Annotated in this window: 39 protein-coding genes; 18 read left to right on the top strand and 21 right to left on the bottom strand. The window is 59.2% G+C overall.

Annotated elements, in window-relative coordinates; genetic code table 11:
* Both OKC27_RS18580 and OKC27_RS18575 read right to left on the bottom strand, forming a co-directional pair.
* On the bottom strand, positions 1–1001 hold a 1001-nt coding region (locus OKC27_RS18580; RefSeq protein ID WP_270806585.1), incomplete at its 3' end, for an IS4-like element ISAeme22 family transposase.
* Between the two features lie 88 nt (positions 1002–1089).
* Entirely contained in the window at positions 1090–1854 is a 765-nt protein-coding gene (locus OKC27_RS18575) for a hypothetical protein (protein WP_270806584.1), read from the bottom strand.
* A 392-nt stretch (positions 1855–2246) separates the two neighbouring features.
* On the opposite strand from OKC27_RS18575, the gene OKC27_RS18570 reads away from it, so the two are divergent.
* The 7 genes from OKC27_RS18570 (at position 2247) to OKC27_RS18540 (ending at position 8984) form a co-directional block, all read left to right on the top strand.
* Complete coding sequence (locus OKC27_RS18570; protein ID WP_270806583.1) at positions 2247–2864, top strand: glutathione S-transferase family protein; 618 nt, start codon at positions 2247–2249, stop codon at positions 2862–2864.
* Positions 2865–3086: 222 nt separating this feature from the next.
* The gene (gene rbsD, locus OKC27_RS18565) at positions 3087–3506 is read left to right on the top strand and encodes a D-ribose pyranase (RefSeq protein WP_270806582.1); all 420 of its coding nucleotides are present in this window, start codon (positions 3087–3089) and stop codon (positions 3504–3506) included.
* Between the two features lie 21 nt (positions 3507–3527).
* Positions 3528–5057 carry a ribose ABC transporter ATP-binding protein RbsA gene (rbsA, locus tag OKC27_RS18560; RefSeq protein ID WP_270806581.1) on the top strand — a complete coding sequence of 510 codons (1530 nt, stop codon included), beginning with the start codon at positions 3528–3530 and terminating at the stop codon, positions 5055–5057.
* On the top strand, positions 5054–6022 hold the full coding sequence (gene rbsC, locus OKC27_RS18555) for a ribose ABC transporter permease (protein ID WP_005336670.1): 969 nt from the start codon (positions 5054–5056) through the stop codon (positions 6020–6022). Before rbsA ends, rbsC begins: the two co-directional genes overlap by 4 nt.
* A 30-nt stretch (positions 6023–6052) precedes the next feature.
* Entirely contained in the window at positions 6053–6928 is an 876-nt protein-coding gene (gene rbsB, locus OKC27_RS18550) for a ribose ABC transporter substrate-binding protein RbsB (protein WP_270806580.1), read from the top strand.
* Between the two features lie 110 nt (positions 6929–7038).
* Complete coding sequence (gene rbsK / locus OKC27_RS18545; RefSeq protein ID WP_270806579.1) at positions 7039–7971, top strand: ribokinase; 933 nt, start codon at positions 7039–7041, stop codon at positions 7969–7971.
* Positions 7971–8984: a substrate-binding domain-containing protein gene (locus tag OKC27_RS18540; RefSeq protein ID WP_270806578.1), complete on the top strand. Its 1014-nt coding sequence runs from the start codon at positions 7971–7973 to the stop codon at positions 8982–8984. Before rbsK ends, OKC27_RS18540 begins: the two co-directional genes overlap by 1 nt.
* 104 nt (positions 8985–9088) lie before the next feature.
* On the opposite strand, the gene cobB is transcribed toward OKC27_RS18540, so the two are convergent.
* The 12 genes from cobB to OKC27_RS18480 form a co-directional block, all read right to left on the bottom strand.
* A complete protein-coding gene (gene cobB / locus OKC27_RS18535) occupies positions 9089–9862 on the bottom strand; it encodes a Sir2 family NAD+-dependent deacetylase (RefSeq protein WP_270806577.1) in 774 nt (257 codons plus the stop codon).
* A 60-nt stretch (positions 9863–9922) separates the two neighbouring features.
* Positions 9923–10564, bottom strand: coding sequence for a GNAT family N-acetyltransferase (locus tag OKC27_RS18530; protein ID WP_270694124.1), 642 nt, complete (start codon positions 10562–10564; stop codon positions 9923–9925).
* Between the two features lie 3 nt (positions 10565–10567).
* On the bottom strand, positions 10568–11812 hold the full coding sequence (locus OKC27_RS18525; RefSeq protein WP_270694125.1) for a response regulator: 1245 nt from the start codon (positions 11810–11812) through the stop codon (positions 10568–10570).
* Positions 11799–15800: a response regulator gene (locus tag OKC27_RS18520; RefSeq protein WP_270694127.1), complete on the bottom strand. Its 4002-nt coding sequence runs from the start codon at positions 15798–15800 to the stop codon at positions 11799–11801. Before OKC27_RS18520 ends, OKC27_RS18525 begins: the two co-directional genes overlap by 14 nt.
* A gap of 15 nt (positions 15801–15815) precedes the next feature.
* Positions 15816–16112, bottom strand: coding sequence for an integration host factor subunit alpha (gene ihfA, locus OKC27_RS18515; protein WP_005300715.1), 297 nt, complete (start codon positions 16110–16112; stop codon positions 15816–15818).
* 3 nt (positions 16113–16115) lie between these two features.
* Entirely contained in the window at positions 16116–18503 is a 2388-nt protein-coding gene (pheT, locus tag OKC27_RS18510; protein WP_270694129.1) for a phenylalanine--tRNA ligase subunit beta, read from the bottom strand.
* 12 nt (positions 18504–18515) lie between these two features.
* Complete coding sequence (pheS, locus tag OKC27_RS18505; RefSeq protein ID WP_005351972.1) at positions 18516–19499, bottom strand: phenylalanine--tRNA ligase subunit alpha; 984 nt, start codon at positions 19497–19499, stop codon at positions 18516–18518.
* A 379-nt stretch (positions 19500–19878) separates the two neighbouring features.
* Entirely contained in the window at positions 19879–20235 is a 357-nt protein-coding gene (gene rplT / locus OKC27_RS18500; RefSeq protein ID WP_005336687.1) for a 50S ribosomal protein L20, read from the bottom strand.
* 15 nt (positions 20236–20250) lie between these two features.
* The gene (gene rpmI / locus OKC27_RS18495) at positions 20251–20448 is read right to left on the bottom strand and encodes a 50S ribosomal protein L35 (protein ID WP_005336688.1); all 198 of its coding nucleotides are present in this window, start codon (positions 20446–20448) and stop codon (positions 20251–20253) included.
* An 86-nt stretch (positions 20449–20534) separates the two neighbouring features.
* Positions 20535–21065 (bottom strand): translation initiation factor IF-3, encoded by a 531-nt coding sequence (infC, locus tag OKC27_RS18490; RefSeq protein WP_205422431.1) that lies wholly within the window; start codon positions 21063–21065, stop codon positions 20535–20537.
* 21 nt (positions 21066–21086) lie between these two features.
* A complete protein-coding gene (gene thrS / locus OKC27_RS18485) occupies positions 21087–23015 on the bottom strand; it encodes a threonine--tRNA ligase (protein WP_111808229.1) in 1929 nt (642 codons plus the stop codon).
* Between the two features lie 233 nt (positions 23016–23248).
* Positions 23249–23836, bottom strand: coding sequence for a tetratricopeptide repeat protein (locus OKC27_RS18480; RefSeq protein ID WP_234601374.1), 588 nt, complete (start codon positions 23834–23836; stop codon positions 23249–23251).
* A gap of 173 nt (positions 23837–24009) precedes the next feature.
* On the opposite strand from OKC27_RS18480, the gene OKC27_RS18475 reads away from it, so the two are divergent.
* Positions 24010–25065 carry a PA0069 family radical SAM protein gene (locus OKC27_RS18475; protein ID WP_270806576.1) on the top strand — a complete coding sequence of 352 codons (1056 nt, stop codon included), beginning with the start codon at positions 24010–24012 and terminating at the stop codon, positions 25063–25065.
* A 171-nt stretch (positions 25066–25236) separates the two neighbouring features.
* Here the strand turns inward: OKC27_RS18475 and OKC27_RS18470 are convergent, their stop codons facing one another.
* A complete protein-coding gene (locus OKC27_RS18470) occupies positions 25237–25392 on the bottom strand; it encodes a hypothetical protein (RefSeq protein WP_162851499.1) in 156 nt (51 codons plus the stop codon).
* 261 nt (positions 25393–25653) lie between these two features.
* Between OKC27_RS18470 and OKC27_RS18465 the strand changes: the two genes are divergently transcribed.
* A complete protein-coding gene (locus OKC27_RS18465; RefSeq protein WP_270806575.1) occupies positions 25654–27051 on the top strand; it encodes an alpha-amylase family protein in 1398 nt (465 codons plus the stop codon).
* A 120-nt stretch (positions 27052–27171) separates the two neighbouring features.
* On the opposite strand, the gene gyrA is transcribed toward OKC27_RS18465, so the two are convergent.
* Positions 27172–29919, bottom strand: a complete 2748-nt coding sequence (gene gyrA / locus OKC27_RS18460; protein WP_270806574.1) for a DNA topoisomerase (ATP-hydrolyzing) subunit A — start codon at positions 29917–29919, stop codon at positions 27172–27174.
* A 198-nt stretch (positions 29920–30117) separates the two neighbouring features.
* Here gyrA and ubiG point away from each other — a divergent pair, with 198 nt between their 5' ends.
* The 5 genes from ubiG to yfaE all read left to right on the top strand — a co-directional run bounded on the left by ubiG (position 30118) and on the right by yfaE (position 35957).
* Positions 30118–30834 carry a bifunctional 2-polyprenyl-6-hydroxyphenol methylase/3-demethylubiquinol 3-O-methyltransferase UbiG gene (ubiG, locus tag OKC27_RS18455; protein ID WP_058052608.1) on the top strand — a complete coding sequence of 239 codons (717 nt, stop codon included), beginning with the start codon at positions 30118–30120 and terminating at the stop codon, positions 30832–30834.
* A complete protein-coding gene (locus tag OKC27_RS18450) occupies positions 30834–31529 on the top strand; it encodes an HAD family hydrolase (protein ID WP_270806573.1) in 696 nt (231 codons plus the stop codon). Before ubiG ends, OKC27_RS18450 begins: the two co-directional genes overlap by 1 nt.
* A 626-nt stretch (positions 31530–32155) precedes the next feature.
* A complete protein-coding gene (gene nrdA, locus OKC27_RS18445) occupies positions 32156–34423 on the top strand; it encodes a class 1a ribonucleoside-diphosphate reductase subunit alpha (RefSeq protein ID WP_270806572.1) in 2268 nt (755 codons plus the stop codon).
* A gap of 80 nt (positions 34424–34503) precedes the next feature.
* Positions 34504–35637 carry a class Ia ribonucleoside-diphosphate reductase subunit beta gene (gene nrdB / locus OKC27_RS18440; protein ID WP_270806586.1) on the top strand — a complete coding sequence of 378 codons (1134 nt, stop codon included), beginning with the start codon at positions 34504–34506 and terminating at the stop codon, positions 35635–35637.
* Complete coding sequence (gene yfaE / locus OKC27_RS18435) at positions 35634–35957, top strand: class I ribonucleotide reductase maintenance protein YfaE (protein ID WP_270806571.1); 324 nt, start codon at positions 35634–35636, stop codon at positions 35955–35957. The genes nrdB and yfaE overlap by 4 nt, the downstream gene beginning before the upstream one ends.
* A gap of 118 nt (positions 35958–36075) precedes the next feature.
* Here the strand turns inward: yfaE and mltA are convergent, their stop codons facing one another.
* Positions 36076–37227, bottom strand: coding sequence for a murein transglycosylase A (gene mltA, locus OKC27_RS18430; protein ID WP_058052612.1), 1152 nt, complete (start codon positions 37225–37227; stop codon positions 36076–36078).
* Positions 37228–37377: 150 nt separating this feature from the next.
* Here mltA and OKC27_RS18425 point away from each other — a divergent pair, with 150 nt between their 5' ends.
* A complete protein-coding gene (locus tag OKC27_RS18425; RefSeq protein ID WP_182937498.1) occupies positions 37378–37629 on the top strand; it encodes a DUF1289 domain-containing protein in 252 nt (83 codons plus the stop codon).
* A gap of 108 nt (positions 37630–37737) precedes the next feature.
* On the opposite strand, the gene fruA is transcribed toward OKC27_RS18425, so the two are convergent.
* From fruA to fruB, 3 genes are read right to left on the bottom strand one after another with little or no spacing between them, the layout of a single operon-like run.
* Positions 37738–39462: a PTS fructose transporter subunit IIBC gene (gene fruA / locus OKC27_RS18420; protein WP_270806570.1), complete on the bottom strand. Its 1725-nt coding sequence runs from the start codon at positions 39460–39462 to the stop codon at positions 37738–37740.
* The gene (gene pfkB / locus OKC27_RS18415; RefSeq protein WP_270806569.1) at positions 39459–40448 is read right to left on the bottom strand and encodes a 1-phosphofructokinase; all 990 of its coding nucleotides are present in this window, start codon (positions 40446–40448) and stop codon (positions 39459–39461) included. Before pfkB ends, fruA begins: the two co-directional genes overlap by 4 nt.
* Entirely contained in the window at positions 40448–41548 is a 1101-nt protein-coding gene (gene fruB / locus OKC27_RS18410) for a fused PTS fructose transporter subunit IIA/HPr protein (RefSeq protein WP_270806568.1), read from the bottom strand. Before fruB ends, pfkB begins: the two co-directional genes overlap by 1 nt.
* A gap of 296 nt (positions 41549–41844) precedes the next feature.
* Here fruB and cra point away from each other — a divergent pair, with 296 nt between their 5' ends.
* The 3 genes from cra (at position 41845) to OKC27_RS18395 (ending at position 45199) form a co-directional block, all read left to right on the top strand.
* Positions 41845–42831, top strand: a complete 987-nt coding sequence (cra, locus tag OKC27_RS18405; protein WP_270806567.1) for a catabolite repressor/activator — start codon at positions 41845–41847, stop codon at positions 42829–42831.
* 569 nt (positions 42832–43400) lie between these two features.
* Positions 43401–44594: an aromatic amino acid transport family protein gene (locus OKC27_RS18400; RefSeq protein WP_270806566.1), complete on the top strand. Its 1194-nt coding sequence runs from the start codon at positions 43401–43403 to the stop codon at positions 44592–44594.
* A 218-nt stretch (positions 44595–44812) separates the two neighbouring features.
* A complete protein-coding gene (locus OKC27_RS18395) occupies positions 44813–45199 on the top strand; it encodes an MAPEG family protein (RefSeq protein ID WP_270806565.1) in 387 nt (128 codons plus the stop codon).
* Between the two features lie 123 nt (positions 45200–45322).
* On the opposite strand, the gene OKC27_RS18390 is transcribed toward OKC27_RS18395, so the two are convergent.
* Positions 45323–46726 (bottom strand): DEAD/DEAH box helicase, encoded by a 1404-nt coding sequence (locus OKC27_RS18390; RefSeq protein ID WP_042657388.1) that lies wholly within the window; start codon positions 46724–46726, stop codon positions 45323–45325.
* Positions 46727–47021: the final 295 nt, after the last annotated feature.

Here is a 47021-nt window from a genome sequence, read left to right as displayed (position 1 = left end):
GTTTTCCATGCCTTATGGAACTCCTCGATCCGCCAGCGATGGGTGTATATGTCGATGACCCGCAAGGCTTGGGCTAGCGACTCGACCGGTTCGCTGGTCAGCAACAACCATTTCAACGGGGTCTCACCCTTGGGCGGGTTAATCTCCTCGGCCAGCACCGCGTTGAGCGTGATATTCCCCTGTTTTAGCGTGATGCGCCCACTGCGCAGGCTCAAGCTCGCCTTGCGGGCTGGTCGATTTTTACGTTTACCGCGTTTATCCACCACGCCCTTTTGCGGAATGCTGATCTGATAGCCACCCAACTCCGGTTGGTTCTTCAGATGGTCGTACAGATACAACCCAGACTCTACGTCCTTGCGTGGGTGCTTGGAGCGCACCACGAAGCGCTCGTTATGCGCCAGTTTGTCCTGCAGATAAGCATGAATATCGGCTTCGCGGTCACAGACCGCAATCACGTTGCTCATCATGCTGCCCATGCGTAACCGGCTAGTTGCGGCCGCAGCCAGCCATTTGCCACTCTCCTTTTCATCCGCATCGGCAGGGTCATCCGGGCGCATCCACCACTCCTGATGCAGTAATCCTACGGTGCGGAATGTAGTGGCCTCGAGCAAGAGAACGGAGTGAACCCACCATCCGCGGGATTTATCTCCAATAGCACCCAGCTTGCCAAGCTCTTCGGCGACCTGGTGGCGATAACTCAAAGAAGTGGTGTCCTCAATGGCCAGCAGTTCGGGAAACTCCTGAGCCAACTTGACTGTTTGCATGGCGCCAGCCTTTCTGATCGCCTCGGCAGAGACGTTGGGGTTGCGGATAAATCGGTAAGCGCCTTCCTGCATGGCTTCACAGCCCTCTGATGAGATGGTTATTGATTTTCCAGAACATTTTGCCAATTGAGCGGCGACGTTAACCAGACGGGTGGTACGGCGAGGATCACCCAGCGCCGCCGAAGAGAAAACAGATTTGGCCCAGTCAGCCGCACGATGAAGAGCAGAAGTTGTCATGATCGTTACCATGTTAGGAGGTCACATGGAAGATCAGATCCTGGAAAACGGGAAAGGTTCCGTTCAGGGCGCTACTTGTGTATAAGAGTCAGGGTATAACAAGGTCACTTTCCAAATCAATATCGATTTTCAAAAGTTCATGCCCGGTATGACCATGAAGGCCAGCCCCCCACAAAAGAAGTTCAGCTCCTGCCAAATTCGGCGTAACAATAAACCCCGGTTCTTTTGCATCGCTAAATGATTTGATTATATGATCTTGCCCTCCATACATATAAGTATCGACTAAACCCAACTTATATAATCCAAGCACTGAGTGAGTTATTATGTCCCAACCTTCTGAATTTTCTTCAACACCCATTAATTCACACAAGACATTGAAAGGAAAATATAATTTCATTTTTGCACAATCATTTCCATCTCCTGGATTTAATCCAGTGTCTTTAAACGAGTTGTGTACAGAACAATAAATTATGTAATGAAACCTAATCTGATACGAGGACATTGACTCAAGCTGCTTCAAGAATGAAACCCCACGATCATCATTCTTGCTTTTACTTTTAGATGCGGCCAACACCCCAGCATAATATTCAGCTGTCAGTTCATTATCACAAAAACGCCCTTCGTCAAGAACATGTTTAAGCACACGAGGGCTGACGACCCCATCCTCTTCTGCTCTTGCCCCAAGTTTCTTGTTGGCCTTGATAAAAATATTATCTAGGTTAATATTACACTTTTCCACAAGACCTTGTATTTCCCCTCCTACATAATCTGCTGTTGGACCAAGAATTTTAATGAGCAGGTCCTTAGATCCTATTACTGCAAGGCCAGCCCCAACGCTTGTGATTGGATCCACATTATCTCCTAAAAGCTAAACATTTATATACGCATGGTATCAAATGTGACTGGATTAATGTAAGAAAGGCTATCAATTCTCTGACTTTTATTGAAATTTGTGACATATAGACAGTGCTGGATAGAGGCAACCAAGGTCATGGTGACATCCCAAGCGCCTTCAGAACCAACAGATTCGTTTAAGGTGTGGACAAATGACAAAGCGAACAAAGCGAACAAAGCGAACAAAGCGAACAAAGCCGATTAATTCTGCACTTTTTCATCACCCCTTAGGGGTGTAGATTGGTTGGGGGGGCAAGTGTTGCCCCTCTCTTTTTTCATGACTGCCCGTGGTGCTCCACGAAGCAAGGTTTCGCAAGTATCGCGGGTGGCCTGAGCCAATCAGGAGTATTCATGTCCGATCTGACCCTCTATTTCGCTCCCGGCACCTGTGCCATGGCCGTGCAGATTGCCCTGCTGGAAGCAAATGCCTCGTTCCAACCCCGTCTCGTCAACCTCGCCGCAGGGGAGCAGCGTGATCCTGCATATCTTGCCATCAACCCCAAAGGGCGGGTGCCTGCCCTTGTCACCGAGCAGGGCACCCTGACCGAGACCCCCGCCCTGCTGCTCTATGTGGCGCAGCGCTTCCCCGATGCCAAGCTGGCGCCGCTGGACAATCCGTTCCTGCTGGCCCGCATGCAGGAGGTCAACAGCTTCCTCGCCTCCACCGTGCATGTCTCCCATGCCCACGGTCGCCGTGGCAGCCGCTGGGCCGATGACGAGCAGGCCATTGCCGCCATGCAGCAGAAAGTCGCCAGCAATATGCGCGATGGCTTTGCCCAGATTGAGCAGCACTATCTGGCAGGCCCCTGGGTACTCGGCGAGCAGTTCAGCGTGGCGGATATCTACCTGTTCGTGGTCGCGGGCTGGCTGAAAAGCGATGGGGTCGAGATCAGTGAATTCCCCAAGGTTGCCGATCATTATCAGCGCATGCTGACCCGTCCGGCGGTCGCCAAGGCGCTGGCCAACTAACCATAAAATCAATAAAGCCGGGTGTCAGGGCTCTGCTGACACCCTTCCTGCCTCCTCCCCTGCACTTCTTCTCCCACCTTTGAGATCGTTTTCACAATTTTGCTGTTTTGCCGTGGCTGTTTTCCGGTAGATGGCCTACCTTTAATCCATCACGCAACCGGTTGCGTAACCGGTTGCCTAGCGGTTCACAGATTGACGGGCCAAGGCCTGATGAGGTGCTGTATGAAACGAGGCGTACTGCTCAATGCTCCCCTGAGTGCTCTGGTGGCACAGATGGGCCACACCGACGAGATCACCGTCTGCGATGCAGGCTTGCCCATTCCGGTAGGTCCGGAGCGGATCGATCTGGCGCTGATGGCGGGGACGCCCAGCCTTGCAACCGTACTGACCGCCCTGCTCACCGATCTGGTAGTGGAGAAGGTGATCATGGCAAGCGAGATCAAGCAGATCAGCCCCGCCGCCCATCAGGCGCTGGTTGATCAGCTTGAGGCCCACGCAGCCGCCCAGGGCAAGCCCATCACTATCGAATACTGCCTGCACGAGGAGTTCAAAACCCGCTCCCGCCAGAGCAAGGCCATCGTGCGCAGCGGCGAGGTAACCCCCTACGCTAATATTATTCTCTGCGCCGGTGTGGCGTTTTAAGCCTCTTCAAGGACGCTGCAAATGAGCACAACCTCCCCCCTCTCACCCATTCTGGAGCTGACCGGGATCGTCAAGACCTTCCCCGGTGTGCGCGCCCTCGACGAAGCGGGTCTGCGGGTCTATCCGGGCCAGGTGATGGCCCTGCTCGGTGAAAATGGCGCCGGCAAATCCACTCTGATGAAGGTGCTGACCGGTATCTATCAGGCCGATGCGGGCAGCGTCAGCTACCGCGGCCAGCCAGTCCACTTCAAGGGCCCCCGCGACTCCCAGGATCAGGGGATCAGCATCATCCACCAGGAGCTGAACCTGCTGCCGGAGTTGTCGATTGCCGCCAACATCTTCCTCGGTCGCGAACCCCGCACCCGTTTTGGCAGCATCGATCACCAACAGTTGCGTGAGCGGGCCAGCGGTCTGCTGGCACGACTTGGCGTCAAGCATGGCCCGGATACCCGGCTCGGGGATCTCTCCATCGGCGAACAGCAGATGGTGGAAATCGCCAAGGCGCTGTCGTTCGATGCCAGCGTCATCATCATGGACGAACCCACCGACGCGCTGACCGACACCGAGACCGAGCAGCTGTTTGTGGTGATCCGCGAGCTGCGCCAACAGGGTTGCGGCATCGTCTATATCTCCCACCGCCTCAAGGAGATCTTCCAGATCTGCGATCGGGTCACTGTGCTGCGCGACGGCAAGTGGATCGGCGAGAAGGCGGTAAGCGATCTGGACGAAGACAAGATCATCGAGATGATGGTGGGTCGGCGGCTGGAAGAGCAGTACCCGCGCCTTGAGCGCGAGCTCGGCCCCGTCAGCCTGCAGGTGAAAGATCTGGCCGGTCCCGGCGTGCGCGGGGTGAGTTTCTCCCTGCGTCAGGGTGAAATTCTGGGCTTTAGCGGCCTGATGGGTTCCGGCCGCACCGAGCTGATGAAACTTATCTATGGCGCCAGCCCCATCAGCGCCGGTGAAGTGGAAGTGGACGGTCATGCGCTGGTCCCACGCAGCCCGGCCGATGGTCTGGCCGCAGGCATCGCCTATATCTCCGAAGATCGCAAAGGCGATGGGCTGGTGCTGGAGCTGTCGGTGCGCGAAAACATGAGTCTGTGCGCCCTCGACGAGTTCATCAGCAACGGCAAGATTGACGGCAAGGCCGAGCGACAGGCAGTGAGCGACTATGTGCGCCTGTTCAACATCAAGACCCCGAGTCAGGATCAGCTGATCAAGCTCCTCTCCGGTGGCAACCAGCAGAAGGTGGCCATCGCCAAGGGACTGCTGACCCGGCCCAAGGTGCTGATCCTCGACGAGCCGACCCGCGGCGTCGATGTGGGGGCGAAAAAGGAAATTTATCAGCTGATCAACCAGTTCAAGAAGGAGGGGATGAGCATCATTCTGGTCTCCTCCGAGATGCCGGAAGTACTCGGCATGAGTGATCGCATCATGGTGATGCACGAAGGGCGCATCAGCGCAGAGTTCAACACCCGCGACGCCAATCAGGAGAAGCTGATGGCGGCGGCAGTCGGTAAACAGTGGCAAGCAGAGCAAGAGGCATCCCAATGACAACCCAAACCCTTTCCCGCCGTGGCGTCATGAGCAAGGCGTGGTGGATCGAGAACAAATCCCTGGTCGCGCTGCTGGTCCTGATTGGTGTGGTCTCCTTTCTGAGCCCCAACTTCTTCACCGCCGACAACCTGCTCAACATCCTGCGCCAGACCTCGGTCAACGCCATCATGGCGGTCGGTATGACGTTGGTTATCCTTACCGCCGGTATCGATCTGTCGGTCGGCTCGGTATTGGCCCTGTGCGGCGCGCTGGCCGCGACCATGGTCGCCATGGAGCTGCCCATCTGGCTGGTGGTGCCCCTCACTCTGGGTGCCGGTGCCCTGCTGGGCGGCGTCAGCGGCCTCATCATTGCCAAGGGCAAGGTGCAAGCGTTCATCGCCACCCTGGTCACCATGACCGCCCTGCGCGGCATCACCATGGTCTATACCGAGGGTCGCCCCATCTCCACCGGTTTCAGTGACGGCGCCGATCACTTCGCCTGGCTCGGTACCGGTTACCTGTTCGGTCTGCCGGTACCCATCTGGCTGATGGCCATCGTCTTCCTGCTCGCCTGGTTCATGCTCAACCACACCCGTCTCGGTCGCTACATCTACGCGCTGGGCGGTAACGAGTCTGCCACCCGCCTCTCCGGCATCAATGTGGATCGGGTGAAGCTGGCGGTGTATGGTCTGTGCGGCGCACTCTCGGCGCTGGCTGGGCTTATCGTTACCTCTCGCCTCTCCTCTGCCCAGCCGACGGCGGGCATGGGTTACGAGCTGGATGCCATCGCTGCGGTGGTGCTGGGCGGAACCAGCCTGATGGGCGGCAAGGGCCGCATCATGGGCACCCTGATAGGTGCCTTGATCATCGGTTTTCTCAACAATGCCCTCAACCTGCTCGACGTATCGTCCTATTACCAGATGATCGCCAAGGCCAGCGTGATCTTGCTTGCCGTGATGATCGATAACAAAAGCAACCGTTAATAAGACAAGCCACACACAAGGAATGAAATGATGAAAAAGCTCAATACCCTGCTCGCTGCCGCCATCATGTCCGTGCTGGGCACTGCCCAGGCCGCCGATCAAACCCTGGCGATGGTGGTCTCCACCCTCAACAACCCCTTCTTCGTCACCATGAAAGAGGGGGCCGAAGCCAAAGCCAAGGAGCTTGGTTACGAGCTGGTGGTACTGGATTCCCAGAATGACCCGGCCAAAGAGCTCTCCAACATGGAAGATCTCACCGTGCGCAAGGTCGGCGCCATCCTGATCAACCCAACCGACTCCGAAGCAGTCGGCAACGCCATCCGTCTGGCAAACCGCGCCAACATTCCGGTACTGACCCTGGACCGCGGCGCCGCGCAAGGCGAGGTGAAAGCCCACATCGCCTCCGATAACGTGGCGGGCGGCAAGCTGGCCGGTGACTTCATCACCGAAAAACTGGGTACCGGTGCCAAGGTGATCCAGCTGGAATGGATTGCCGGTACCTCCGCCGCCCGCGACCGTGGCGAAGGTTTTGCCCTGGCCGTGGCAGCCAACAAGCTGCAGGTACTGGCTTCCCAGCCTGCCGACTTTGACCGCACCAAGGGTCTGAACGTCATGGAAAACCTGCTGGCGGCCCACCCGACCGTACAGGCCGTGTTCGCCCAGAACGACGAGATGGCGCTGGGTGCCATCCGCGCGGTGCAGGCTGCCGGTAAAGAGGTGATGATCGTCGGTTTCGACGGCACTGACGATGGCAAAGCCGCCGTTGCCAAGGGTAAACTGGCCGCCACCGTGGCCCAGCAACCTGCCCTGATCGGTACCATCGGCGTCGAGACTGCCGACAAGGTGCTGAAAGGTCAGCCGGTCGAGAAATCCATTCCGGTTCCGCTGCAAGTAGTCAGCAAATAAGTGCACAAGGGGGAGGCTCGCCTCCCCTTTTTCCCCTCAGTCGCGGTGCCTCCCGGCTTGAGCTCACTCAGTTATTGTGTTCAAGCCAAGATGCATCAGGAGTAGTCAACATGAAACGTCTCGTCGTTCTGGGCAGTGTCAATGCAGACCATGTGCTGCGCGTTCCCCACTTTCCTCGCCCGGGTGAAACCCTGACCGGTCACAGCTATCAGGTAGTCCCGGGTGGCAAGGGGGCCAATCAGGCGGTCGCCGCCGCCCGTCTCGGCGCCCCGGTATCCTTTATCGCCCGTATCGGTGATGACGCCATCGGCCACCAGATGAAAACCGGCTTTGCCAAAGATGGCATCGACGTGAGCGCCGTCGAACTCGACGACACCCTGCCCACCGGTATCGCCATCATCTATGTCAGCGATGAGGGGGAGAACAGCATCGGCATCTCCGCCGAAGCCAACGGTGCCATCACCCCTGCCGTGGTGAAAAACCACGAAGCGATGATCGCCGACGCCCACACCCTGCTGTTGCAGCTGGAAGTGCCGCTCGAAAGCGTGTTCGAGGCGGCCCGTTTGGCCCGTGCCCACGGCACCCGGGTAGTGCTCAACCCCGCCCCCGCCCGTCCGCTCTCCGCCGAGCTGTTGGCGCTGGTGGATCTCATCACCCCCAACCAGACCGAAGCGGAACTGCTGACCGGCGTCAACGTCACCGACGAAGCCAGCGCCCGCGAGGCGGCCGCCCGCTTCCACCAGATGGGCATTGCGGATGTGATGATCACCCTGGGCTCCCAGGGGGTCTATTGCAGCAACGCAAAGCAGCAACAGCTGATCCCGGGTTTTCGGGTGAAAGCGGTCGACACCACAGCTGCTGGCGATACCTTCAACGGCGCCCTGCTGGCCGCCGAGCTGGCCGGGGCCGACTTCAACGGCGCAGTGCGCTTTGCCCACGGCGCAGCGGCGCTCTCTGTCACCCGGTTTGGCGCCCAGAGCTCCATCCCGAGCAAGGAGGAGGTTGACGCCTTCCTGCTTGAGCAGAGTGCGCAGGGGCACTGATGGCCAATATCAAGGAGGTGGCGGCGCTGGCGGGGGTCTCTACCACCACCGTCTCCCATGTCATCAACGAGACCCGCTTCGTGGCAGAGGAGACCCGCGAGCGGGTCTTCGCCGCCATGCGTGATCTGAACTACGCCCCGAGCCTGGTGGCCCGCAGCCTCAAGGTGAAGGAGACCAACAGTATCGGCATGCTGGTCACCACCTCCAGCAACCCCTTCTTTGCCGAAGTGGTGCGCGGGGTGGAGCGCTACTGTTTCGAGCAGGGCTACAACCTGATGCTGGGCAACACCGAGGGGCAGGCAGAGACGGCGCTCTCCTACCTCAAGATGATGCTGCGCAAGCGGGTCGATGGCCTGCTGATCATGTGTAGCGAGGGGCAACAAGAGGTGTTCAACCAGCTCGACTGGCTCAAGAGCCTGCCAGTGGTGGTGATGGATTGGGGGCTGGTCAGCGAGGATGTGGATCTAATCGCCGACAACTCCTTCCACGGCGGTTATCTGGCGACGCGCCATCTGATTGAGCTGGGCCATACCGCTATCGGCTGCATCACCGGCCCCCAGAGTCGCGCCCCCGCCAACCAGCGCCAAGCTGGCTTTGAGCAGGCATTGCAGGAGGCGAGGCTCACGATCAATCCGGAGTGGATCCAGGAGGGAGACTTTGATTGCGCCAGCGGCTTTGCCGCCATGGAGCGGCTGCTGGCACTCCCTTCGCGCCCCACCGCCCTCTTTGTCTGCAACGACATGATGGCGATGGGAGCCATCAGTGCCGCTCATCAGGCGGGCATTGTGATACCGCGGGATCTCTCCATCGTCGGCTACGACAACGTGGCGCTGGCGCAATACCTCTCGCCGCCGCTCACTACCGTCAACCAGCCCAAAGAGGAGCTGGGACGGCTGGCCGTCACCCGCCTGCTGGCGCGGATCAACGGCGAGGCGGTGGAGAATCACCTGATCACCGTCGACCCGGATCTGGTGATCAGACAATCCTGCGCCCCCCTGCCCGCGCAATCGTAACGGGCAACCGATACCGTACAAAAAACGCAGCGAAAAACAAAATCACCACACAACAAAAAGGCGACTCCCCGAGTCGCCTTTTGCTTTTCCACTATTCCGGATGGCTAGCGTTCACGCATCTCCATCCAGTTGTGCCCCTCGACCTGCCGGGGCTGATGGATGCCGCACGCCTCCAGCAACTCATCGACATAGGCGGGCACCAGCAGAGAGGCGGGGCCATAGCGCTTCTCGTCAAACTGGCTACCCACCTCGCTCGGCTCAAGATTGAGCTCGATGGTGTGCGCACCGTTGAGGCCCGCCTCATGGACAAACCCGGCGGCCGGATAGACAGCCCCCGAGGTGCCGATGGAGATAAAGAGATCGCACTGGGCCAGCGCGCTGTAGATCCGATCCAGCCCGAGCGGCATCTCGCCAAACCAGACCACATTGGGGCGCATCGGCTGGGGAAACTGGCAGCAGGAGCAGAGCTCGTCCTGATGGAGATCGCCGCGCCACTCGATCACCTGACCGGACTCGGGGCAGCGGGCCTTGAGCAGCTCGCCGTGCATATGAATGAGGTTCTTGCTGCCCGCGCTCTCGTGCAGATTGTCGATGTTCTGGGTCACCAGGGTGACCGTGCCGGGCAGCAGCCGCTCGAGGCGGGCCAGCGCATAGTGTGCCGGATTGGGGTGAACCTGGGGCTGTTGCAGCTGTTTGCGGCGAGAGTTGTAAAAGCGCAGCACCAGATCGGGATCCCGAGCATACCCCTCGGGGGTCGCTACATCCTCGACCCTGTGCTCTTCCCACAAACCGTCGCAGGCACGAAAGGTCTTGATGCCGGATTCCGCCGATATCCCCGCACCGGTCAGGATCACGATATGTTTATATGACTGCGCCATAAGCTGCTCCGTCTATCCCCGCACAATAAATGTGACCTTAGCACAGGGAAAAAAGTGTCACTATTCGCCCTTGGTCTTAAGCGGCGCCGCTGACGGCACTGACAACCAGCCATCCAGTACCGACAGATCCAGCCTGACAAAGACCATCTCCCGCCCGGTCACCAGGGTCAGCGGCAAGCCAAGGCGCTTGAGCAGAGTCAGCATGGGACGATTCTGGGCCAGCACTTCCGCCGTCCACTCGCGGATCCCGTCCGCCCTGGCCAGCAACGCCAGCGCCAGCAGAATGCGCCGCCCCGCCCCCTTGTGCTGAAAGTGATCCGCCACGATGCAGGAAAACTCCGCCCGATCGGGATGAAGACGGCGGCGGATCGATTGCGCCTGCGCCAGTGGCTCACCGGCGAGATCGGTGAGCAGCAGCGAGATCTGATGTTCGGGATGGTAATTGAGAAATTGCGCGACCTGTTCCGGTAGCGGCGTCCGTTTCGGGCGCATAAAGCGCAGATAGATGCTCTCTTCACTCAGTGCATCGTAAGCGGCCAGCATGCGGGCAGGCGCCACACCATGCAGCTCGCGCAGCAGGCAAGGTACCTCAGCAACATTCATCGCCAGTGGCAGCGCGGCCCGAGATTCTGGATGGGGCCAGCCCTCCAGCCCTTTGCCAAGGCGCTCCCGATGCATGGGCCAGCAGAGGTAGCGCGCCATGGCTTACCAGCGCCCCGTCATACCGCGCTCTCGCCACAGGTCGACATCGAGCAGGTTGTAAGGGTCATCCAGATAGACGGCGATCCCCAGCTCCTTGACCCGGGCCATAAAGCGTCCCAGCAGGGCGTCACCGGTCAGGGACTCCATCTCCGGCAGGATCCCCTGCCCCAGCAGCAAGGCTTGCAGCGGCAGACGCTCCAGCAGATCGAATGGCAGATGCTGGCTGTTGTCGAGCAGCAGCGCCAGCTTGCTCCCCGCCAGACTGGCTTGCAGCACCAATGCGAAGCGATCGGCATTGCCGAGCAGGTGATCACGCCGGTGGATCAGCAAGGTCAATTCGGATGGCGCACGCGACTGCTCCGCCAGCCACTCCTTGAGGGCATCCCAGCGGCTGGGCAAGCCCGTCACCGCCAGCCAGACCGGATGTGGAGTCGCGGGGCTGGAGAGCAGACCAAGCTGGCCTTGCACCTCCCCCTGCCAGCTACGAATCGTGCGGCGCTGGCCACTCAAGCGCTGCTGACGCAACGGCCCCAGATAGAGTCGGCGCAGCAACCTGAGCAACGCATCGCAGTCGAGGGGCTTGGCAAGCGCAGCCAGAATATTGAAACCGGCATCGTGCAGCAGGCGACGGGCACCGTCGATCAGCGTCTGCTCATGGGCGGAGAGCAGCACGATGGGCAACCCCTCTTGCTGCAACCTGGGCTGACTCATCAGCAGACTGATGGCATCCTGCTCCACCAGACTGAGATCGCACACCAGCAGGCGAGTATCGCCCGCCGCCAATGCGGCAAGACAGGCAGCCTCATCCTGTACCCACTGGCAAGATAGCCCCAGCGCGGCGATGGTTTGCTGCAGTTGCATCCCCTGAAACGGGTGATCCTCGAGCAGCACTATCTTGTTGGCCGCCAGCCAGCAGCACCAGTCACGGTAACTGGCCGCGAGCCCTCCCAACCAATCCTCGCCGATGGCATAAATGCCCTGATGCGACTGCATTTGGGGAAAATAGTCTGCCTGCTGATGAGCGGCGGGATCGTAAAGTGCGATGGCGCCGGCCGCAAACAACCCTTCCCACTGCCAGCAGGCATCCGGTTGGGTGCGGTGCAACGTCACATAGGAGGGTAGTGTCGTGGCGCTGGCCAGTGCATGAGAGACGCCATCAAGGGCATAGAGCACGATGGGGCAAAATCCTGCCGCCTCGTGCTCTTCTGCATCGAGCAACGCCAGTAATTCTTCATCAGTGATGATCATCTTGAGCCCTCTTTGAAAACTGCTGGCTGAACTCATCCAATGCCCGGTTCAATCTGGCTTGCAGCGCCGGATGGGGCGCTGCAAGCCACTCTTCAATGACCGCCACCAACGCAGTCGCCCCTACCATTCTGGCGGCCCCCTTCAACTTGTGTAAAGCAGCATTCACGCCAACTGCATCTTCTTCTGCGCAACAGCGATCAAGTTCGGCCAAATCATCACGGGTCGCCTTCAGATACAGGGCGGCCAGTTCATCGGTCAGCAGCGAGACAACCGGTGTCGGGGCGACGGCATTGCTCCCTGCTCTGGCAATATGACGCAGCAAAGTCGCCAGCTCCTTGAGGGCGACCGGCTTGTCCAGATGACCATCGCAACCACAGGATTGCAGCTCATTGGCAGCCTGTTCGCTGAGATCCGCGGTGATCACATAAACCGGCAGACGGGCCCAACGGTCAGATTGGCGCAACGCTCTGCACAGCTCGGCCCCGTTCATCACCGGCATCTGCAGATCGGTCAGCACAAAGTCCACCTCGTGCTGCGCCAGCAGATCCAGCGCCAACTGCCCGTTGGCGGCAGTGATAACGCTGGCACCGAGTTGCCCCAGTTGCAGGCTGATCAGCTCGCGATTGACATCGTGATCTTCCACCAACAGGACCCGCATGCCTAGCCCGGGCTGGGTACCGGCGACCGGCTGTTCAGGGGTTAATCGCGGTTGCAGCAGGGTAATGATGGTGCCGGGTACCCAGGACTCCCCCTGCCAGGCCCAATAGTAGAGCCCCTGTTCGTCCACCTCTGCTTGCAGCGTATCCACGGCGTTGCTGGCGGTGGCGATCCCCAACCGGCTGAGCCAGGGCGAAAGGGCCTCTGCCTCATCGTGAGGTAAAGAGAGCGCCAGCTGCCGCACCCTGGGCTGCCACTCCGGCTCCTGCGCCACCCGTTTGAGGGGTAACTCGCAGAAGAAGCGGCTGCCGCCACCGACGCGCCCCTCGACATCGATAAGGCCGCCCATCTGCTCGATCAGCTGCTTGCAGATCGCCAGACCAAGGCCGGTGCCTGGTGCCCGCAGCTGTCCTTCAACGGCAAACTGCTCGAACGGCATAAAAAGCGTGGGGCGCATCCTGGCGGTGATCCCCGGTCCCTGATCATCGACCCCGAAGCGCAGGGTCGCGTCTGCCAGCTCGGCCCACAGCACCACCTCCCCACGCTGGCTGAACTTGATGGCATTGGAGAGCAGATTGTGAAGCACTTGCCGTACCCGGTGAGGGTCGAGGGTCTGCAAGGCAGGCAGCGCCGGATCCAGCTGCAAGCGCAGTTGCAATCCCTTGGCCCGCGCCTTGGTCCAGTGCACCGCCGCCACGTGCTCGCACAGCTCGGCAAAATCGGTAGGCTGGGGCGAGAGGGAGAGTTGACGGCTTTCATTGCGGCTAAAATCGAGCACATCGTTGAGCAGGCCGAGCAACTCGTCCCCCGCCTGCCGTACCCGTGCCAGTGCAGACCCTTGTTCCTGTGACAACGGCGTCGTGGCCAACCACTCAAGCAGGCCGAGAATGGCATTCATCGGCGTGCGGATCTCGTGACTGATGGCGGCCAGAAAACGGCCCTTGGCCTGCACCGCCTGCTGCGCCTGCTCATGAGATTGTTGCAGTGCCTGATCCTGCTCGACCCGGGCGGTGGCATCCTGCATCACCGCATAGATCCGCCACCCCTGCGGCTGACTGCGGCCACGGCCATAGAGCTGCAACCAGCGCACGCCCTTGGTGGGATGGTGGTAACGCAGGGTGAACGCGAAGGGTTTGCCTGCCTGCAACATGGCGAACATCTCGCGCCGCACCCGGCTGCGATCCTCGCGCTCCAGCATAGCGAGCACCCGTTTCGGCTCACGGCGGATCTGCTGGCTCGCCAGCCCCAGCAGCTCGTAACAGCCGCGGCTGATAAAATCGATGGCCCCCACCCGCCCCCGCTCGAACATAAACTGCAGCACCACGCCGGGCACGGTATTGGTCAGGGCGCGCAGACGGCGCTCTGCCTGACGCAGGAAACGGGCCTGCTCACGCAGCACGCTGATATCCGACAGGGCGATGAGATCGGTGGCGGGCGCCTGCTTGTCCAGCCGCAGTGGATGCTGGGCATAGGCGAAGACCTGCTCCCCCAGCACCAACTCCCCTTCACTCTTCTGGGGCTGTACCGGCGGCAACATCAGCTGCTGCGAGTAGCGCAGGGCCAGACGTCGCCCCTGCTTGTTGGATTTGATCACCTTGCCCTCACTGTTGCGCAGATAGACGGGCACCGGCAGCGCCTGAAACATGGTTTCCCGCAACTCGCTCTCGATGGCCAGCGCCTTCTCGGCGGCGTGACGCTGGGCTACCTCCCGAGCCAGTTGCTGGCGAGAGCGCCAGATCCCGCCGATGACGATACCGCTGATCAGCAGTGCCATGGCGATGGATCCAAACCAGGCGGCATAGCTCACGCCGGGCTGCTGCACGACGAGCAAGCGGCGCCAACGCTGGTTCAGCTCATCGATCTGGGTGCTGGTCAGGGCCATCAGGTTGCGATCCATCACCCCGGCCAGCTCGGTTTGGTCTTTGTTGATGGCAAAACCCAGGCCGAAACGATCCTCCAGCTCCTCGATATCGAGACCTTCCAGCAGATTGGTGCGCTGGGGATATTGCAGCTGATAAAGCTCGCTCAGCATGGCGTCAGCCTTGCCCTGTTTGATCGCCGCCAGCCCCTGCTCGAGGCTGTCGGTGCGAAGCCACTCCTGATCACCGAGCAGGGCGAGCAGGGAGGGATCGTAGAGGGACTCCGGCACCAGAATGCGCTGGCGCTTGAGCTGGGTGATGTGATCGGCAACCACCTTGCGCTTGCTGATCAAGGCAAACCGGTTGATGGAGATCGTCCGGCTAAAGATGAATTCGTCCGTCAGTGCCGGGGATTCCGGCAAACCGGCCATCATATCCGCCTCACCGCGGCGCAGCTTTTCTATCGCCTCGGCCTTGCTGGCGGCAGCCACCAACTGGTATTTCAGGCCGGTCTCCTGGGTGACCCAGCGCAGCACATCCGCACTCCACCCTTTCGCCTCCCCCAGCTCATTGACGCCGCTATAGGGCATCAACTCGGGATTGACCACCAGACGGACGGTGCGCCCCCGGCCAGAGAGCCAGGCCTGTTCGGTATCGCTGAAGTGCAACTGGTTGACATAGAGCGATCCCTGATCGAGATAGCGACCCAGATCGGCATAGAGGCTGCCGGCAGGCATGTAGCGGATAGCGGTATCGATCAGGCGAGCCAGCTCCGGTTCGCCACGCATCATCAAGCGATAACTGACCACCCGCTCATCCCCCAGCAACCGGCGCAGTCGCAAGCCATCGGCGGGAAATTCGCGCATCAGATAACGCAATTGCAGGTAGTCACCCAGATAGGCATTCCCTTTGCCGCTCTCCAGCGCCGAATAGAGATCTTCCCCCTTCGGCAGTTGCCTGATCACCGCATTCGGGTAGAGCGCCCTGAGCATCCTGCCGGAGCTAGTAGCAGCCGGAACCAGAAAGGTCGCATGTTCGAGATCACCACGGTAGAGAATGGCGGCATCCGTCTCCATCATCGCCCGGCTGACCAGCATATCGGGCAACACGGTCGAGATCGGACCGACATGAGGGACTATGTCGCAGTGGCCTCGCAGCAGCGCATCGCGCACCGCTTGCCAGTCGGGCAGTTCGTGTACCTTGAGCGGGACTGGCAGCACGGCGGCCAGCTTGGCGATCCGATCCTTGAGCAGACCTCCCCCCGCTAACAAATAAGGGGGCGGAAGGGTGGCGGGATAACAGATCTCCAGCTGGGTGATGGAGTCGACATAGGCCTGGGTCGCCGGTGCCAGCGGCAGCACTGTGGTCTGCAATCTCGTGGACTGCGGCGGCTTGGCTTGCAACGGCATGACCAGCACTGTGGTCAGAAGCAGAAGGGGAATTTTTGTCATCTGAAAACAAAAGCCAGGCATCTGCCTGGCTTTTTATCACTCGTTGGGTTCAACATTTTCTACCCTGGCCTTGAGCTTCTGGCCAGGCCGGAAGGTCACCACGCGACGGGCGCTGATAGGAATATCCTCGCCCGTCTTGGGGTTACGTCCGGGACGCTGATTCTTCTCACGAAGGTCAAAGTTACCGAAGCCTGAAATCTTGACTTGTTCACCACGCTCTAGCGCCTGTCGGATTTCCTCAAAGAAGGCTTCCACCATATCTTTGGCTTCACGCTTGCTCATCCCGAGTTGGGTGAACAGGTGCTCTGCAATGTCGGCTTTGGTAAGCGCCATAGATCAATCCCTCAAGGATGCATTCAACTCTTCACCGAGGGCCCGCACGACATTGTCTACGGTCTCGGCAATCTCTTTCTCCTCCAGGGTGCGCTGGGTATCTTGCAATACAAGACTGATGGCCAGGCTCTTCTTGTCCTCTGCCATACCAGCACCCTGGTATACGTCAAACAAGTTTATTCCAACTACCTGATTTCCGCCAACTTTTTTAATTACCGCAAGCACATCACCTGCCAGAACCTGACGATCGACCACGACGGCGATGTCGCGACGGTTCGCCGGGAACTTGGAAACTTCGGCAGCCACCGGCACCTTGGCCGGGGTCAGCTTGTCCAGCTCCAGTTCAAACATCGCCGCGCGGCTCTTGAGGCCCAGCTTCTTCTCGAGGCTCGGGTGGATCACGCCGATGTGGCCGATCACCTCGCCATTACGCAGGATCGCTGCGCTCTGGCCCGGGTGCAGGGCGCTGTGCTCGGTACGCTCGAAGGTAAAGGTGGCCCCTTCGGCGGTCAAGTCCAACACTGCTTCCAGATCCCCTTTCAAATCAAAGAAGTCGGCTGCGCGGGTTTTGATGTCCCAGTGCTCGTCGCTCTGGTTGCCAGTGATGATACCGGCCAGCATCGGCTCCTGACGGATGCCGTTCTCGGCGCTTTCTTCCTTGATGAAACGCAGACCCTGCTCGAACAGACGCACGCGCGGCTGCTGACGATTCTGGTTATAAACCACCGCCTGTACCAGACCCGGGAACAGAGAGACGCGCATGGCGGACATCTCGACCGAGATCGGGTTCGGCAGCACGATGGCATCGCTCTGCGGGAACAGGGTTTGCTGGGTCTTGGGATCGACGAAGCTGTAGGTGATCGCTTCCTGGAAACCGCGGTCAACCAGCAGGTCACGCACGCGCTTCAGGGTCACCTGCCCTTCTGCCTGCTCAACCATCGCCAGAGAGGCGGCGGGTTTCAGGTTCGGGATGTTGTTGTAGCCGTAGATGCGGGCCACTTCCTCGATGAGGTCTTCCTCGATGGCGATATCGAAACGCCAGGAGGGCGCGAGCGCAGTCCAACCGTCAGCATCCACAGTGACCAGCATGCCGAGGCGAGTCAGGATCTCGACCACCTGAGCATCAGCCACGCTGATACCGATCACCTTGTCGAGCTTGCTACGACGCAAGCGGATGGGTGCCGCTTTCGGCAGATGGGCATCGGATTTGACCTCGATGACCGGACCGGCTTCGCCGCCACAGATATCCAGCAGCAAACGGGTGGCACGATCCATCACCTTGGCTTGCAGCTCGGGATCGACCCCGCGCTCGAAGCGGTGGGAGGAGTCGGTGTGCAGACCGTAGGCGCGGGCACGACCGGTGATGGAGAGCGGTGCGAAGAAGGCGCACTCCAGCAGGATGTCGGTAGTGGTCTCGGAAACACCGGTGCGATTGCCACCGAAGATACCGGCCATGCAGGCAGGGCCTTTGGTATCGGCAATCACCAAAGTAGTCTCTTTGAGCTTCACTTCGTTGCCGTCGAGCAGGATCATCGGCTCATCAGCGTGGGCACGACGCACCACCAGTTCCCCTTCCAGGGTAGCCAGATCGAAGGCGTGCATCGGCTGGCCATATTCCAGCAGCAGGTAGTTGGTGATATCGACAATGGCGTCGATGGAACGAATGCCGCCACGACGCAGCTTCTCTTGCATCCAGAGCGGGCTCTGTGCCTGCAGGTTCAGCCCCTTGATGACGCGACCCAGATAACGGGGGCAATCGGCGGTTGCTTCAACCCGGATCGGGAAAGTTGCATCAATTGTGGCAACAGCTGGCGCCCAGGTCGGCTCGACCACGTCCACGCTGTTGAGCACGCCAATCTCACGGGCGAGACCGGCGATACCGAGGCAATCGGCACGGTTCGGGGTCAAATCCACGTCGATGCTGACATCGTTGAGCGCGAGGTATTCGCGAATATCGGTACCGATGGGGGCATCGGCCGGCAGCTCGATGATGCCATCGGCTTCGACGTCGATACCCAGCTCACTGAAAGAGCAGAGCATGCCGTGGGACGGCTGGCCGCGCAGTTTGGCTTTCTTGATAGTGAAATCACCCGGCAGGGTCGCCCCTACTTTGGCCACGCACACTTTCAAGCCCTGACGGCAGTTCGGCGCACCGCAGACGATGTCCAGCAGCTCGGCCTCGCCTACGTTGACCTTGGTCACCCGCAACTTGTCGGCGTCAGGATGCTGGGCGCACTCGACCACTTCACCCACCACCACATTGTTGAACTGGCCAGCCACCGCTTCCACGGCGTCCACTTCCAGACCGGCCATGGTGATCTGCTCGGCCAGTGCATTGTCACTCAACTCGGTGCGGACCCACTCCATCACCCAGGATTTACTGAATTTCATGTTCTCTCGCCCTTACTTGAACTGCTTGAGGAAGCGCAGGTCGTTTTCGAAGAAGGCACGCAGGTCGTTGACCCCGTAACGCAGCATGGTCAGGCGCTCAACGCCCATGCCGAAGGCAAAGCCGGAGTATTTTTCCGGATCGATACCAACCGAACGCAGTACGTTCGGGTGCACCATGCCGCAGCCCAACACTTCCAGCCACTTGCCGTTCTTGCCCATCACGTCTACTTCGGCACTCGGCTCGGTGAACGGGAAATAGGAAGGACGGAAGCGAATGGTCAGGTCTTCCTCGAAGTAGTTGCGCAGGAAGTCGTGCAGAATGCCCTTCAGCTCGGTAAAGCTGGCATGCTCGTCAACCAGCAGACCTTCAACCTGATGGAACATCGGGGTGTGGGTCATGTCGTAGTCGTTACGATAGACGCGGCCCGGTGCAATGATGCGGATCGGCGGCTGTTGCTGCTGCATGGTGCGGATCTGCACACCGGAGGTGTGGGTACGCAGCATCAGATCAGGATTGAAGTAGAAGGTATCGTGATCGGTACGCGCCGGGTGGTGAGCCGGAATATTCAGCGCATCGAAGTTGTGGAAGCCATCTTCAATCTCGGGACCACGGGCCACCTTGAAGCCCATCTCACCAAACAGGCGCTCGATGCGTTCGATGGTGCGGGTTACCGGGTGCAGACCGCCATTCTCAATGCGGCGGCCCGGCAGGCTGACGTCGATGGTCTCGGCGGCCAGCTTCTGGTTCAGCACAGCGACTTCGAGCGCTTCACGACGCTCGTTCAGGGCATCCTGAACCTGCTGTTTGGCCTGGTTGATCACGGCGCCCGCGGCGGGACGCTCTTCGGCAGACAAGGCACCCAGGCCCTTCATCTGCTCGGTAAAAAAGCCCTTTTTACCCAGATATTTGACCCGGATTTCGTCGAGGGTAGCGATATCGCTCACGCCCTCAATTTCGGCTCTGGCTTGGCCGACTACTTCTTCAAGCTGTTGCATGTCTTCCTCGTCACCACTCCCGGTACAGGAGCCTTTAGGCTAAATAAGGTCAAGAGGGGAATAATACAAAAAAAGCCCCTTCGCTGACCATAGTTAAGGTGGGCTTTTCTCCCTACAAATCATTTTGTTATATCAAGCGAGTCTCATCGGCTCACAGCCACTCTTGAAATAGTGGAACAAGCATCTAGTTTGTTGGCATATGAACCATTTGTAGAACAAGTCATCTCGCACATATCACCTTGTGTGGAGAAATCTGTAGCGCGTGTAAAACAGTGGACAGAACGTGGGCGGGAGAAAGGAAAAAGTGATGTAAAACCGTGAATGACAGATACAAAAAAGGAGGCCTGAGCCTCCTTTTAGCGTTTATAACAGGACTGGATTAAACCAGAGCTGCTTTAGCTTTTTCAACCAGGGCGGTGAAAGCCATTTTGTCGTGAACGGCGATATCGGACAGGATCTTGCGATCGATCTCGATAGAAGCCTTCTTCAGACCGTTGATCAGACGGCTGTAGGACAGACCGTTCTGACGGGCTGCAGCGTTGATACGCGCAATCCACAGCTGACGGAACTGACGCTTTTTCTGGCGACGGTCACGGTAGGCATACTGACCAGCTTTGGTTACCGCTTGTACCGCTACGCGGTAAACACGGGAACGGGCGCCGTAGTAACCTTTGGCGGCTTTCATTACTTTCTTGTGACGAGCTCGAGCAGTCACACCACGTTTAACTCTTGGCATTTTTCACATCCCCCCTTATGCGTACGGCAGACAAGCGACAACACGTTTGTGGTCGGCAGCAGAAACCATGAATTTCGGTCCCAGCTGACGCTTACGCTTGCTGCTCTTCTTGGTCAGGATGTGACGCAGGTGGTTGTGCTTGCACTTGAAGCGACCCGAGCCAGTCTTTTTGAAGCGCTTTGCAGCACCTCGGTTGGTTTTCATCTTCGGCATTTCATACTCCGCATTGTGAGTGACAACAAAATCGCAAGGCGAACCGACTCATGGGGCGAGCCCCATGAGTCAATTTCTTGTGGGCCTTAAGATTTCTTCTTAGGTGCGAGGACCATCACAGCTTGACGGCCTTCGACTTTCGGGAACGACTCGACTACGGCCAACTCTTCCAGATCGTTCTTGACGCGCTCCAGAACCTTGATACCAAGATCCTGGTGGGCCATTTCACGACCACGGAAGCGCAGGGTGACCTTAGCCTTGTCCCCGTCTTCCAGAAAGCGAACCAGGTTGCGTAGTTTTACCTGATAGTCGCCTTCGTCAGTGCCAGGACGGAATTTGATTTCCTTGACCTGGACGACTTTCTGCTTTTTCTTCTGTTCTTTGGTTGTTTTGCTCTTTTCGTAGAGGAATTTGCCGTAATCCATGATCCGGCAAACGGGCGGCTCAGCATTTGGACTGATCTCGACCAGATCAACTCCGGCCTCTGCGGCCAAGTTCAGAGCATCCTGAATGGTGGTGATGCCGATGGCTTCACCATCCAGACCAGTCAGACGAACTTCTTTCAGACGGATCTCTTCATTGATCCGGTGAGCGCGGGCTTGCGGTTGCTTGCCCAGTTTTTTTCCGCCTTTTATAGCTTATTCCTCCACTTTCTTTTGTCCGCGGGTCTGAACTTCCTGGGTCAACAGAGCGATGAACTCTTCAACAGGATAAGTGCCCAAGTCAGCCCCTTTACGAGTCCGTACTGCAATCTTACCGGCTTCAACTTCTTTATCGCCGCAGACCAGCATGAAAGGTACTCGTTTCAAAGTATGCTCGCGGATTTTAAAGCCAATCTTCTCATTTCTCAAGTCCGCTTTTGCGCGAATGCCCGCATCATTCAATGCTTTGGCTACTTTCACCGCATAATCGGCCTGATTATCCGTGATATTCATGACCACAGCCTGAGTCGGCGCCAACCAGGTCGGGAACAGACCGGCGTACTCTTCTGTCAGAATACCGATGAAACGTTCGATAGAACCCAGGATGGCCCGGTGGATCATCACAGGGACATGACGCTCGTTGTTTTCACCCACGTAAGTGGCACCCAAGCGACCAGGCAGGGCAAAGTCGAGCTGCACGGTACCACATTGCCACGCACGATCAAGGCAATCGTGCAGGGTAAATTCAATCTTGGGACCGTAGAACGCCCCCTCACCCGGCTGCAGATCGTACTTCAGACCGTTGAGCTCCAGCGCTTCGGCCAGTGCTTTCTCGGCGCGATCCCACATTTCGTCGGAGCCGATACGCTGCTCGGGACGAGTGGAGAGCTTGACCACGATGTTCTCGAAGCCAAAGGTACCGTAAACGTCATAGACCATACGAATACAGCCAGAGACCTCTTCCATGATCTGCTCTTCGGTACAGAAGATGTGGGCATCATCCTGAGTGAAGCCGCGCACTCGCATCAGACCGTGCAGGGAACCGGACGGCTCGTTGCGGTGGCAGGAGCCAAACTCGGCCATACGCAGCGGCAGATCGCGGTAGGACTTCAAACCCTGGTTGAAGATCTGGACGTGACCCGGGCAGTTCATCGGCTTGATGGCGTACTCGCGGTTCTCGGACTGGGTGGTGAACATGGCCTGGGCGTATTTTTCCCAGTGACCTGAACGCTCCCACAGCACGCGATCCATCATGAACGGACCTTTCACTTCCTGATAGTCGTACTCTTTGAGCTTGCCGCGGATAAAGGTTTCCAGCTCACGGAAGATAGTCCAGCCATCGTTGTGCCAGAACACCATACCGGGCGCTTCTTCTTGCATGTGATACAGGTCGAGCTGCTTGCCGATCTTGCGGTGGTCGCGCTTGGCGGCCTCTTCCAGACGCTGCAGATAGGCCTTGAGCTGCTTCTTGTCAGCCCAGGCGGTACCGTAAATACGCTGCAGCATCTTGTTGTTGGAGTCGCCACGCCAGTAGGCGCCGGACATCTTCAGCAACTTGAAGTGGTGGCAGTGACGCATGTTGGGCACGTGCGGGCCGCGACACATGTCGATGTACTCTTCGTGATGATAGAGACCTGGCTGGTCATCACGGGCAATGTTCTGATCCAGGATTTCGACTTTGTAAGACTCGCCGCGCGCCTCGAATACATCGCGCGCTTCTTGCCAGGAGACTTTCTTCTTGATGACGTCGTAATCCTTGGCTACCAGCGCCAGCATGCGCTCTTCCAGGGCAGCCAGATCTTCATCGGTCAGGGTGCGGTCAAGATCAACGTCGTAGTAAAAACCGTTGTCAATGACAGGACCGATGGCCATCTTGGTCTGGGGCCAGAGTTGCTTGATAGCGTGACCCAGCAAGTGGGCGCAGGAGTGGCGCAGGATGTCCAGACCTTCTTCGTCTTTGGCGGTGATGATGGCCAGCGCAGCATCGGCTTCGATCAGCTCGCACGCATCCACCAGTTCACCGTTTACCCGACCGGCAATGCACGCCTTGGCGAGACCGGGACCGATGTCCGCGGCCACATCCATGACGGAAACAGAGTGGGCAAATTGACGTTGGCTGCCGTCAGGCAGAGTAATGATTGGCATTATGTGTTTCCTTATACAGTGGTGACCCCTACCAAAGGTCACATGCGGGATGGAAAATAAATTCGAAATGGGTGATGTTCTGGTTCTCCACAGCACTTTGCGAAGACGGCCTGACACGTAAACCGCATGTCTAACGTGACAAACCAAGCCAAAACGGCCCCATGCTACCAGAACTCAGGCGTGCTGTATCGGATTTGCAGATATTTTCTACAGCCAAATGAGTCGCTTGCCGACTATTCGCCAAGCAGGGATTGCCAGTTGAAGTCAAAGCCACTGCTGCCCTCCTCGGCCAGCGCCAGCTCCTGCAGCACCTGAAGCGCCAGCTTGTTGCCCTTTTGCGCCGCCTGATAGAGCCACTGTTTCGCCTGAGGCAGATCGACCCTGCCGCTGACCCCCATCAGATGAAGTACGCCGACTTTCAGCATGGCCGGGACATCGCCATTACGTGCCGCAAGATCCATCCAGTGAAATGCTTGGCGCAGATCCCGCTTCACACCGGCGCCGCGCAGATAGGCATCCGCCAGCCGATATTGGCCGAAGGGATCCCCCGCCTGCGCCGACTGGCGATAGAGGCTGATGGCCTGATGGATATCCTGCTCGCTCCCCTGCCCCACCTCATGACTCCAGCCCATCAGGGCTTGTGCCCGGGGTTGGCCTTGATTGGCCAGTGGCGACCAGATCCGGGTTGCCTCATCGAAGTGACCGGTACGCCAGGCACGGTTGGCTGCAGCCATCTCCTGCTCGGTAGAGAGCGGGAGCAGACGCCAGATAACCAGGGCAAGCAGGCCGATAAATAGCCAACGGGAAGTGGTGGGGCTCATGATAATTTCCGTGATCCAGTTCTCATTTCGTCTATGTAAACGAAATGTAGCGTCTCGATCAAGCAAGAGATCCCTGCGACAACCCTTTTTGCACCCGGTCGCTCAGCAATAGTTGTCATTTATCCGGGGTGCCTGCAAAATAACTGTATGCATAACCAGTATCGGTGCGCACCATGGCAGGACGAGGCAGCCCCCACAATATCGATCACCGTTTTAGCGGTCCCCTTGTCGAAGCGGTCGACGATGGCTGGCAATCGTCCAATTGGGATGCCGCCTTCACCCCCTCTGTGCCTGGCACCGAGGTACGGGAGATCGATGCACGCAGCATCATCAGCTACAACAGCTCGCCGGATGTGCCCTTTGGTCGCTCCATCAACCCCTATCAGGGGTGTGAACATGGCTGTATCTACTGCTATGCCAGACCCAGTCACGCCTATCTGGAGCTCTCCCCCGGCCTCGATTTCGAGAGCAAGCTGTTTGCCAAACGCAATGCAGCCGATCTGCTGCGTCGGGAGTTTGCCAAACCGGCCTATCAACCACAGACCATCGTCATTGGCGCCAATACCGACCCCTACCAACCCATCGAGCAGCGCTATCGCCTCACCCGGCAGTTGCTGGAAGTGATGTTGGCCCATCGCCATCCGGTCGGCCTCATAACCAAGAGCGCCATGATCTTGCGTGACCTCGATCTGTTGACCGAGCTGGCCAGAGAGGGATTGTGTCAGGTGATGGTGTCGGTGACGACCTTGAACGAAACCCTGCGGCGACAGCTGGAGCCCCGCGCCAGCACGGGCGCAGGGCGCTTGAAAGTGATCGAAAAGCTGGCCAACGCTGGCGTGCAGGTAGGGGTACTGGCCGCCCCCATGATCCCGCGGCTCAATGAGCCGGAGCTGGAGCAGATCATCAAATCGGCCGCCGAGGCGGGCGCCAGCTGCGCCGATTACATCCTATTGCGGCTGCCCCACGAGCTGGCACCGCTATTTGGTGACTGGCTCGATACCCACTATCTGGGCCAGAAGGAGGCTATTTTGAATCAACTGAGGGCCAGCCGCGGTGGCGGGCTCAACAGTACCGCCTTCGGCACCCGCATGCGCGGCGAGGGACATTTTGCCGATCTGCTGGCCCAGCGCTTTCGCCTCATCAGCAAGCGCCTTGGGCTTGGCAAACGCCATATTCAGCTCAGGCTGGATGGGTTTATCCGCCCCGGGGAGCAGCTGTCGCTCTTCTAATCCCCCTGCTCACGCCCTTCACACATCAGGCGCACAGCCCTTGCCTGCCAAGAGGTCGAGAGGAAGACCTGCCGCGACACATCCTGTAGGAACCCCGCTTTTCCGAATTTTCCAACGGATTAGCTATGTCACGACATGATCGCGCCATCCGGTAAAGACAGGGCAAGCGCCTTAGCCTGCTCGCTGATCCCGACCCTGTTGCACCATTTCAACCGGCAGTCGCGAGGGTTCATGGGCCACTTCGTGCTCATCCTCTCCATACTGCGGCACCTCTGACGCTCCCCATACCCGGCTCCACCAAATTTCCCACGTGATCCAACTGGTCATATGCAGCTCCTGACGGTGAAGGTGATGGCAACGGCGCACCACTCGCCCGGCAGGATAGCGGCTGGGAATGACAGGGAAATGACAAAAAAATCACTTGAAAAAAGCAACGGGCCATGGCGTGGAAAAACCGAAACAGCTCACATATTCGGCGAAATCACCCTGAAAGCGGTCACAAATCTGCAGGTTATGGATTGCAGCCCACCTTGTTCCCGCCAAAGCTGGCTTGCCCATTCAGGCATATATAAAAACAGGGACACAATAATGAAACACACAGCGGGAATATGGGCGATCGCAGGCATGCTGATCGCTCCCTTGGCGCACGCCGACGTCATACTGCACGCCTTCAACTGGAAGTACAGTGAAGTGACGGCCAAAGCCGACCTTATCAAGTCGGCCGGTTACAAACAGGTACTCATCTCACCGCCCCTGAAGTCCTCGGGCAACGAGTGGTGGGCACGCTATCAACCGCAGGATCTGCGCCTTGTCGACTCCCCCCTTGGCAACAAGCAGGAGCTCGAGCAACTGCTCGCCGCCATGAAGGCTCGGGGCATAGCCGTCTATGCCGATGTGGTGCTCAACCACATGGCCAACGAGAGCTGGAAGCGCCAGGACCTCAACTACCCCGGTAGCGAACTGCTTGGTCAGTACGCCGCCAACCCAACCTATTTCGAGCGCCAGAAGCTGTTTGGCGATCTGGGACAAAACCTGCTGGCCGCCGCCGATTTTCATCCTGAAGGCTGCATCAGCGACTGGAGCGATCCGGGCCATGTCCAGTATTGGCGCTTGTGTGGCGGCGCGGGTGACAAGGGGCTGCCGGATCTTGATCCCAACAACTGGGTGGTGAGCCAGCAGCAGGCCTATCTCAAGGCGCTCAAGGGGATGGGGATCAAGGGCTTTCGGGTCGATGCGGTCAAACACATGAGCGATTACCAGATCAATGCCGTGTTCACCCCCGAGATCAAACAGGGGATGCATGTGTTTGGCGAGGTGATCACCACAGGGGGCGCCGGCAGCACCGATTACGAGCGCTTCCTCAAACCCTACCTCGACAACAGCGGTCAGGGTGCCTATGACTTTCCGCTGTTTGCCTCCCTGCGCGGGGCGTTCAGTTACGGTGGCAGCATGAACCTGCTGGCGGATCCGGGTGCCTATGGTCAGGCCCTGCCGGGTAGCCGCGCCGTCACCTTTGCCGTGACCCACGACATCCCCACCAACGACGGTTTCCGCTATCAGGTCTTAAGCCAGACAGACGAGAAGCTGGCCTATGCCTACCTGCTCGGGCGCGATGGTGGCTCACCGCTGGTCTATTCGGATCACGGCGAGACCCAGGCCAAGGACGGCCTGCGCTGGCAGGATTACTACCTGCGCGCCGATCTCAAGGGAATGATCCGCTTTCACAATGCGGTGCAGGGTCAGCCGATGCAGTTGGTCGGCAGCGGCGACTGCTTCGTGCTGTTCAAACGGGGCAAGCAGGGGCTGGTCGGTATCAACAAGTGCGACGACGAGCAGGAGTACTGGCTCGATACCGCCAAGTTCGAGATGAACTGGTATCGCAACTATCTGGACGTGCTCGACCAAGGCGCCGCGGTCAACGTGCAGAGCCAGTGGGTACGGGTCGCCATTCCCGCCCGCAGCGCCAGAATGTGGCTGCAGGAGTGATCAGGCCAACACCCTGCCCTACTTTCATCTGGCAGTCATAAAAAGGCAGACAAATAAAAAGAGCGACCACCAGGGTCGCTCTTTTTGATCAGAGAAGTTGCTCAGGTAAACTGAAGACGATTACTCGTCGCCCGCTTCCCCTGCATCGACCGCATCAGTGCCGGTCGCGGTATCGGTACCTTCAGATACCTCACCGTCAACGGCCAGAGCGTCGTTCTCGTCTTCGTCGCTCTCGGCGATGCGCTGCAGGCCAACCACGGTCTCGTCTTCACCGGTACGGATCAGACGGACACCGCCGGTGTTACGGCCAATGACGCTCACCTCGGCAACACGGGTACGCACCAGAGTGCCGCCGTTGGTGATCAGCATGATCTGGTCGGTATCTTCGACCTGGATCGCATCGATCACCTTGCCATTGCGCTCATCCACCTTGATGGAGATAACGCCCTGGGTACCACGGCTCTTGGTCGGGTACTCGTCGAGTGCGGTACGTTTGCCGTAACCGTTCTCGGTCGCAGTGAGGATAGCTCCAACTCCGCGCGGAACGATGAGGGAAACCACCTTGTCACCGGCGCCCAGCTTGATGCCGCGCACACCGGCTGCGGTACGACCCATCGGGCGTACGCCCTTGAAGGTGCCCTTGCTTTCGGTACCTTCGCCGTTGTCGCTGCCATCATCGTCATTGCCGGCATCGTCGTCGGTTTCAACGTCATCGCTGACATCGGCATCAGCGCGACCGCTGCCTTCCGCGAAGCGAACGACCTTGCCCGCATCGGAGAAGAGCATGATCTCGTTGCTGCCATCGGTGATATCCACCCCGATCAGCTCATCACCCTCTTTGAGGTTGATGGCACGAATACCGGAGGAGAGCGGACGACTGAAGTCAGAGAGGCTGGTCTTCTTCACGGTACCGTTGGCGGTGGCGAAGAACACATACTTCTCGGCATCATATTCCTTCACCGGCAGGATGGCGGTGATACGCTCACCCTCTTCCAGCGGCAGCAGGTTGATGATCGGACGACCACGGGCGCCACGGGACGCTTCCGGCAGCTGGTAAACCTTGAGCCAGTAGACCTTGCCGCGGGTGGAGAAGCACAGAATGGTGTCGTGGGTGTTGGCCACCAGCAGACGTTCCACAAAGTCCTCTTCCTTGATCCGGGTGGCCGACTTGCCACGACCACCGCGGCGCTGGGCCTCGTAGTCGGAGAGCGGCTGATACTTCACATAGCCCTGGTGAGACAGGGTAACCACCACGTCTTCCGGGGTGATCAGATCTTCGATGTTGATCTCGGCACTGGACATGCTGATCTCGGTGCGACGCTCGTCGCCATACTGCTCGCGCACGGCCAGCAGCTCATCGCGGATCACTTCCATCAGACGAGTCGGGCTCGCCAGGATGTGCAGCAGCTCGGCGATCAGATCCAGCAGAGATTGGTACTCTTCCAGGATCTTCTCGTGCTCGAGGCCGGTCAGCTTGTGCAGACGCAGGTCAAGGATGGCCTGGGCTTGCTGTTCGGTCAGGAAGTATTGACCTTCACGAATGCCAAACTCCGGCTCCAGCCACTCTGGCCGCGCCGCGTCGTCGCCCGCTTTCTCCAGCATGGACGCCACGTTGCCGAGTTCCCAGCCCTTGGCAACCAGGCCCGCTTTTGCATCGGCCGGCGTCGCGCTGTGACGAATAAGCTCGATGATGGGATCGATGTTGGCCAGCGCAACCGCCAGACCTTCAAGGATATGGGCCCGATCCCGCGCCTTGCGCAGTTCGAACACGGTCCGGCGAGTCACCACTTCACGGCGGTGCAGCAGGAACGCATCCAGGATCTCTTTAAGGTTCATCACCTTGGGCTGGTTGTTATCGAGCGCCACCATGTTGATGCCGAACGTGGTTTGCAGCTGGGTGTGCTTGTAGAGATTGTTCAGCACAATCTCGCCAGACTCGCCACGTTTGATCTCGATAACAATGCGCATGCCGTCTTTATCAGACTCATCGCGCAGGGCACTGATGCCCTCAATTTTCTTCTCTTTGACCAGCTCGGCGATCTTTTCGATCAACCGCGCCTTGTTCACCTGATAAGGCAGCTCGTGAACGATGATGGTCTCGCGACTGGTCTTGTCGTCCACTTCCACTTCGGCCTTGGCGCGCACATAGACGGAACCACGACCGGTGCGGTAAGCCTGCACGATGCCGGAACGACCGTTGATGATGCCGCCGGTGGGGAAATCAGGCCCGGTGATATAGGTCATCAACTCATCGATGGTGAGGTCGCCATTCTCAATCAACGCCAGACAGCCATTGACTATCTCGGTGAGGTTGTGAGGCGGAATGTTGGTCGCCATGCCCACCGCAATACCGGAGGAGCCGTTGATCAACAGGTTGGGAACCTTGGTGGGCATGACAGCCGGGATCATCTCGGTGCCGTCATAGTTCGGCACCCAGTCCACGGTCTCTTTGTCCAGATCAGCCAGCAACTCGTGGGAGATGCGGGCCATCCGCACTTCGGTATAACGCATGGCCGCGGCGCTGTCGCCGTCGACTGAACCGAAGTTGCCCTGACCATCGACCAGCATGTAACGCATGGAGAAATCCTGCGCCATCCGGACAATGGTGTCATACACAGCGATATCGCCGTGCGGGTGATATTTACCGATTACGTCACCGACCACACGGGCCGATTTTTTATAGGGCTTGTTCCAGTCGTTCCCCAACTCGTTCATTGCAAACAGAACGCGGCGGTGAACCGGTTTCAAGCCATCACGCACATCCGGCAGAGCTCGTCCTACGATCACGCTCATGGCGTAATCAAGATAGGAACTCTTGAGCTCTTCTTCGATGTTGACCGGCGTGATCTCTCTGGCCAGATCGCTCATAGAAAGCCTTATCCCTAATTAGTTGTTCTTTGGCTTAAACAGCGCGACATGGTAACACACTGAGCCAAATACCTTAAGCCACAAATCGGGTATCAGATCGGGCTGGTGTGACAAAGTCCGTCCGTTATAATGCCCGCCAGGACAATAGATTGCGCCCATGACTCACAACCGGGCGCCCGGCCACAGGATCTTCGAAAAATGCACAGTGACGCCAATGTCGATCTGACAGAAATCGCCAAGTTTGACGCCATCGCCTCCCGCTGGTGGGACATGGAAGGTGAATTCAAACCCCTGCATCAAATCAATCCGGTACGCCTTGACTGGATCACCGACAAAAGTGGCGGTCTGTTTGGCAAGCGCATGCTCGATATCGGGTGTGGTGGTGGCATCCTCTCCGAGAGCATGGCGCGCCGTGGCGCCAAGGTAACCGGCATCGACATGGGCAAGGAGCCGCTAGGGGTCGCCCGCCTGCACGCGCTGGAGCAGGGTGTCGAGCTCGAATATCGCCAGATCACCGCCGAAGCTCATGCCTTGGAGGCCGCCGGCCAGTATGACGTGGTCACCTGCATGGAGATGCTGGAGCATGTGCCGGACCCGGCCTCCGTGCTGCGCGCCATCGCAACCCTGGTTCGCCCGGGTGGCCGGGTGTTTGTCTCCACCATCAACCGCAACCCGAAGGCCTATCTGATGATGATCCTCGGGGCCGAGTATCTGATGAAAATGGTGCCCAAGGGGACCCACGACCACAAAAAGTTCATCACCCCGGCCGAACTGTGCCGCATGGGTGAAGCGGCTGGCCTGCTGGTGCGGGACATGAGCGGCGTCCACTACGCCCCCCTCACCAACCAGTTCAAGCTCGGCAAGAATGTTGACGTCAACTATATGGTGGAGTTTGTCCGCCCGGAGCACGGTTGATGAGCGCCTCTCACCCTGTGCCTCTGCGCTGCGTGCTGTTCGATCTGGACGGTACCCTGCTCGACACGGCCCCGGATCTGGGCGCCGCCGTCAACCATGTGCTGATAAGCGAAGGCTTTGCGCCGCTCTCTGACGACATTATTCGTCAGACCACCTCCCACGGAGCGCTCGGGCTGCTCAAGGCAGGCCTCGGCGACGAACTGCTTGAGGAGTTGGGTGCCACCCGTCTGCGCAATGCCCTGCTCGACTACTACGCGGCCAATCTCTGCATCGGTACCCGCCCCTATGAAGGGATGGTGGATCTCATCGAGTGGCTGGATGAAAAAGCGCTGCCCTGGGGCATCGTCACCAACAAGCCGGCCTTTCTCACCGAGCCGCTGCTGGCGGCCCTGCCACAGCTTGCCAGCTGCGGCGTCACCGTCAGCGCCGACACCCTGCCGGTACGCAAACCCGACCCCGCCCCTATGTATTTTGCCTGCGAGAAGCTGGGGGTCGAGGCGGCTCACTGCCTCTATGTGGGGGATCATGTGCGGGACATCGAAGCGGGCCGCAATGCGGGCATGCGTACGGCCGTTGCCGGCTGGGGCTATCTGAGCGATAACGAGGATCCTGCCGCGTGGGGCGCCGATCTGCACTTCGATACCGTGCAGGCTCTGCACCACTGGCTGCGCTACGAGCTGACGGCCAAGGTGTGACGCGCAGCCTGACCGTGTAACGTGCAATAACGGGGCGGAGAGAGATTCCCCGCCCCCTTGAATCTCTTCCTTTACGCTCCCGCAACCTGCGCCGCCATCACGCCTCTATTCATGGATAATAAAGACAGCTTACCGCCTATTGGATACCCATTTGACAAGCAACCTGTCGTAACTGTCAGGCCACAAACCGCCATCGTCTGATGTAAAGCCCTTGGCCCGCTGACCGCGCGGCTGCGACAACTGGACAGCTTTTGACCCTTGTTGCATAAGGGATAATCAGCCTCCGTTTGCTAGTAAAAAGCCCCCCGTTTCGCAAGCAAAAAAAGTTATTTAAATTTTCCATCTTCGATCGTGAGACTTGCATTTAGCGGAGTGGACGAATGAAAACCCGCTCACTGTGAGCGGTCACTAACTGATGGGGCAAGACTCACAATTTATCCACAGCTCGTCACTTATCCACACATTGCAATGGCGGGCCGACCTCACTATCTTGTAGCTCGAACTTAAAATAACACTACATCTTGTGATTCATCGCACAATCTCTACCCAACTCCCGCACACCGCAGGGGCCAGAGTGGTGCCGTTGTGCGATGGTTTTTCGGGAATCAACTGAAGGTCATCAGCCAATGAACTTGTTTGTGACGAAGCGTAACGGACACAAAGAACCCATCGATCTGGATAAAATTCACCGCGTGCTGGACTGGGCCGCCGAGGGTCTCGACAACGTGTCGGTCTCCCAGGTAGAGCTCAAATCCCACATCCAGTTCTATGACGGCATCCGTACCGCCGACATTCACGAAACCATCATCAAGGCGACGGCTGACCTCATCTCCGAGCAGACCCCGGACTACCAGTACATGGCAGCCCGTCTGGCCATCTTCCACCTGCGCAAGAAGGCCTACGGCCAGTTCGAACCGCCCCACCTCTACCAGCACGTGGCTCGTCTGGTGGACATGGGCAAGTACGACAAACACCTGCTGGAAGACTACACCCAAGCCGAATTTGAAGCGCTGAACACCCATCTGGATCACTGGCGCGATATGGATTTCTCCTACGCGGCAGTCAAACAGCTGGAAGGCAAATATCTGGTGCAGAACCGCGTCACCGGCGAGATCTACGAGAGCCCGCAGTTCCTCTATATGCTGGTAGCGGCCTGCCTCTTCTCCAAGTATCCGAAAGATACCCGTCTGGACTACATCAAGCGCTTCTATGATGCGGTCTCGACCTTCAAGATCTCGCTGCCGACCCCGATCATGAGCGGCGTGCGCACACCGACCCGTCAGTTCAGCTCCTGCGTGCTGATCGAGTGCGATGACAGCCTGGACTCCATCAACGCCACCGCCAGCTCCATCGTGCGTTATGTTTCCCAGCGCGCCGGTATCGGCATCAACGCCGGTCGCATCCGCGGTCTGGGCAGCCCCATCCGTGGTGGCGAAGCGTTCCACACCGGTTGCATCCCCTTCTACAAATACTTCCAGACTGCGGTGAAGTGCTGCTCCCAGGGCGGCGTGCGCGGCGGTGCCGCGACCCTGTTCTACCCGCTGTGGCACACCGAAGTGGAAAGCCTGCTGGTGCTGAAGAACAACCGCGGCGTGGAAGAGAACCGGGTTCGTCACATGGACTACGGCGTGCAGATCAACAAGCTGATGTACCAGCGCCTCATCAAGGGCGGTGACATCACATTGTTCTCCCCGTCCGATGCGCCGGGTCTGTACGATGCCTTCTTCGCCGATCAGGACAAGTTCGAAGCGCTCTACGTCAAGTACGAGCAGGATCCCGCTATTCGCAAGAAAACCCTCAAGGCGGTGGATCTCTTCTCCCTGATGATGCAGGAGCGTGCCGGTACCGGTCGCATCTACATCCAGAACGTCGATCACTGCAACACCCACAGCCCGTTCGACCCGAGCGTCGCGCCGGTGCGCCAGTCCAACCTCTGCCTCGAGATTGCGCTGCCGACCAAGCCGCTCAACAACATCGACGACGAGAGCGGCGAAATCGCCCTGTGCACCCTCTCCGCCTTCAACCTCGGTGCCATCGAGAAGCTGGAAGATCTGGAAGAGATGGCCGATCTGGCCGTGCGAGCCCTCGATGCCCTGCTCGACTATCAGGACTACCCGATTGCCGCCGCCAAGAAGGGCAGCATGGGTCGTCGCACCCTGGGGATCGGCGTCATCAACTACGCCTACTACCTGGCCAAAAACGGTGCCCGTTACTCTGACGGCTCCGGCCTGGCGCTGACTCACCGCACCTTCGAGGCCATTCAGTACTACCTGCTGAAAGCCTCCGTGCAGCTGGCTCGCGAGTTCGGCCCCTGCCCGCTGTTTGGCGAGACCACTTACGCTCAGGGCATTTTGCCCATCGATACCTATAAAAAGGATCTGGATGTACTGTGCAATGAGCCGCTGCATCTGGATTGGGAAAGCCTGCGTTCCGATATCAAGTCCGTGGGCTTGCGCAACTCCACCCTGACCGCCCTGATGCCGAGCGAGACCTCCAGCCAGATCTCCAACGCCACCAACGGCATCGAGCCGCCGCGCGGCCTGGTCTCGGTCAAGGCCTCCAAAGACGGCATTCTCAAACAGGTGGTGCCCGAGTATGATCGCCTGAGAGATCAATACGAATTGCTCTGGAAGCAACCGAGCGTTGACGGCTACCTGCAGCTGGTCGGTATCATGCAGAAGTTTGTGGATCAGGCTATTTCTGCCAACACCAACTACGATCCGGCCCGTTTCGAAGGCAACAAGGTGCCGATGAAACAGCTGCTGAAGGACTTGCTGACCGCCTACAAATACGGCCTCAAGACCCTGTACTATCACAACACCCGTGATGGTGCAGACGATGCCCAGACCGATCTGCAAGATGACGGTTGCGCTGGCGGGGCTTGCAAAATCTAAGTCACGGCAAGATCTGATAACCGGGCGGGAGCATGAAGCTCCCGCTCTCCTGTTTTCTCTATTCACATATTCTGGTAACCATGGCCTATTCAACTTTCTGCCAAACCCAAAACGACCAGCTCAAAGAGCCGATGTTTTTTGGCCAATCGGTCAACGTAGCCCGTTATGATCAACAAAAGCACGAAGTGTTCGAGCGCCTGATCGAGAAGCAGCTCTCCTTCTTCTGGCGCCCGGAAGAGGTGGATGTCTCCCACGATCGCATCGACTATCAGGCCCTGCCGCCGCACGAGCAGCACATCTTCATCTCCAACCTGAAGTACCAGACCCTGCTGGACTCCATCCAGGGCCGCAGCCCGAACGTCGCCCTGCTGCCGCTGGTCTCCATTCCGGAGCTGGAAACCTGGATTGAGACCTGGGCCTTCTCCGAGACCATCCACTCTCGCTCCTACACCCACATCATCCGCAATATCGTCAACTCACCGGCCCAGGTGTTCGACGATATCGTGACTAACGAGCAGATCCTCAAGCGCGCTGGCTCCATCAGCCACTACTACGACGATCTGATCGAGTCGACCGCGCTCTACAACCTGCACGGTGAAGGGACCCATACTGTTGCAGGCCGCGAAGTAACCATCACATTGCGCGGGCTGAAGAAGAAGCTTTATCTGTGCCTGATGAGCGTCAACGCGCTGGAAGCGATCCGCTTCTACGTCAGCTTCGCCTGTTCGTTTGCCTTCGCCGAGCGCGAACTGATGGAAGGCAACGCCAAGATCATCAAGATGATCGCCCGTGACGAAGCACTTCATCTGACCGGGACGCAGCACATGCTGAACCTGATGCGCACCGGTCAGGATGACCCCGAGATGACCGAGATCGCCGCCGAGTGCGAACAAGCCTGCTTCGAGATCTTCAAGGAAGCAGCCATTCAGGAGAAAGAGTGGGCCGAGTACCTGTTCCGGGACGGCTCCATGATCGGCCTGAACAAGGACATCCTCTGCCAGTACGTGGAGTACATCACCAACCTGCGCATGAGCGCGGTCGGCCTGCAGCCAGCCTTTGCCGGTACCAAGCAGAACCCGATCCCCTGGATCAACACCTGGCTGTCATCCGACAACGTACAGGTCGCCCCGCAAGAGGTAGAGGTAAGCTCCTATCTGGTCGGTCAGATCGACAGCGAAGTGAATGCTGACGACCTGGGTGATTTCGAGCTTTGAGTGATGCCACCAACACGCTGACCCCTGCCCCGCACGCGCCTACCGAACAGCAGGCGATCGTGGCACCACGGGTACATACCCGGGATGGTGCCGTGCTGCACGCCCATCCCGGCGAAAGCGTGCTGGAAACCCTGGAGCGCCATGGCCATCGGGTCGAGTTCCAGTGCCGCAGCGGCTATTGCGGCGCCTGCCGCACTCCGCTGCTGGCTGGCCAAGTACACTATCCTGCGGTGCCACTGGCATTTGTCGCCCAGGGGGAGTGCCTGCCCTGCTGCTGCAAGCCGGTCGGCACCATCCGGCTGGATATCCAAAAGAGCTGACGCTGCCACAGGCTTGCAACTCGCACAAAATAGAAAGCCGCCGGAGCAATCCGGCGGCTTTTTTGTCTCTTCATCTTTGCTCGGGCGCCCGATTACAGACGCCCGGCCCCTCAGAGGATTACAACCAGGGGGCGGCAGTCGGCCCGTGGTGCAGGCCCAGCTTCCAGACACGGCCAAAGTGCTTGTAGTGACCCGCCGCGACACCGGCCTTCTCGCCCATGCCGTGGTAGAGATCGAGGTGACCCTTCTTCACCGCCCCGCCCACATCCAGCGCAATCAACAGCCGCAGCTGGTGCTTGCCGGTCCAGTTGCCCTCTTTATCGAGCAAGGGGACTTCGGCGAGGATCGGCGTGCCCATCGGCAATAGGGTCTTGTCGGCGGCAACAGCCGCCAGCGGCAGCAGCGGGATACCGGCCGCGCCGATCACGTCATTGGTGGGCCGACGTTCGAAGAAGACATAGGAGGGGTTCTGCTCCACCAGCTCCTTGACGCTCTCCTCCGGCTGACTATTGGCCCACTCCTTGATGGCCTTCATCGACATCTGCTCTTTAGGCACTTCACCGCGATCAATAAGCACCCGGCCGATACTGACGTAACCGTGACCGTTCTTGCCGCTGTAGCCCAGATATTGCAGTCGATCGTCATCGCCATAGTGGACAAAGCCGGAGCCCTGCACATCCATCAGGAAGTTGTCGATAAGAGACTTGCTGTAGCCCAGCTCCAGCCCGCGGTTGGCCAGCGCCCCCTGATGGATCTGGGCGCGGGTCGGACAGCTGCCGCCACATTTGGGCATGGCATAAATGGGATACTTGTACTTGGCATCCGGACGGTGACGCACCTCCAGCACCGGCGAGTAGTAACCGGTAAACAGCACGTTGCCCATGCGATCGGCGCCGCCCAGCTGGGCCAGGCTGATGCCGTAACGGGTGATGTCGGCAGGATTGCCGCCATTGGCAACCCAACGGGAGAGCTGGTGATAGAGCTCGCCATAACGGCGGGTCATCTTGCCGGAGCGCTGCAATACCAGTCGGCTTTGCGGGCCAAACTTGCTGTAGTCGGCACGCGCACGACTATTGACTCGCTCCACCCTCACCAAATCCTCTGGCAGGGTCCCGTCCAGATACTGCTTGCCCAGATTTTCCGGCACCTCGCAGTTAAGAAAGCATCTGTTGTCGGTCTGTTTTTTGGGCACATCTGCTTTATCAGAGTTGCCCGCACAACCGGCCAGTCCCAGCACTGCGGCGGTCAGCCAGTACGCGTGTTTGTTCATATGTCCTCATATAACGCCAAGAGCCATGCTCGGCGGGGAAGATGCCAAATTTGCAGGGGGAAAGCAAACGACATCAATCACTTGAAGCAGGATTTCTCCAAAGGGGATCCACTGGGTTATAACAAGGTGACAGGATGTGCGAGGTGATGGATGGAACAGCTCGAAATCTTCCCGCTGCAGAGCCCCTGCATCGGGGTCTGCGAAGTGAACAACAAGGGCTACTGCAAGGGGTGCCTGCGCAATCGCGAGGAGCGTTTCAACTGGCTCACCATGACCCCTGCCGAGCAGCAGGAGGTGATGCGCCTGTGCCGCAACCGCAAAGCCCGGGTCGACGCCGCTCGCCGCAAGGCACAGGAAGGGACACAAACCGAGCAACCGGATCAAGCGGGTTGGGATTTTTAAGCTCCTTCCTTACCTGTTTACGACCATCATGAAAAACGTCCCCACACGAAACCAAAAGCGGCCCGAAGGCCGCTTTGTTATTGATTGCATTTACTTACGCTACACCACTCAGGCTGCCGCCAGCTTGGCCTGCACTTCACCGCGCTTGAGCATGGCGTAGGAGACACCGGTCAGCAGCGAGCCTGCGGCAATGGCCACGATATACATCATGACGTTGCTGATGGCGTGCGGGATAAAGAGCACGAACAGACCGCCGTGGGGCGCCATCAGCTCGCAGCCAAACAGCATGGAGAGCGCACCGGTCAGGGCGCCGCCCACCATGCAGGCCGGGATGACCCGCATCGGATCCTTGGCTGCAAACGGAATGGCCCCCTCGGAGATAAAGCACAGACCCAGTACGAAGGAGGCCTTGCCCGCTTCCTGCTCCGCCTTGATGAACTTGGTACGGGCCAGGAAGGTGGCGATCCCCATCCCCAGTGCCGGCACCATACCGGCGGCCATCACCGCTGCCATCGGGGCGTAGGTTTTGGAGGCCAGCAGGCCGACACCGAAGGCGTAAGCCGCCTTGTTGACCGGGCCGCCCATGTCGAAGCACATCATGGCGCCGATGATGACACCAAGCAGCACGGCGTTGGCAGAGCCCATGTTGTTGAGGAACTCGGTCATGGCATTCATGATGCCAGCCACCGGACCACCCACCACGTAGATCATCACCAGACCGGTAAAGAGGCTGGCCACCAACGGAATGATAAGGATCGGCTTGAGCGCTTCCAGGGTGGTCGGCAGGCGCACCTTGTCGCTCAGGTACTTGGCGCTGTAACCGGCCAGGAAACCGGCCACGATACCGCCAAGAAAACCGGCGCCCAGCGAGCTTGCCAGCATACCGCCGATCATGCCGGGGGCGAGACCCGGACGGTCAGCGATGGAGTAGGCAATGTAACCGGCCAGCACCGGGATCATCAGGGCAAAAGCGGAGCCACCACCGATCTTCATCAGGGCGGCGGCCAGGGTGCCTTCCACCTTGAACGCTTCGATACCGAACACAAACGAGAGCGCGATGATAAGACCACCCGCCACCACCATCGGCAGCATAAAGGAGACACCGGTCAGCAAATGCTTGTAGGGGCCAGCCTTCTCTTCTTTCTTGGGCTGGCTGCCGCCACTGTGGCGATACAGTTTTGCCTCGTTCCACGCCTTGTCGAGCTCGGCGCGAGTTTTCTTGAGCGCAGCGCCCGTGCTGGTGCGATAGACCTGCTTGCCATCGAAACGGGCCATGTCCACTTCGATATCGGTGGCGAGGAACACCAGATCGGCAGATGCAATCTCTTCGGCAGTCAGGGCATTCTGGGCACCGACCGAGCCTTGGGTCTCGACGCGGATCTGATGACCCAGCTGCTTGGCCATGGTCTCGAGCGCTTCCGCCGACATAAAGGTGTGAGCCACACCGGTCGGGCATGCGGTGACTGCGACGATGCGCTTGCCAGCGGCGGCGGGTTTAGCTGCTGCGGGAGCGGCTTGATGACGATAGACGCTGGCACCGCTGGTTGCGGCTTCCAGCAAGGCAGCCGGATCTTGCAGTGCGAGATCCATGCTGCCCTGATAGACCCGCTTGCCATCATAGGCAGCGAGATCCACTGGGGCGCTGGCGACAACCAGCACCAGATCGGCGGCGGCAATCTGCTCTTTTGAGGGGATCTGGCGCGGTTGCACGCTGGAGCCGACGTCGAGGGTGAGTTCCCAGCCAGCCAGTTTGGCCTGCTGTTCTATCCGTTTTGCAGCGAGAAAGCTGGTGGCAATGCCCGCAGGGCAAGCCGTAACCAAGATTGCTTTCATTGGGCATCTCCTGAGTTTTCCATTGAGGGGGTATTGCATTGAACCGGTGCCAGCTCATCCAGAGGCTGTACGCGCACCTGTTCAAGTAAGGGGTTGAGCACACTGATATCGCTAAAACCGACCGCCACCTGACTGACCGCCAAGGCCGAGACGGCGGTGGCCAGCCGCAGGGTCTGCTCCGGCGCCCAGCCAAGGCTCAGACCATGGGCGAGACCGGCGACCAGGGAGTCGCCAGCACCGACCGTGCTGACCACCTGCATCCGCGGCGGAATCGCCTGCCAGACGGCATCCGGGGCAAACCAGATGAGGCCATCGGCGCCGTTGGAGATCACCACGTTGGGGATGCCGCTTGCCTGCAGCGCGCGGGCACACTCGGCCTGCTCGCTCAGGGTCTTGATGGGGCGGCCCGCCCACTGGCTCAGCTCTTCCAGATTAGGTTTGACCAGGGTCGGCGCCGCCTTGATCCCTTCGCTTAACGCCGCGCCGCTGCAATCGAAGATCACCTGCTTGCCCTTGGCCTTGAGCAGGCGAATAAGTTGGGCGCAGTAATCGGGGGCCACCCCTTTGGGCAGACTGCCCGCCAGCACGAACCACTCCGCCTGCGCTGCCAGCTCATCGATGGCCTGCTCAAGGGCGCTCACTTCCCCTTCATGGATAGTGAGCCCCGGCAGATTGAGATCGGTGACCCGACCGGACTGCTCGGAGATCTTGACGTTGATGCGGGTGCTGCCTGCCACGCGCACAAAATGATCATCCAGCGCTCGATCTGCAAACAGGGAGACAAAACTCTGTTCATTGTCAGCGCCAAGCCAGCCGGTCACACCCACCTCGCGGCCCAGATCTTTGAGCACCATGGCGACGTTGATCCCCTTGCCCGCCGCACGCAGGTTGGCCTCGCCCACCAGATTGACCTCGCCCAGGCTCATCGCCTCGAGACGGGTGGTGAGATCAAGGGCAGGGTTGAGGGTAATGGTGACAATCTTCATCAATGAGCCCCCTCGCCCAGGCCGGCGGCGATGGCCTCACCGATCCCCTTGAGGGCGGCTTCGGCATCCGCTCCTTCGGCGCGAAACGCCAGACGGTGACCGCACTTGACGCCAAGGCCGATCACCTTCATCAGGCTCTTGGCGGAGACCGCTTCGCCGCTGCCATCCAGATTGGCAACCCGGATGTCGGATTCAAACTCTTTGGCCACCTTGACCAGCATGGCGCCCGGACGGGCGTGCAGGCCGTGGGGGTTGATGATAGTGAAGGTTTCACTGAGGCCGCTCGCGGGGCCCGCTTGCAGCATGGCCAGAGCGTCGCTACCCGCCAGCGTGGCAAGTTGACCGGCCGCTGCCAGTTTGGCCAGATTCTCCAGTTGCGGCAGATGGCTGCTATCTGCGGCGCACAGCAGCAGCAGGGCGCTGACCGGCAGATCACCAGCGAGCAGTTCACTGCTCGGGGTGGCCAGCACCCAACCGGTCTGGGCCGCTTGCGCACGGGCCAGCCAGACTCCCTCGCCCAGATAGGCGGGATCGCTTGCCAGCAGCGCCGTCACCATGGCGGCATCCCCCCAGCCAGCAGACTTGGCGCGGGCGGCCGCACCCAGCAGCAGCTGGTCGCGATCATCGGCCGGGAAGTCAGCCAGGGTCAGGTATTGCACCTCTTTGGCGGCAGTGGCACCGGTCAGGATGTTGATGATGGTGTCGGTATCGGTAGCCTCTTTCAATTGCGCGGCCGCCTGCTCGTCACCCAGCACATGGGTGAGCTGGCGCAAAATGCCCAGATGCTCATCGGACTTGGCGGCAATCCCGATCGCGACGTAGGCAATCTGCCCCTCATCCCACTCGATACCGTTGGGGAACTGGGCCACCATGACGCCGGTGCTCTTCACCAGATGGCGGGTGTCGGTGGTGCCGTGAGGAATGGCGATGCCGCTGCCAAGATAGGTGGCATGTTGCGCCTCGCGGGCCAGCATCCCATCCACATAGCCCGCTTCCACCAGACCGGCTTCGGTCAGTTTGCCTGCCAGCAGGGCAATGGCGTCCGACTTGGTCACCGCCGTCTGCCCCAGCAAGATCTGCTCTCGCGCCAACTTCAACATAGAGACTCTCCATCAGGTTCCGGCCGTACCGGTAGATCACAATTGAACATTCGAGTAACTCGCCAGCTGACAATAGACCCGATCGCGGTTGTCTGTGATCGGTGCCTGATTTTCAGGCCACTGGGTCTCTTCGTTGCTGACAGGCTGAATCGTTTCACCTACACTCAGACTGAATCGTTTCAGCGAATTGATCAAGTACCCACAAAGAGTGCTTTTCAATGATATGATCCCGCGCACACTTTTCGGTGCCCTCACCCGGCAGTGACCGTGGGCCTTGCAACTCAAACAGAGCCAATATGATGAAACTGGATGAAATCGCCGCCCTCGCCGGTGTCTCGCGCACCACGGCAAGCTATGTGATCAATGGCAAGGCCGACCAATACCGCATCAGCCAGGCTACCCGTGACAAGGTGATGGCAGTGGTCACCGCCCACAACTACCAGCCGGACAGCCGCGCCGCCTCCCTGCGTGGCGGCCAGACCAAGACTCTGGGCTTTATCCTGCCCGACCTTGAAAACGCCAGTTACGCCAAGCTGGCCAAACGGCTGGAACAGGGGGCGCGGTCGCAGGGTTATCAGCTGCTTATCGTCTGCTCGGAAGATGATCCCGCCACCGAAAAAGAGTTGGCTCAGATGCTGGTGAGCCGACATGTGGACGCCCTGCTGGTGGCCAGCTGTCTGCCCCCCGATGACCCCTTCTACGGCAAATTGCAGGCACAAGGCAGCCAGATCCTCGCCATCGACCGTGCCATGGCCGCCGACCAGTTCGTCACCGTCGCCAGTGAAAACGAGAAGGCGAGCTTTGATCTCACCAGCTCCCTGCTCACCCCTACCTTACGCCATATCGCCTTGATCACCGCGCTGCCAGCACTCACGATCAGCCAGGAGCGCAAAGTCGGTTTCGAGCAGGCGGTCGCCAGTCACAGCGCGGCTCGCCACCTGTGCGAGGGGGATCACTTCTCCCGCCTTGAGGGGTATCGCCTGATCAAAGATCTGCACCAGCAGCTGGGCCAGTTGCCCGAGGCACTGATCACCACTTCCTATATCCTGATGGAGGGAGTGCTGGACTATCTATTGGAACAAGAGACCGATATGAGCCAGCTTGCCATGGCCACCTTCGGGGACGATCGGCTGCTCGATTTTCTCCCCTTTGGCATCAACTCCCTGCCCCAGCAGCACGATGCACTGGCGAGCCAGGCGCTGGAGCTGGCGCTCAAGGCGGTGAACGGCGAATACCAAAGCGGGCTGCACTATGTAAGCCGCACCCTCAAGCGCCGCCGCTAACCCGCTCCGTAGCAGATCAGGTTTGCTGGCAATGGGTGGGCAAAGAGAACAGATGACAATAAGGCTGCCAGCATCGGCAGCCTTATTGCTTCTCCCCACAACCCTGCCCGCACGCTCTGCTTTCTCTGCATGTCTGACCGACTAAACAGCCGGTCTCCACACCCCTTTTGCCCCTCAACGCCACGCCAACATCAATACAAGGCCCTCCCCGCGCCCCTATCTGTGCTGCTGCTACTTGGCTTGTCTGTATCTATGAGCCCCCTTGCCAGTCGTTTTTTCGGTGCTTTTTTCTGCAATTAGCCACCACTGTCATCATTTATTTCCACTTATTGCCACAAGCCAGCACAAGATCCGTATAAAAGGGGTTGTTTCCGCTATTTCGATCCGCTAACGTGGCAACCATATTTTACAAGTGACAGGTTTTAGGTACAGATGTTCCAGTTCCGATATTGCCAGCCTCCGGCCTTATCCCCGGAGGCGCCTGCTGATAACGCCAATTGACCCCTCTTGTTGACGTCACTGCTGACACCACCTGTCTGCACTGACACCGCTACGTTCGGATGGATAACATGAATACCAAAACCCTGGGTTGTACCCTGTTGATCGCCGGCACCACTATAGGCGCCGGCATGCTGGCCCTGCCGCTGGCCTCCTCTTCCCTCGGCGGCCCCGCCACCCTGATGCTGATGGTCGGCCTCTGGGCCCTGATGGCCTTCACTGCCATGCTGCAAGTAGAAGCGAGCCTCAACACCGGCAAGTGGTACCTGCACCAGCTGGCGGATCATCTGCTCGGCCCCTGGGGCAAGCGCATTGCCTCCTTCTGTATCCTGATGTTGTTCTACTCGCTCGCCTCCGCCTACATCAGCGGCGGCAGCAGCCTGTTGGCACAGGCGCTGGCAGATGCGGGCATGACCCTGACCCAGGAACAGGCTGCCTGGGCCTTTACCCTGCTGTTTGGCGGCATGGTCTGCGTCGGTACCCGCTCGGTGGATTACCTCAACCGGCTGATGTTCACCGTCAAGCTGGTGATCATGGTGGCGGTGCTGGCACTGCTGCTGCCGCGCGCCGAGGGGCAACATCTGCTCTCGATGCCGCTGGGTCAGGGCTTGTTGCTGGCGGGCCTGCCGGTCATCTTCACCTCGTTCGGCTTTCACGGCTCCATTCCGAGCGTGATGCTCTACCTCGGTGACTGCCCCAAGCAACTGCGCCGGGTCTTTGTCTGGGGCTCTGCCCTGCCGCTGATCCTCTACGTGCTGTGGCAGGTGGCGATCCTCGGTCTGCTCGGCCAGCAAGCCCTGCTGCAAACCGGTGGCGCGCTGGACAGCCTGCTGGCCAACGTCGGCAAGCTGGTAAGCTGGCCTGCGTTTAATCAGGCGATGCACCTGTTTGCCGATCTGGCGCTCGCCACCTCCTTCCTCGGGGTGACGCTGGGGCTGTTCGACTTTATGGCCAAGGCGACCCATCGCAAGGATAACTGGCAGGGCCGCAGCCAGACTGGCCTGATCACCTTTGTGCCGCCCCTGCTGTTTGCCCTCTACTTCCCGCAGGGCTTTATCATGGCGCTCGGCTACGCCGCCATTGCGCTGGCAATCCTCGCGGTACTGTTGCCGGTGGCGCTGGTGTGGCAGAGCCGCAAACAGGCGCCAGCCCACCACTACCGCGCCCCGGGTGGCGTAGTGGCGCTGGGACTGGCCGCCGCCATGGGGGTGCTGATCGTCGGCGTACAGGTCAGTGTCAGCCTCGGAATGCTGCCAGCGCTCTAATCCTTGCCGAGATTCAATTCTCTTAATAGCAAAAGCCCCGCCAATGGATATTGGTGGGGCTTTTGCTATTAAGGTCGATTTAACGTTCGCAACATCGCGATATGACGGGTCAATATGGTACAGATGACTGCTACCCTCAGAGGCAAACCATTGAGACGCCAAGCAATATAAATCAAGTCACAAGCGACTCGACATCATCACACCGGGAGCCAGATATCATGACCATACTGCCTGTTTACGCGGCCCTGCTCGCGCTGCTTTTTGTGTTGCTGAGTATTCGTACCATTCGCACCCGCCATAGTCGCAAGGTGGCGCTGGGCCATGGCGATGATCCCGCCATGCTGCGGGCCATGCGGGTACACGCCAACTTTGCCGAGTATGTCCCCCTCGCCCTGCTGCTGATCTATTTCGTCGAAACCGGCAACCAGACCCCCTGGCTTATCCATCTGCTGGGGAGCGCCTTGCTGCTTGGCCGCCTCTGCCATGCATTTGGCATGAGCCGCACGCCGGAGAACTTCCGTTATCGAGTCGCAGGAATGGGGCTGACCTTCGCGGTGATCCTGATGAGCGCGGCCCATATCCTGATCACGGCGCTGCTCCCCTGACGTTTTGCCGGCAGGCTACGCTGTCCCACCAAAACCCTGTCTACAGGAAATAGAAAAGCCCTGCCAGATTGGCAGGGCTTTTTCAGTCAACCGTAAAGCTGGGGAGCCAAACTCCCGAGCCGCTTACTGGTTGTGGGTAGCGCGACGGGGGCGACGGGCCTGAGCCGGTTTGCCAGCACCATCAGCCGGACGCTGACCACCTTGCGGCTTGGGCTTGCCACCGTTACCGGTACGCGCGCCACCTGCATTGCCATTAGAGGCAGAACGACCGGCACCCTGACGCTGGCCTTGACCTTGCGGGCGCGGCGGGGTGCGGCGCTGCTCGCTCGGATCACGAGGCTCTTTGCGCAGCGGCGCGCCGATACCACGGGCGATGTTGTCCAGGGTCTCGCGGGAGGCTTCAAAACCGGCCACCTGCTCGCACGGAATGTTCTGCTTGGTCAGACGCTCGATCGCCTTGATAAGCTTCCCTTCATCGGCAGCAACCAGGGAGATGGCGTGACCGGCAGCACCGGCACGGCCGGTACGACCGATACGGTGCACGTAATCTTCTGCCACGTTGGGCAACTCGAAGTTGACCACTTGCGGCAGCTTGTCGATGTCCAGACCACGGGCGGCGATGTCGGTCGCCACCAGCACCTTGACGCTACCATCCTTGAAACCGGCCAGTGCGCGGGTACGGGCACCCTGACTCTTGTTGCCGTGGATGGCGGCGGCGCTGACGCCGTTCTTGTCGAGGGTCTCGGCAACGCGGTTGGCCATGTGCTTGGTACGGGTGAACACCAGTACCTGCTGCCAGTTGTTGCTGGTGACCAGATGGCTCAGCAGGCCAATCTTGTTGGCCTTGTCGCACGGGTGAACCAGCTGCTCGATACGCTCGGCGGTGCTGTTGCGCGGGGCGACTTCGATCACCGCCGGATTATCCAGCAGACCGGTAGCCAGCTCGCGGATCTCGTCGGCGAAGGTCGCGGAGAACAGCAGGTTCTGGCGCTTCTTCGGCATCAGGGCCAGGATCTTGCGGATGTCGCGGATAAAGCCCATGTCAAGCATGCGGTCCGCTTCGTCCAGTACCAGGATCTCCACTTCGTCAAACTTGACGGCATTCTGGTTGTAGAGGTCCATCAGGCGGCCGGGACAGGCCACCAGCACGTCCAGACCACGGCGAGTCGCCATCATCTGCGGATTGATGCTGACGCCGCCGAACACGACGTGGCTGCGCATCGGCAGGTGTTTGCCGTAGTTACGCACGCTCTCGCCCACCTGGGCGGCCAGCTCGCGAGTCGGGGTCAGCACCAGCGCACGAATGCGGTTCGGAGAAACCTTGCGCTTGCTCTCCATCAGACGTTGCAGCATCGGCAGGGTAAAGCCTGCGGTCTTGCCGGTCCCTGTTTGGGCCGCCGCCATCAGATCGCGGCCAGCCAGAACGGCGGGGATCGCTTGCTGCTGAATGGGAGACGGGGTGTCGTAGCCTTGTTCGGCAACGGCACGCAACAAGGGTTCGGCCAGACCGAGGGAAGTAAAACTCATAGTTACCTGCTAGGGATAGTGGCGCCGGGGATTTGTGGTGGGGCTCCTCTGCTGAGCCGATGCCATCTCACAAGATCTGGGCCTATTGAGAAAACAACGATTTCCCCGGGGAGCAGAGCAAAGGGGAAAGAATAGAGGCGCAGTCTAACGGAGTTGCCCGGGATAAACGAGAAAAATGTGATGTTCCTCCCAGCACGAACAGAAAAGCCCCCTGCTGCCCCTAATGCCGATCAGTTAAGGATCCATTGACCGATCCTCCTGATGTGTAAAAATCCGAAACCTGTTGATTGGTTTC

The organism is Aeromonas sp. QDB62 (assembly GCF_027705695.1).
Lineage (GTDB): Bacteria > Pseudomonadota > Gammaproteobacteria > Enterobacterales > Aeromonadaceae > Aeromonas > Aeromonas allosaccharophila.
This window is presented reverse-complemented; position numbering and strand designations above follow the sequence as displayed.

Bases quoted from the DNA above. Each gene is read 5' to 3' on its own strand.
- OKC27_RS18570 (WP_270806583.1), top strand. From the start codon at position 2,247: ATGTCCGATCTGACCCTCTATTTCGCTCCCGGCACCTGTGCCATGGCC.
- rbsD (WP_270806582.1), top strand. From the start codon at position 3,087: ATGAAACGAGGCGTACTGCTCAATGCTCCCCTGAGTGCTCTGGTGGCA.
- rbsA (WP_270806581.1), top strand. From the start codon at position 3,528: ATGAGCACAACCTCCCCCCTCTCACCCATTCTGGAGCTGACCGGGATC.
- rbsC (WP_005336670.1), top strand. From the start codon at position 5,054: ATGACAACCCAAACCCTTTCCCGCCGTGGCGTCATGAGCAAGGCGTGG.
- rbsB (WP_270806580.1), top strand. From the start codon at position 6,053: ATGAAAAAGCTCAATACCCTGCTCGCTGCCGCCATCATGTCCGTGCTG.
- rbsK (WP_270806579.1), top strand. From the start codon at position 7,039: ATGAAACGTCTCGTCGTTCTGGGCAGTGTCAATGCAGACCATGTGCTG.
- OKC27_RS18540 (WP_270806578.1), top strand. From the start codon at position 7,971: ATGGCCAATATCAAGGAGGTGGCGGCGCTGGCGGGGGTCTCTACCACC.
- cobB (WP_270806577.1), bottom strand. From the start codon at position 9,862: ATGGCGCAGTCATATAAACATATCGTGATCCTGACCGGTGCGGGGATA.
- OKC27_RS18530 (WP_270694124.1), bottom strand. From the start codon at position 10,564: ATGGCGCGCTACCTCTGCTGGCCCATGCATCGGGAGCGCCTTGGCAAA.
- OKC27_RS18525 (WP_270694125.1), bottom strand. From the start codon at position 11,812: ATGATCATCACTGATGAAGAATTACTGGCGTTGCTCGATGCAGAAGAG.
- OKC27_RS18520 (WP_270694127.1), bottom strand. From the start codon at position 15,800: ATGCCTGGCTTTTGTTTTCAGATGACAAAAATTCCCCTTCTGCTTCTG.
- ihfA (WP_005300715.1), bottom strand. From the start codon at position 16,112: ATGGCGCTTACCAAAGCCGACATTGCAGAGCACCTGTTCACCCAACTC.
- pheT (WP_270694129.1), bottom strand. From the start codon at position 18,503: ATGAAATTCAGTAAATCCTGGGTGATGGAGTGGGTCCGCACCGAGTTG.
- pheS (WP_005351972.1), bottom strand. From the start codon at position 19,499: ATGCAACAGCTTGAAGAAGTAGTCGGCCAAGCCAGAGCCGAAATTGAG.
- rplT (WP_005336687.1), bottom strand. From the start codon at position 20,235: ATGCCAAGAGTTAAACGTGGTGTGACTGCTCGAGCTCGTCACAAGAAA.
- rpmI (WP_005336688.1), bottom strand. From the start codon at position 20,448: ATGCCGAAGATGAAAACCAACCGAGGTGCTGCAAAGCGCTTCAAAAAG.
- thrS (WP_111808229.1), bottom strand. From the start codon at position 23,015: ATGCCAATCATTACTCTGCCTGACGGCAGCCAACGTCAATTTGCCCAC.
- OKC27_RS18480 (WP_234601374.1), bottom strand. From the start codon at position 23,836: ATGAGCCCCACCACTTCCCGTTGGCTATTTATCGGCCTGCTTGCCCTG.
- OKC27_RS18475 (WP_270806576.1), top strand. From the start codon at position 24,010: ATGGCAGGACGAGGCAGCCCCCACAATATCGATCACCGTTTTAGCGGT.
- OKC27_RS18470 (WP_162851499.1), bottom strand. From the start codon at position 25,392: ATGACCAGTTGGATCACGTGGGAAATTTGGTGGAGCCGGGTATGGGGA.
- OKC27_RS18465 (WP_270806575.1), top strand. From the start codon at position 25,654: ATGAAACACACAGCGGGAATATGGGCGATCGCAGGCATGCTGATCGCT.
- gyrA (WP_270806574.1), bottom strand. From the start codon at position 29,919: ATGAGCGATCTGGCCAGAGAGATCACGCCGGTCAACATCGAAGAAGAG.
- ubiG (WP_058052608.1), top strand. From the start codon at position 30,118: ATGCACAGTGACGCCAATGTCGATCTGACAGAAATCGCCAAGTTTGAC.
- OKC27_RS18450 (WP_270806573.1), top strand. From the start codon at position 30,834: ATGAGCGCCTCTCACCCTGTGCCTCTGCGCTGCGTGCTGTTCGATCTG.
- nrdA (WP_270806572.1), top strand. From the start codon at position 32,156: ATGAACTTGTTTGTGACGAAGCGTAACGGACACAAAGAACCCATCGAT.
- nrdB (WP_270806586.1), top strand. From the start codon at position 34,504: ATGGCCTATTCAACTTTCTGCCAAACCCAAAACGACCAGCTCAAAGAG.
- mltA (WP_058052612.1), bottom strand. From the start codon at position 37,227: ATGAACAAACACGCGTACTGGCTGACCGCCGCAGTGCTGGGACTGGCC.
- OKC27_RS18425 (WP_182937498.1), top strand. From the start codon at position 37,378: ATGGAACAGCTCGAAATCTTCCCGCTGCAGAGCCCCTGCATCGGGGTC.
- fruA (WP_270806570.1), bottom strand. From the start codon at position 39,462: ATGAAAGCAATCTTGGTTACGGCTTGCCCTGCGGGCATTGCCACCAGC.
- pfkB (WP_270806569.1), bottom strand. From the start codon at position 40,448: ATGAAGATTGTCACCATTACCCTCAACCCTGCCCTTGATCTCACCACC.
- fruB (WP_270806568.1), bottom strand. From the start codon at position 41,548: ATGTTGAAGTTGGCGCGAGAGCAGATCTTGCTGGGGCAGACGGCGGTG.
- cra (WP_270806567.1), top strand. From the start codon at position 41,845: ATGATGAAACTGGATGAAATCGCCGCCCTCGCCGGTGTCTCGCGCACC.
- OKC27_RS18400 (WP_270806566.1), top strand. From the start codon at position 43,401: ATGAATACCAAAACCCTGGGTTGTACCCTGTTGATCGCCGGCACCACT.
- OKC27_RS18395 (WP_270806565.1), top strand. From the start codon at position 44,813: ATGACCATACTGCCTGTTTACGCGGCCCTGCTCGCGCTGCTTTTTGTG.
- OKC27_RS18390 (WP_042657388.1), bottom strand. From the start codon at position 46,726: ATGAGTTTTACTTCCCTCGGTCTGGCCGAACCCTTGTTGCGTGCCGTT.